Source organism: Nonomuraea sp. MTCD27 (assembly GCF_041950495.1).
Classification (GTDB): Bacteria; Actinomycetota; Actinomycetes; order Streptosporangiales; family Streptosporangiaceae; genus Nonomuraea.
This window is the reverse complement of record NZ_JBGNUW010000007.1, coordinates 336,335-391,252: the sequence shown is the minus strand read 5'-3', so window position 1 is coordinate 391,252 and position 54,918 is coordinate 336,335. Positions and strand designations below refer to the sequence as shown.

General features: G+C 72.1%; 57 protein-coding genes (2 of these 57 only partly in view). 33 read left to right on the top strand and 24 right to left on the bottom strand.

Going from position 1 to position 54,918, the window contains the following annotated elements; genetic code table 11:
- Positions 1 to 1,389 carry the 5' portion of a chaperonin GroEL gene (gene groL / locus ACBJ59_RS23290; protein WP_375112332.1) on the bottom strand. The gene continues 261 nt to the left of window position 1, outside the view, so only the first 1,389 of its 1,650 coding nucleotides appear in the window; it begins with the start codon at positions 1,387 to 1,389; its stop codon lies off the left edge, out of view.
- A gap of 201 nt (positions 1,390 to 1,590) precedes the next feature.
- Here groL and ACBJ59_RS23285 point away from each other — a divergent pair, with 201 nt between their 5' ends.
- Complete coding sequence (locus tag ACBJ59_RS23285) at positions 1,591 to 2,193, top strand: TetR/AcrR family transcriptional regulator (protein WP_375112331.1); 603 nt, start codon at positions 1,591 to 1,593, stop codon at positions 2,191 to 2,193.
- 131 nt (positions 2,194 to 2,324) lie between these two features.
- Positions 2,325 to 2,753 (top strand): SRPBCC family protein, encoded by a 429-nt coding sequence (locus ACBJ59_RS23280; RefSeq protein WP_375112330.1) that lies wholly within the window; start codon positions 2,325 to 2,327, stop codon positions 2,751 to 2,753.
- Between the two features lie 71 nt (positions 2,754 to 2,824).
- On the opposite strand, the gene ACBJ59_RS23275 is transcribed toward ACBJ59_RS23280, so the two are convergent.
- Together ACBJ59_RS23275 and ACBJ59_RS23270 are read right to left on the bottom strand one after the other, a co-directional pair.
- On the bottom strand, positions 2,825 to 3,982 hold the full coding sequence (locus tag ACBJ59_RS23275) for a GDSL-type esterase/lipase family protein (protein ID WP_375112329.1): 1,158 nt from the start codon (positions 3,980 to 3,982) through the stop codon (positions 2,825 to 2,827).
- Positions 3,979 to 4,554, bottom strand: a complete 576-nt coding sequence (locus tag ACBJ59_RS23270; protein WP_375112328.1) for a TetR/AcrR family transcriptional regulator — start codon at positions 4,552 to 4,554, stop codon at positions 3,979 to 3,981. Before ACBJ59_RS23270 ends, ACBJ59_RS23275 begins: the two co-directional genes overlap by 4 nt.
- 64 nt (positions 4,555 to 4,618) lie before the next feature.
- Here ACBJ59_RS23270 and ACBJ59_RS23265 point away from each other — a divergent pair, with 64 nt between their 5' ends.
- On the top strand, positions 4,619 to 5,122 hold the full coding sequence (locus ACBJ59_RS23265; protein WP_375112327.1) for an FBP domain-containing protein: 504 nt from the start codon (positions 4,619 to 4,621) through the stop codon (positions 5,120 to 5,122).
- 34 nt (positions 5,123 to 5,156) lie between these two features.
- On the opposite strand, the gene ACBJ59_RS23260 is transcribed toward ACBJ59_RS23265, so the two are convergent.
- The gene (locus tag ACBJ59_RS23260; RefSeq protein ID WP_375112326.1) at positions 5,157 to 5,762 is read right to left on the bottom strand and encodes a dihydroxy-acid dehydratase; all 606 of its coding nucleotides are present in this window, start codon (positions 5,760 to 5,762) and stop codon (positions 5,157 to 5,159) included.
- 76 nt (positions 5,763 to 5,838) lie between these two features.
- Positions 5,839 to 6,543, bottom strand: coding sequence for a hypothetical protein (locus tag ACBJ59_RS23255; protein ID WP_375112325.1), 705 nt, complete (start codon positions 6,541 to 6,543; stop codon positions 5,839 to 5,841).
- Between the two features lie 70 nt (positions 6,544 to 6,613).
- Here ACBJ59_RS23255 and ACBJ59_RS23250 point away from each other — a divergent pair, with 70 nt between their 5' ends.
- Positions 6,614 to 7,594 carry a LysR family transcriptional regulator gene (locus ACBJ59_RS23250; protein WP_375112324.1) on the top strand — a complete coding sequence of 327 codons (981 nt, stop codon included), beginning with the start codon at positions 6,614 to 6,616 and terminating at the stop codon, positions 7,592 to 7,594.
- A gap of 42 nt (positions 7,595 to 7,636) precedes the next feature.
- Complete coding sequence (locus ACBJ59_RS23245) at positions 7,637 to 7,921, top strand: hypothetical protein (protein ID WP_375112323.1); 285 nt, start codon at positions 7,637 to 7,639, stop codon at positions 7,919 to 7,921.
- A 12-nt stretch (positions 7,922 to 7,933) separates the two neighbouring features.
- Here the strand turns inward: ACBJ59_RS23245 and ACBJ59_RS23240 are convergent, their stop codons facing one another.
- The 3 genes from ACBJ59_RS23240 to ACBJ59_RS23230 are packed head-to-tail and all read right to left on the bottom strand — an operon-like array spanning position 7,934 to position 11,825.
- Entirely contained in the window at positions 7,934 to 9,265 is a 1,332-nt protein-coding gene (locus ACBJ59_RS23240; RefSeq protein WP_375112322.1) for a serine hydrolase domain-containing protein, read from the bottom strand.
- 18 nt (positions 9,266 to 9,283) lie between these two features.
- Positions 9,284 to 10,834 (bottom strand): hypothetical protein, encoded by a 1,551-nt coding sequence (locus tag ACBJ59_RS23235; protein ID WP_375112321.1) that lies wholly within the window; start codon positions 10,832 to 10,834, stop codon positions 9,284 to 9,286.
- A gap of 34 nt (positions 10,835 to 10,868) precedes the next feature.
- Entirely contained in the window at positions 10,869 to 11,825 is a 957-nt protein-coding gene (locus ACBJ59_RS23230) for an alpha/beta hydrolase family esterase (RefSeq protein ID WP_375112320.1), read from the bottom strand.
- Positions 11,826 to 12,091: 266 nt separating this feature from the next.
- Between ACBJ59_RS23230 and ACBJ59_RS23225 the strand changes: the two genes are divergently transcribed.
- Both ACBJ59_RS23225 and ACBJ59_RS23220 read left to right on the top strand, forming a co-directional pair.
- Positions 12,092 to 12,493, top strand: coding sequence for a VOC family protein (locus ACBJ59_RS23225; RefSeq protein ID WP_375112319.1), 402 nt, complete (start codon positions 12,092 to 12,094; stop codon positions 12,491 to 12,493).
- Positions 12,490 to 13,365 carry a sigma-70 family RNA polymerase sigma factor gene (locus ACBJ59_RS23220; RefSeq protein WP_375112318.1) on the top strand — a complete coding sequence of 292 codons (876 nt, stop codon included), beginning with the start codon at positions 12,490 to 12,492 and terminating at the stop codon, positions 13,363 to 13,365. Before ACBJ59_RS23225 ends, ACBJ59_RS23220 begins: the two co-directional genes overlap by 4 nt.
- 468 nt (positions 13,366 to 13,833) lie before the next feature.
- Here the strand turns inward: ACBJ59_RS23220 and ACBJ59_RS23215 are convergent, their stop codons facing one another.
- The gene (locus ACBJ59_RS23215) at positions 13,834 to 14,403 is read right to left on the bottom strand and encodes a dihydrofolate reductase family protein (protein ID WP_375112317.1); all 570 of its coding nucleotides are present in this window, start codon (positions 14,401 to 14,403) and stop codon (positions 13,834 to 13,836) included.
- Between the two features lie 29 nt (positions 14,404 to 14,432).
- Entirely contained in the window at positions 14,433 to 14,930 is a 498-nt protein-coding gene (locus tag ACBJ59_RS23210) for a pyridoxamine 5'-phosphate oxidase family protein (protein ID WP_375112316.1), read from the bottom strand.
- A gap of 240 nt (positions 14,931 to 15,170) precedes the next feature.
- Between ACBJ59_RS23210 and ACBJ59_RS23205 the strand changes: the two genes are divergently transcribed.
- The gene (locus ACBJ59_RS23205) at positions 15,171 to 16,457 is read left to right on the top strand and encodes a pentapeptide repeat-containing protein (RefSeq protein ID WP_375112315.1); all 1,287 of its coding nucleotides are present in this window, start codon (positions 15,171 to 15,173) and stop codon (positions 16,455 to 16,457) included.
- On the opposite strand, the gene ACBJ59_RS23200 is transcribed toward ACBJ59_RS23205, so the two are convergent.
- Entirely contained in the window at positions 16,354 to 16,920 is a 567-nt protein-coding gene (locus ACBJ59_RS23200) for a MerR family DNA-binding transcriptional regulator (protein ID WP_375112314.1), read from the bottom strand. The two genes, ACBJ59_RS23205 and ACBJ59_RS23200, sit on opposite strands and share 104 nt — an antisense overlap.
- A gap of 329 nt (positions 16,921 to 17,249) precedes the next feature.
- On the opposite strand from ACBJ59_RS23200, the gene ACBJ59_RS23195 reads away from it, so the two are divergent.
- Both ACBJ59_RS23195 and ACBJ59_RS23190 read left to right on the top strand, forming a co-directional pair.
- Entirely contained in the window at positions 17,250 to 17,657 is a 408-nt protein-coding gene (locus ACBJ59_RS23195; RefSeq protein ID WP_375112429.1) for a YciI family protein, read from the top strand.
- Entirely contained in the window at positions 17,654 to 18,799 is a 1,146-nt protein-coding gene (locus tag ACBJ59_RS23190) for an RNA polymerase sigma factor (protein WP_375112313.1), read from the top strand. The genes ACBJ59_RS23195 and ACBJ59_RS23190 overlap by 4 nt, the downstream gene beginning before the upstream one ends.
- An 18-nt stretch (positions 18,800 to 18,817) precedes the next feature.
- On the opposite strand, the gene ACBJ59_RS23185 is transcribed toward ACBJ59_RS23190, so the two are convergent.
- Complete coding sequence (locus tag ACBJ59_RS23185) at positions 18,818 to 18,982, bottom strand: alpha/beta fold hydrolase (protein WP_375112312.1); 165 nt, start codon at positions 18,980 to 18,982, stop codon at positions 18,818 to 18,820.
- Between the two features lie 20 nt (positions 18,983 to 19,002).
- Here ACBJ59_RS23185 and ACBJ59_RS23180 point away from each other — a divergent pair, with 20 nt between their 5' ends.
- A complete protein-coding gene (locus tag ACBJ59_RS23180) occupies positions 19,003 to 19,161 on the top strand; it encodes a hypothetical protein (protein ID WP_375112311.1) in 159 nt (52 codons plus the stop codon).
- On the opposite strand, the gene ACBJ59_RS23175 is transcribed toward ACBJ59_RS23180, so the two are convergent.
- Positions 19,154 to 19,969 carry a class I SAM-dependent methyltransferase gene (locus ACBJ59_RS23175; protein WP_375112310.1) on the bottom strand — a complete coding sequence of 272 codons (816 nt, stop codon included), beginning with the start codon at positions 19,967 to 19,969 and terminating at the stop codon, positions 19,154 to 19,156. The genes ACBJ59_RS23180 and ACBJ59_RS23175 overlap by 8 nt on opposite strands.
- 511 nt (positions 19,970 to 20,480) lie before the next feature.
- Between ACBJ59_RS23175 and ACBJ59_RS23170 the strand changes: the two genes are divergently transcribed.
- The 3 genes from ACBJ59_RS23170 to ACBJ59_RS23160 are packed head-to-tail and all read left to right on the top strand — an operon-like array spanning position 20,481 to position 24,516.
- Positions 20,481 to 22,694, top strand: a complete 2,214-nt coding sequence (locus ACBJ59_RS23170) for an ATP-dependent RecD-like DNA helicase (protein ID WP_375112309.1) — start codon at positions 20,481 to 20,483, stop codon at positions 22,692 to 22,694.
- Between the two features lie 32 nt (positions 22,695 to 22,726).
- Complete coding sequence (locus ACBJ59_RS23165; protein ID WP_375112308.1) at positions 22,727 to 24,016, top strand: Ig-like domain-containing protein; 1,290 nt, start codon at positions 22,727 to 22,729, stop codon at positions 24,014 to 24,016.
- A complete protein-coding gene (locus ACBJ59_RS23160; protein ID WP_375112307.1) occupies positions 24,013 to 24,516 on the top strand; it encodes a GNAT family N-acetyltransferase in 504 nt (167 codons plus the stop codon). The genes ACBJ59_RS23165 and ACBJ59_RS23160 overlap by 4 nt, the downstream gene beginning before the upstream one ends.
- Positions 24,517 to 24,528: 12 nt before the next feature.
- On the opposite strand, the gene ACBJ59_RS23155 is transcribed toward ACBJ59_RS23160, so the two are convergent.
- Positions 24,529 to 25,485 (bottom strand): radical SAM protein, encoded by a 957-nt coding sequence (locus tag ACBJ59_RS23155; RefSeq protein ID WP_375112306.1) that lies wholly within the window; start codon positions 25,483 to 25,485, stop codon positions 24,529 to 24,531.
- 170 nt (positions 25,486 to 25,655) lie between these two features.
- Here ACBJ59_RS23155 and ACBJ59_RS23150 point away from each other — a divergent pair, with 170 nt between their 5' ends.
- The 6 genes from ACBJ59_RS23150 (at position 25,656) to ACBJ59_RS23125 (ending at position 28,950) form a co-directional block, all read left to right on the top strand.
- Positions 25,656 to 25,979: a multidrug efflux SMR transporter gene (locus ACBJ59_RS23150; RefSeq protein WP_364132606.1), complete on the top strand. Its 324-nt coding sequence runs from the start codon at positions 25,656 to 25,658 to the stop codon at positions 25,977 to 25,979.
- Entirely contained in the window at positions 25,976 to 26,635 is a 660-nt protein-coding gene (locus ACBJ59_RS23145) for a TetR/AcrR family transcriptional regulator (protein WP_375112305.1), read from the top strand. The genes ACBJ59_RS23150 and ACBJ59_RS23145 overlap by 4 nt, the downstream gene beginning before the upstream one ends.
- The gene (locus ACBJ59_RS23140; protein WP_375112304.1) at positions 26,632 to 27,186 is read left to right on the top strand and encodes a GNAT family N-acetyltransferase; all 555 of its coding nucleotides are present in this window, start codon (positions 26,632 to 26,634) and stop codon (positions 27,184 to 27,186) included. Before ACBJ59_RS23145 ends, ACBJ59_RS23140 begins: the two co-directional genes overlap by 4 nt.
- Positions 27,183 to 27,485 carry a DUF952 domain-containing protein gene (locus ACBJ59_RS23135; protein WP_364132611.1) on the top strand — a complete coding sequence of 101 codons (303 nt, stop codon included), beginning with the start codon at positions 27,183 to 27,185 and terminating at the stop codon, positions 27,483 to 27,485. Before ACBJ59_RS23140 ends, ACBJ59_RS23135 begins: the two co-directional genes overlap by 4 nt.
- 50 nt (positions 27,486 to 27,535) lie before the next feature.
- A complete protein-coding gene (locus tag ACBJ59_RS23130; protein WP_375112303.1) occupies positions 27,536 to 27,910 on the top strand; it encodes a nuclear transport factor 2 family protein in 375 nt (124 codons plus the stop codon).
- A gap of 788 nt (positions 27,911 to 28,698) precedes the next feature.
- Positions 28,699 to 28,950 carry a hypothetical protein gene (locus ACBJ59_RS23125; RefSeq protein WP_364132613.1) on the top strand — a complete coding sequence of 84 codons (252 nt, stop codon included), beginning with the start codon at positions 28,699 to 28,701 and terminating at the stop codon, positions 28,948 to 28,950.
- 319 nt (positions 28,951 to 29,269) lie between these two features.
- Here the strand turns inward: ACBJ59_RS23125 and ACBJ59_RS23120 are convergent, their stop codons facing one another.
- A complete protein-coding gene (locus ACBJ59_RS23120; protein ID WP_375112302.1) occupies positions 29,270 to 30,103 on the bottom strand; it encodes a sulfotransferase in 834 nt (277 codons plus the stop codon).
- Positions 30,104 to 30,311: 208 nt separating this feature from the next.
- Between ACBJ59_RS23120 and ACBJ59_RS23115 the strand changes: the two genes are divergently transcribed.
- The 5 genes from ACBJ59_RS23115 to ACBJ59_RS23095 are packed head-to-tail and all read left to right on the top strand — an operon-like array spanning position 30,312 to position 35,615.
- A complete protein-coding gene (locus ACBJ59_RS23115) occupies positions 30,312 to 31,250 on the top strand; it encodes a hypothetical protein (protein WP_375112301.1) in 939 nt (312 codons plus the stop codon).
- Complete coding sequence (locus ACBJ59_RS23110; protein ID WP_375112300.1) at positions 31,247 to 32,296, top strand: NAD(P)/FAD-dependent oxidoreductase; 1,050 nt, start codon at positions 31,247 to 31,249, stop codon at positions 32,294 to 32,296. The genes ACBJ59_RS23115 and ACBJ59_RS23110 overlap by 4 nt, the downstream gene beginning before the upstream one ends.
- Positions 32,296 to 33,540, top strand: a complete 1,245-nt coding sequence (locus ACBJ59_RS23105) for a cytochrome P450 (protein ID WP_375112299.1) — start codon at positions 32,296 to 32,298, stop codon at positions 33,538 to 33,540. The genes ACBJ59_RS23110 and ACBJ59_RS23105 overlap by 1 nt, the downstream gene beginning before the upstream one ends.
- A 30-nt stretch (positions 33,541 to 33,570) precedes the next feature.
- On the top strand, positions 33,571 to 34,446 hold the full coding sequence (locus tag ACBJ59_RS23100) for an SAM-dependent methyltransferase (protein ID WP_375112298.1): 876 nt from the start codon (positions 33,571 to 33,573) through the stop codon (positions 34,444 to 34,446).
- Positions 34,443 to 35,615: a glycosyltransferase gene (locus ACBJ59_RS23095; protein WP_375112297.1), complete on the top strand. Its 1,173-nt coding sequence runs from the start codon at positions 34,443 to 34,445 to the stop codon at positions 35,613 to 35,615. Before ACBJ59_RS23100 ends, ACBJ59_RS23095 begins: the two co-directional genes overlap by 4 nt.
- Before the next feature lie 25 nt (positions 35,616 to 35,640).
- On the opposite strand, the gene ACBJ59_RS23090 is transcribed toward ACBJ59_RS23095, so the two are convergent.
- A complete protein-coding gene (locus ACBJ59_RS23090; protein WP_375112296.1) occupies positions 35,641 to 36,327 on the bottom strand; it encodes a sulfotransferase family protein in 687 nt (228 codons plus the stop codon).
- 709 nt (positions 36,328 to 37,036) lie between these two features.
- On the opposite strand from ACBJ59_RS23090, the gene ACBJ59_RS23085 reads away from it, so the two are divergent.
- The 5 genes from ACBJ59_RS23085 (at position 37,037) to ACBJ59_RS23065 (ending at position 42,561) form a co-directional block, all read left to right on the top strand.
- Positions 37,037 to 38,752 carry an enoyl-CoA hydratase-related protein gene (locus ACBJ59_RS23085; RefSeq protein ID WP_375112295.1) on the top strand — a complete coding sequence of 572 codons (1,716 nt, stop codon included), beginning with the start codon at positions 37,037 to 37,039 and terminating at the stop codon, positions 38,750 to 38,752.
- Between the two features lie 16 nt (positions 38,753 to 38,768).
- Positions 38,769 to 40,298, top strand: a complete 1,530-nt coding sequence (locus tag ACBJ59_RS23080; RefSeq protein WP_375112294.1) for a helix-turn-helix domain-containing protein — start codon at positions 38,769 to 38,771, stop codon at positions 40,296 to 40,298.
- A 68-nt stretch (positions 40,299 to 40,366) separates the two neighbouring features.
- Entirely contained in the window at positions 40,367 to 41,398 is a 1,032-nt protein-coding gene (locus ACBJ59_RS23075; RefSeq protein ID WP_375112293.1) for a tyrosine-type recombinase/integrase, read from the top strand.
- Positions 41,399 to 41,462: 64 nt separating this feature from the next.
- Entirely contained in the window at positions 41,463 to 41,717 is a 255-nt protein-coding gene (locus ACBJ59_RS23070; RefSeq protein WP_375112292.1) for a helix-turn-helix domain-containing protein, read from the top strand.
- A gap of 373 nt (positions 41,718 to 42,090) precedes the next feature.
- Positions 42,091 to 42,561 carry a hypothetical protein gene (locus tag ACBJ59_RS23065; RefSeq protein WP_375112291.1) on the top strand — a complete coding sequence of 157 codons (471 nt, stop codon included), beginning with the start codon at positions 42,091 to 42,093 and terminating at the stop codon, positions 42,559 to 42,561.
- A gap of 157 nt (positions 42,562 to 42,718) precedes the next feature.
- Here ACBJ59_RS23065 and ACBJ59_RS23060 read toward each other — a convergent pair whose 3' ends face one another.
- The 4 genes from ACBJ59_RS23060 to ACBJ59_RS23045 form a co-directional block, all read right to left on the bottom strand.
- The gene (locus ACBJ59_RS23060; protein ID WP_375112290.1) at positions 42,719 to 45,106 is read right to left on the bottom strand and encodes a LuxR C-terminal-related transcriptional regulator; all 2,388 of its coding nucleotides are present in this window, start codon (positions 45,104 to 45,106) and stop codon (positions 42,719 to 42,721) included.
- Between the two features lie 202 nt (positions 45,107 to 45,308).
- Positions 45,309 to 45,740, bottom strand: a complete 432-nt coding sequence (locus ACBJ59_RS23055) for an ATP-binding protein (RefSeq protein WP_375112428.1) — start codon at positions 45,738 to 45,740, stop codon at positions 45,309 to 45,311.
- A 5-nt stretch (positions 45,741 to 45,745) separates the two neighbouring features.
- Entirely contained in the window at positions 45,746 to 45,976 is a 231-nt protein-coding gene (locus tag ACBJ59_RS23050; RefSeq protein ID WP_375112289.1) for a DUF5999 family protein, read from the bottom strand.
- 201 nt (positions 45,977 to 46,177) lie between these two features.
- On the bottom strand, positions 46,178 to 47,032 hold the full coding sequence (locus tag ACBJ59_RS23045; protein ID WP_375112288.1) for a MerR family transcriptional regulator: 855 nt from the start codon (positions 47,030 to 47,032) through the stop codon (positions 46,178 to 46,180).
- Between the two features lie 70 nt (positions 47,033 to 47,102).
- Between ACBJ59_RS23045 and ACBJ59_RS23040 the strand changes: the two genes are divergently transcribed.
- From ACBJ59_RS23040 to ACBJ59_RS23030, 3 genes are read left to right on the top strand one after another with little or no spacing between them, the layout of a single operon-like run.
- Positions 47,103 to 47,864, top strand: coding sequence for a MerR family transcriptional regulator (locus ACBJ59_RS23040; RefSeq protein ID WP_375112287.1), 762 nt, complete (start codon positions 47,103 to 47,105; stop codon positions 47,862 to 47,864).
- Positions 47,865 to 47,915: 51 nt separating this feature from the next.
- A complete protein-coding gene (locus ACBJ59_RS23035; RefSeq protein WP_364132629.1) occupies positions 47,916 to 48,227 on the top strand; it encodes a metalloregulator ArsR/SmtB family transcription factor in 312 nt (103 codons plus the stop codon).
- Positions 48,224 to 49,018, top strand: coding sequence for an SRPBCC domain-containing protein (locus tag ACBJ59_RS23030; protein ID WP_375112286.1), 795 nt, complete (start codon positions 48,224 to 48,226; stop codon positions 49,016 to 49,018). Before ACBJ59_RS23035 ends, ACBJ59_RS23030 begins: the two co-directional genes overlap by 4 nt.
- A 61-nt stretch (positions 49,019 to 49,079) precedes the next feature.
- On the opposite strand, the gene ACBJ59_RS23025 is transcribed toward ACBJ59_RS23030, so the two are convergent.
- The 4 genes from ACBJ59_RS23025 to ACBJ59_RS23010 all read right to left on the bottom strand — a co-directional run.
- Entirely contained in the window at positions 49,080 to 50,105 is a 1,026-nt protein-coding gene (locus tag ACBJ59_RS23025) for a DUF4037 domain-containing protein (protein ID WP_375112285.1), read from the bottom strand.
- Positions 50,106 to 50,337: 232 nt separating this feature from the next.
- Positions 50,338 to 51,105 carry a GNAT family N-acetyltransferase gene (locus ACBJ59_RS23020; RefSeq protein ID WP_375112284.1) on the bottom strand — a complete coding sequence of 256 codons (768 nt, stop codon included), beginning with the start codon at positions 51,103 to 51,105 and terminating at the stop codon, positions 50,338 to 50,340.
- Between the two features lie 13 nt (positions 51,106 to 51,118).
- Positions 51,119 to 52,549, bottom strand: coding sequence for an adenylosuccinate lyase (gene purB / locus ACBJ59_RS23015; RefSeq protein WP_375112283.1), 1,431 nt, complete (start codon positions 52,547 to 52,549; stop codon positions 51,119 to 51,121).
- 171 nt (positions 52,550 to 52,720) lie between these two features.
- Positions 52,721 to 54,918: the 3' portion of an efflux RND transporter permease subunit gene (locus ACBJ59_RS23010; RefSeq protein WP_375112282.1), read on the bottom strand. Its footprint extends 1,042 nt past the window's final position; the window shows 2,198 of its 3,240 coding nt (coding positions 1,043-3,240); the start codon falls outside the window, past its right edge; the stop codon is at positions 52,721 to 52,723.

The following is a 54,918-nucleotide window of genomic DNA, read 5'->3' as shown; positions in this document are numbered from 1 at the left end:
GACCGCGATCTGCTTGAGCGGCTCCTCCAGCGCCTTCTTGACGATGGCGGCACCGGTGGCCTCGTCGCCCGTGAGCCCGAGCTTGTCGAAGGCCCCGTCGGAAACGCCGTCGAAAACGCCGGCGCCGGCCTGCAGCAGCGCCACGCCACCGCCGGGGACGATGCCCTCCTCCACAGCCGCCTTGGCGTTGCGGACGGCGTCCTCGATGCGGTGCTTGCGCTCCTTGAGCTCGACCTCGGTCGCGGCGCCGGCCTTGATGACGGCGACACCGCCGGCGAGCTTGGCCAGGCGCTCCTGGAGCTTCTCACGGTCGTAGTCGGAGTCGGTGCGCTCGATCTCGGCGCGGATCTCGTTGACCCGGCCGGAGATCTGCTCGGCGTCACCGGCGCCGTCGACGATCGTGGTCTCGTCCTTGGTCACGACCACCTTGCGGGCGCGGCCCAGCAGGTCGAGGGTGGCGCTCTCGAGCTTGAGACCGACCTCCTCGGCGACGACCTGACCACCGGTCAGGATCGCGATGTCGTTGAGCATGGCCTTGCGGCGGTCACCGAAGCCGGGAGCCTTGACCGCGACCGACCGGAAGACGCCGTTCATCTTGTTGACGACCAGGGTGGCCAGCGCCTCGCCCTCGACGTCCTCCGCGATGACCAGCAGCGGCTTGCCCGACTGCACGACCTTGTCGAGCAGCGGCACCACCTCCCGGTTGGCGGAGACCTTGCCGCTCATGATCAGGATGTACGGGTCGTCCAGGACGGCTTCGAGCCGGTCGGAGTCGGTGATGAAGATCGGTGAGATGTAGCCCTTGTCGAAGCGCATGCCCTCGGTGAGCTCGAGCTCCAGGCCGAAGGTGTTGCTCTCCTCGACGGTGATGACGCCTTCCTTGCCGACCTTGTCCATCGCCTCGGCGATGAGCGAGCCGATCTCGGCGTCGGCGGCGGAGATGGAGGCGGTCGAAGCGATCTGCTCCTTGGTCTCCACGTTCTTGGCCAGCTTGGAGAGCTCCTCGCTGACCCGCTCGACGGCCGCTTCGATGCCCTTCTTCAGAGCCATCGGGTTGGCGCCGGCGGCCACGTTGCGCAGGCCCTCGCGCACCAGCGCCTGGGCGAGCACGGTGGCGGTGGTGGTGCCGTCGCCCGCGACGTCGTCGGTCTTCTTGGCGACTTCCTTGACCAGCTCAGCGCCGATCTTCTCCCATGGGTCCTCGAGCTCGATCTCCTTGGCGATGGAAACACCGTCGTTGGTGATCGTGGGAGCGCCCCACTTCTTCTCCAGCACGACGTTGCGCCCCTTGGGACCCAAGGTCACCTTGACGGCGTCGGCGAGCTGGTTCATACCGCGCTCGAGACCGCGCCGGGCGTCCTCGTCGAACGCGATCATCTTCGAAGCCATTGCTGCTCCTGCTCTCGTTGGGGGCTGTGCCGGGGACGGCGCCCGCGACGGACGGCCTGCGGGCAGGCCTCGCCGGCCCCGGCACACGCCTAGCGGTTGGCACTCTCGGGGTGGGAGTGCCAGGCGTCTCGTCGCACTCTACCCACAAATTGCGTGGCACGCACATACTGCGCGGTGCGCAACATCGGGTAGGGTGGAGCCATGAACGACGACGCCATGGACCTGCGCTCCCGCAACCGGCAGGCCACCCGGGAGGCGATCGGCCATGCCGCGCTGCGCCTGGCCATCGAGCAGGGGCCGAGCGGGCTGGCCCTGGTCCGCGTGCACGACATCGCCACGGCGGCGGGCGTCTCGCCCCGCACCTACAACAACTACTTCTCCAGCCGGGAGGAGGCGATCTGCGCCTTCCAGGCCGACCAGTCCAGGCGCGCCGGGCAGGCGCTGCGCTCCCGGCCCGACGATGAGCCGCTCGCCGAGGCCGTCGTCGCGGCCGTGATCGAGCTCTACACCGACCCCGAGCCCGACAAGGCCGGCCTGCGCATGATCATGTCGACGCCCGAGCTGGAGGGGGAGGCGCTGAAGGCGTTCAGCATGGCGGAGGGCCCGCTCGCCGACGCGATCGCCGAGCGCACCGGCCCCGTCCCCGGGGGCGACCTGTTCCCCGCCGTCATGGCGGCCGCGGTCGCGGGGGCCATCCGGGTGGCGGGGCGGCACTGGCTGGAGAAGGGCAACACCGAGCCCTTCGCCACCATCCTGCGCCGCGCCCTGTCCTGCGTCCTTCCCGCCACACCGCGGGATCGGTGAGCTCAGGCGGCCGGAGGGATCAGGGGGCGGTCGTGCGGGAGCCGGTGGCCAGCCCCGGAAGGTCCCTACGTGCTGGCATCGGTGCCCGGTGGCGGGCCAGGATGGTCCCAGCGACCTTTGGGGGGATCATCGTGGCGAAACCGGTGTACGCGGCCGCCGCCGTCCACGTCCCGGCGCCGCCGGAGCAGGTGTTCGGCCTGATCACCGACTGGCCCCGGCACCAGGAGTGGATGCTCATGACCACGGCGCGCCGGGTGGGCGAGGACGGGCTGGAGGCGTACACGGGGGTGCGGCCGTTCGGCTTCCTGGACACGATGACGATCACCCACTGGCAGCCGCCGACGTTGCTGCGCATCACGCACACCGGGCGCGTCGTGCGCGGGCGCGGCGCCATCCGGGTGCTCCCGCAGCGGGGCGGCAGCCGGGTGGTGTGGGCCGAGGAGCTGGAGCTGCCGTTCGGGGCGCTGGGCCGGGCCGCGTGGCCGCTGGCCCGTCCGGTGGCCGTCGCCCTCCTGCGCCACTGCCTGCGCCGGCTGGCCGCGCTGCTGCCCGCGACGTAGAAGAGCGGCCTCACGCGCTCCACGGCCCCCGTAGAGCGCCTCACGCGCTCTACGGCCTCCCGTCGAGCGCCTCACGGGCTCCACGGGCCCCCGTCGCCGAAGACCAGCTCGGCGAAGCGTTCGCCGATGCGGCGGTGGCCGGCCGGGTCGGGGTGGACCCGGTCGGGCAGGGGCAGCTCGACGAAGTCGGCCTCGCCGTAGAGGGAGCGGCCGTCGAGGTAGTGGAGTGCGGGGTCGTCGATCGACCGCTGCGCGGTGATGCGGGCCAGCTCGTCCCGGATGACGTTGAGGGTCAGGCGGCCGGCGGCGACCTCCGACGGGCTGCCGAGTGCCCGGAACCGCAGGCCGGGGTCGTCGGGGTCGGGGGCGAGGGGGCCGGGGGTGTCCTCCTGGACGGGGCAGAGGATCGGGGAGATCACCAGCAGCGGCGTGCCGGGGTGCCCGTCGCGGATGGTGTCGAGGAAGCCGTGCACGGCGGGGGTGAAGCCGCGCGAGCGCATCAGGTCGGCGTTGGCCAGGTTGATGCCGATCTTGAGGCTGATCAGGTCCGCGGGCGTGTCGCGGATGGTACGCGCGGTGAACGGGTCGAGCAGCGCGTTCCCGCTGAACCCGAGGTTGATCAGCTCGACGCCGCCCCGGGCGGCGGCCAGCGCGGGCCAGGTCTCGGTCGGGCCGGCGGCGCTGGAGCCGTGGCTGATCGAGCTGCCGTGATGCAGCCACACGCGGCGGCCGCGGTCCGGCACGGCCTCGACGGGCGCGTCGGTACGCAGCTCGATCAGCTCGGTGACCTCGACCTGCGGGAGCCAGATCTCCACGTCCTTCACCCCGGCCGCCAGACCGGAGAAGCCGACGGTGCCGGGCTGCCCCGGCCGGACGGTGGAGGACTGACCGGCCAGGTCGATGACGGCGAGGTTGCCTCCGGGCACGCCGGCCCGGCCGGCCAGGCGGCCGTCCACGACCAGGTCGTAGACGCCGTCCGGCCGGGGCGGGAACCCCGGGTAGGCGTTCTTGGTGGGCAGCACGTCCAGCTCGACGGCGGTGGCCCGGGTGCGGAAGGCCAGCCGCACCCCGGACGGCTGGGACTCGACCCTGGCCAGGTAGTCGTCGGGGAACTGCCTGCGCGCCCAGGCGGGCAGCCGGTGCGGCAGCGTGCCGCGCCCGGTGCGTTCGAGCTCCAGCGCGCCGCGCAGGATGCGTTCGTCGATGGGGGTGGTGATCCAGTCGGTCATTCGGGCTTCCTTGAACGGTTGCGGAGGGCGAGGTCGAGGGTGTCCAGGGCCCAGGCCCAGGAGTCGTCGGCCGAGCGCGGGGTGTGGCGGAAGGAGCCGGCCATTTCCAGGCTCACGAAGCCGTGGAAGGTGGCGCCCAGGAGGCGTACGGCGTCGGTCTGGTCGGGCTCGGGCAGGTCGTAGCCGCGCAGCAGCGCCCGGGTCATCTCCGCGTGCCGGGGCCCCGCGCTGCCGGCCGCGGTCTCGGCGTCCAGCTCGAACCGGGAGGCGGCGTACCGGCCCGGGTGCTCCTTGGCGTAGCCGCGGTAGACGTCGGCGAGCGCCACCAGCGCGTCCTTGCCCGACCGCCCGGCCAGCGCGGCGGCGGCCCGGTCGGCCAGCTCCTCCAGGGCCAGCAGCGCGACCCGTACCTTCAGCTCCCGCGCGTTGCGGATGTGCGCGTACAGGCTCGGGTCCTTGACGCCGAGCCGGCGCGCGACCGCCGAGCCGGTCACCTGGTCGAAGCCGATCTCGTCGGCCAGGTCGGCCGCCGTCCGGGTGACGCGTTCGCTGGTGATGCCCGCGCGTGCCATGGAACCTCGCCTAATCAAATTAAGGATTTGTCTAATTATATTAGGGAAGCTAGCCTCGCCGGACATGAGACCCATGACGGAAAGCGACATCCGCACCTCGTTCGTCAACTGCTCCAAGGGGGAGGCCAGGCGCGCGGGCGTGCCCAAGGACCTTGACGAGCAGCCCTGGGACGATCTCGACTTCCTCGGCTGGCGAGATCCCGGCGCCCCCGACCGCGGCTACCTGGTCGCCGAACGCGACGACGGCAGCCGGGTCGGGATCGCGCTGCGGGCCGCCCCGGGCTCGTCGCGGGGCTTCACCGCACGCAGCATGTGCTCGCTGTGCCTGACCACCCACACCAGCGGCGGCGTGGCGCTGATGACCGCGCGCCGCACCGGCGAGACCGGGCGTCAGGGCAACACGGTCGGACAGTACGTGTGCGCCGACCTGGCCTGCTCCCTCTACACCCGCGGCCGGAAGCCGTCGGGCGTGGGGGCCGACTTCGAGGAGACCCTCACGGTGGCGGAGAGGATCGCCCGCACCCGGGGCAACCTGAGCGCGTTCATCGACCGGGTGACCGGTCCTTGACCGGGCGTCCGGACACGACGTCCCCATGCGGGGGTCAGCGGTCCGCGAGCTCGCGTACGGCGCCCTTGTCAGCGGGCTGGGCCAAGGCGGCGTAGGCGCGCAGCGCGGTGGGAGGAGGGCGCATGCCGGGGCCGCCGGGTGGCCCCTCGGAGCGGATGACCAGCACGGTGCCCGGCGTGACGCGTCCGGACAGGATCGCTTCGGCGGCCTCCTCCTGCGAAAGGCCGCGGATGTCCCAGGTGGCCGGCCACCCGTCGAGGGAGCCGGCGTGGACGGCGTGCACGTCGTCGTGGAGCAGCCCGGCACGGTGCAGTCGCCCGGGACGGCGGGCATGCCGCCGGCGCGGTGGACGTCCTCCAATCCGGTACGGGCCGTTGGGGGCGACCTTGCACGTGGCTGGAGCAGGACCGCGACATCCGGCCCTCCCGCAGGTGCGGCGGCCGCGGGACGCGCTGGCCGGCTTCCCGTCCCACGCCGCGCTGTACCCGAACGTGGCCACCATCGCCCGCCCGAGCGCAACCTGCCAGGGCTGGTGTTCACCGACCCCTACGTGCACGACCCGCTGCCCCACGGGGAGAGCACCGGCCGCCGCTTCCTGGCCGAATTCCACCTGGCCCCCGCCGACCACCCGACCCCGCACGTGATGGCCTCCACCCCTGCCGCGCCCACCGGCACCGAACCGCCCGGCCGACCCCCGCGGGGTGCCCCGCCGCCCGTTACGGCGTGCGTGCCAGCTCTCGGGCGGCGTGGTGGCGGGTGACGGCCGTCGCGAACGCGGTGATCACCGGGTGCGGGCGCCGCCCGTCCCCGGCCAGCTCCGGCTGGAACATCGTGGCCAGGAAGAACGGGTGCCCGGGCAGCTCGGCCACCCGTACCGCGCCGTCGTCGGCGTGGCCGGAGAACACCATCCCGTGCCCGGCCAGCGTCTGCTTGTAGTCCTCGTTGAGCCCGTAGGAGCAGATGTAGGCCTCCATCGTGGTGGGCGTCCCGACGATCCGCTCGATCAGCGAGCCGGGCTCCAGCCGTACCAGGCCCTCGTGCCCGGCCAGCGAGCACGCCAGCGGCGTCAGCAGGAAGTCGCGCGCGCCCGGCTCGTTCTCGGCGTGCGCGACGTCCAGCCCGCACACGTGCCGCGCGAACTCCAGCAGCATGTGCTGGAACCCGCCGCACGTGCCGAGGAACGGGATCCGCCGCTCGCGCGCCACGCGCGCGGCCTCGACCGCGCCCGCCTCGTCACGGTACGGGCTGCCGGGCAACATCCAGATCCCGTCGAAGCCGTCCAGGCCGGTCACGTCGGTCGTCGGCATCCAGTACGGGTCCAGCGCGATGCCCTCCCGCTCGCGCAGCGCCTCCATCAGCAGCGGGATCCGGACATGGGAACGAACGCTGGGGGAGCGGTCCCCCACAAGGGCGATTCTCATGACACCATCGTGACCGCCCACCCGGGTTAAGCGCCAACGATGAATACTGCATCTGCTATAAGCAACACTGATGGACCCGCATCTGCTGACCACGTTCGTGACCGTCGCCCGCCACGGCTCGTTCTCCGCCGCCGCCTCCGAGCTCGGCTACACGCAGTCGGCGATCTCCCAGCAGATCGCCGCGCTGGAGGCCGACCTGGGCCTGCCGCTGCTGCGCCGCCGCCCGGTCGAGCCCACCCCGGCCGGGCGGCGCCTGCTGGAACACGCCGGGCCGCTGCTGCTGCGCCTGCGGGCCGCCCGCGCCGACGTGCTGCGCGCCGCCGCCGGGCCCCGCCACCGGCTGCGCCTGGCCGCCACCCCGCTCGCGCTCAACCCGGTCCTGGCCGCGCGGCTGGCGCGGGCGCGGGCGCGCCAGCCGCGCCTGGAGGTACGCCTGCACACCTGCGGGCGCGAGCAGGTCACGGCGATGGTCGCCGACGGGCGGGCCGACCTGGGGCTGGCCGACGGCGTGGTGGCGCCCAGCGACCCGCTGCGCCTGCCCGACGCCGGGCCGATGACCGCCACCGGGGTGACGGAGGAGGAGCTGGTGGTGGTCCTGCCCGGCGACCATCCGCTGGCCGGCCGGGCGGCGCTGCGGCTGGCCGACCTGGTGGACGCGCGCTGGCTGCAGACGCCGCTGTGCCCGCTGGCGCGGCTGCGCGACCTCGTGGGCGAGGGGTTCCCGGTGGGGATGGAGTACGCGGGCGACGACGTGCACACCGTGGTCAACCTGGCGGCGGCCGGCCATGGCCTGACCCTGCTGCCCGCCTCCGCCGTCCCCGCCTCCGCCTCCGCCGTCCCCGCCTCCGCCTCCGCCGTCCCCGCCTCCGCCTCCGCCGTCCCCGCCTCCGCCTCGGCCGTCCGCGCCGAGGCACCGGAGCCCTCCCGGGTGCGGGGGCGGGCGTGCGGTGTGCCGCTGGCCTCGCCCCGGCTGGTGCACCGGGTGGAGCTGCTGCACGGCGCCCTGCCCGCCGGTGCCGCCGCCGACCTGGCCGAGGCCCTGTCCGGCTGAGCCCCGCTTGCGGCCGGGCGCCGCGGGCCGGACCATCACCCCATGATGATCCCCGGCGGCTTCGTCCTGGAGCCGGTGCCGCACTGCGCCTCCGTGCCGCGCGCGGGATGGGCGGGCGACCACGACCTGCGCACCCTGTCGGAGCAGGGCAGGCGGCAGGCCGAGGCCCTGGAGCCGATGGGCGGACCGGTCGGCGGCGCGTACGCCACCGGACGCATGCTGCGCGCGGTGGCCACCATGAGCGCCGGCCACCCGGGCGGACGGGTCGTCGCCGCCTCCCACGGCTTCGACCACCGCACGGTCACGGTCACCTCCCGCACCGCCTGAGCGTCCGGGGGGTCAGGCGTGCCAGTCCTCGACCCCTCCCGGCACCGGCGCGGCCGGGTCGTACGGCTCGCGGGTGAAGATGAAGGTGTTGAGGTCGAGGTGGTCGGCCGCCACCCGCAGCGTCTCGCCGGCGTAGTAGCCGTCCAGCCCCAGCCACGTCCCGTCGTCCTGCGGCACGAACCGCGAGGCCCGCCCGGCCCCGCCGACCGGCTCCAGCGACAGCCCGCGCTCGGGCAGCAGCCGCAGCGTGTACGGCTTGGGCCCCCAGTGCCACAGCCCGGTCGAGGCCAGCAGGGCGGGGTCGGCGGGCACCGGCCGCCACTCGTCGGGCAGGCGCGGCTCGTACTTCTCCAGGATGTCCAGCAGGTCGGTCAGCAGCGTGCCGCTCATCCCGGAGGTGGTGTTGGCCATGAACAGCACCCCCAGCCCCTCGGCCGGCTCGGCCCACACGGTGGCCAGGAACCCGGGCATGGACCCGGAGTGCCCGGCCAGGCGGCGCCCGCCGGTCCTGGCCAGCTGCAGCCCCAGCCCGAACCCGCCGGTCCAGGCGTCGCCGTCGTCCACCCCGGCGGGCTCGCGCATCTCGGCGAGGGTGCCGGGGCACAGCACGCCGCCGGTCTCGCCGCCCAGGAACGCCGCCCAGCGGGCCAGGTCGTGCGGGGTGGACCACAGCTGCCCGGCCGGGCCCATGGCGTCGGCGTCGTGTTCGGGCTCGGCCAGCAGCACGTCGGCCCAGGGGTGCACGGCATAGCCGGTGGCGTGCGGGGCTCGGGGGCGGGGCGTGGTGTCGTGCAGGCCGAGCGGGTCGAGCACCTCGGTGCGCAGCGCCTTGAGCCAGGTGGTGCCGCGCAGGCGGGCGACGAGCTCGCCGAGCACGGCGAAGCCGACGTTGGAGTAGTGGAAGCGCCGGCCGGGCCGGTGCTTGAGCTCGGCCGGGCCGACCCGGGCCAGCAGGTCTGCGGCGGGGATGCCGGGGGTGCGCTCCCACCAGGCGGTGGGCGGTTCGGCGGTCAGCCCGGAGGTGTGCGACAGCAGCTGGGCGATGGTCAGGTGGCCCAGCCGCGTGTCCGGCAGGTGCCGCTCCAGCGGGTCGGTCAGCTCCAGGGCGCCCTCGTCGCGCAGCCGCATGACCACCACGGCCACCATGCTCTTGGTGATCGACCCGATGCGGTATTGGGTGGCGGCGGTCGGGGCGGCGTCACCGACGCGGCCCCGGCCGCCGAACCATGCCAGCCGCCCGTCGCGGACGATCGCCGCCGTCAGTGACGGCACCCTGCATTCGGTTTGTTCGACGGCCAGCCGGTGCAGCAGGGCACGGGCCGTCGGATGTCCCACCTGAGTCATGAGCGACAAGGGTAGCCGTTAGATCAGCACCAGCCGCGGCCCGATGAGCTCTCCCTGGTGGGGCTGGAGGTGGGCCTGGTCGTGGTAGTAGTGGCCGGCGTACCAGACGACGAGGTTGGCGCCGTTGACGTTCTCGCCGTTGAGGAAGCGGTTGATGGCGGCGCGGTCGCGCGGGCCGGGGTTGCCGTCGTCGAGCTCGCGCGGGTGGTGGCGCAGGAACCACAGGTCGGACACGCCGTAGGCGTCGGCGGTGCCGTCGAAGGGGCCGGGGTGGATCTGGTAGCCGTGGCCGGAGGACTTGTCGCGTACCTGCCAGTAGCGGCCGGGGCGGCGCCGTCGGGAGGTCTCGCGGATGATCGGCACGGGTTCGGGGATGAGGGAGCCGGTGTCGTCGATCTGCTCGACGACGTCGTTGGCGGCGCCGGCGACGTCGAAGTCGAGCCGCCAGTAGGCGTGGTGGCGGTGCACGAGGCAGGTCATCGGGTTGCGGGTGGCGGCGAAGCCGAACCTGGGGGAGATGTCGCCGTTGTCGGCCAGGCGCCAGTCGCTGGAGTAGCGGTACCAGCCGGCCTCCAGCTCGCTGACGATGCGTAACTCCTCGCCGTCGTGGTGGAAGGCGACGCCCTGGAAGTTGCCGGCGTCGGTGGAGGGGCGTTCCAGGATGGTACGGGGCGGGTCGGGGCACAGCCGCCACCCCCAGCCGACCGGGTCGCGGCCGGTGGCGCTGAAGCGGGTCTCGAAGGCGACGTCGTCGCGGAAGGTGGTGCCCTGCTCGTACTCGACGTTGAGGATGGGCAGGTGCGCCTGGCGCAGCAGAAGCCGGCCGCGGTAGCGGACCTGGCGCAGCTCGACGCCGCCGCCCATGCCGGGGGACTGCGGGGCCGAGGCGCGCGGCCGCACGACCAGCAGGTTCCACAGCTCGGTGGCGCCGCGGTGGACGCGCACGCGTACCTGGTCGGGCCCGCCGCGGTCGGCCAGGGCGTCGATGCCCTGCGGGACGCTGTCCTCGCAGTCGTGGTGCATGCGCACGTTGATGCCCTCCGGCGTCCAGTCGACCGAGCGGGCGACCAGGTCGACGGCGACGATGCGGTGGCGCAGGCCGGTGGGCTCGCCCGGGGTGTAGACGCCGAGGGTGGGGCGGCGCACGGTGGTGCCGTCGGGGTTCTCGGCGTCGGCCAGGGGCGGCATGGGGCGGTAGACGACGATGTCGTCGCCGGCGGGGAAGCGGGGGTCGGCCCGCAGGATCGCGGCGGCGGCGACGAGCTCCTCCCGGCTGGGCTGGGGGCGGAAGGCGCTGGGCCGCAGCTCGGCCCGCTCGGGCCGGTCGAGGGTGCCCCGCAGCTCGACGGCGCGGTTGCCGACCGGGTCGAACACGGTGGCCTGGAACGGCGCGTTCTCGCCGGGGTCGTGACCCAGGCCGGGCGCGAAGGCGACGGTGAGCCGCTCGGGGTCGGCGACCTCCAGCGCCGCCAGCGCCTCGGGGTGGCCGGCCACCGCCTGGCGCAGCCGCTGCCGGCTCAGCCCGGTACGGGGCTCGGCTTCGATGGTGACGCGTACCTCATCGGTCATGGCTCGTACTCCCCGGTCGGCGGATGGCAGGGCGTTACTGGCGGGAGGGGGCGCGGTCGAAGGTGTCGAGGATCAGGGCGGTGGCGTCCAGGTCGCGGGCGGTGCTCCCGAGCCAGGGCACCTCGATGGGGCCGGGCCAGGTGTGGCCGCCCCCGTCGATCGTGTACAGGCGCAGTGTCGTACCGCCGGGGCAGGATTTCCAGTCACGTACCCGTACCCGCGTGCCGAGGGGAGTGGTGGTGCGGCCGGAGCAGCCGAGCAGGGCCGCCCAGCCGGTCGCGGCCCGCTCCACCGGGTCCAGCACGACCAGGTCGGCGAGCTTGCGCAGGTCGCCGGTGGCGTCGCGCAGCGGGTGGCCGCCCTGGTAGGGGACGATGCGGTCGGCGGTGCCGTGGAAGGCCACGATCGTGGTGGGCTCGGCGCCCTGGCAGGGGCGCACGATGTTCAGCCCGGCCACGGCCGCCACGGCGGCCAGGCGCCCGTCCATCGCGCAGATCAGCGCGGCCGCCATGGCGGCCCCGTAGGACATGCCGGCGGCGAACTCGCGCCCGGCGTCGACGCACAGGTTGCGCTCGAGGTGGTCCAGCAGCGCGGTCAGGAAGCCGGTGTCGTCGGGCCCGGCGGTGTGCGGCAGCGTCCAGCCCATGCGACCCTCGGCGGCCTGGGGGGTGGCCACGATGTAGCCGCGGCGCGCGCCGACCTCGGGCAGCCGGCCGTAGGCGGCCTGGCGGGCGGCGGTGGAGTTCAGGCCGTGCAGGTCGAGCACGACGGGGTGCGGGCCGGCGCCCTCGGGCAGCGACAGCAGGAAGCGGCGCTCGAGCCCGCCGAAGCCGAGCCGGTGCGTGCCGGGCTCCAGCCGCTGCCCGCCCTGGCAGCCGCTGGTGGGGGCGGCTTGCGCGGGCGGGCCGGGCGGGGTGGGCGGAGGCGGCGCGGCGCCGCAGCGGGTGGCCAGCAGCAGCGCCGCCACCACCAGGGTCATGCGTGTGGGCATCGCGCGCCTCCCGCAGCCGCAGGTGCCGGTCGGGCATGGGTCTGCCTGGAAGTCTCCTGCACACCGCGCCCGCGCGCGAGCCTTCCGGCGAGCGGCGGCCACGTGGAGTCGGTCCTGGTGGCGGTCCTGTGGCGGTCCTGTGGCGGTCCTGGTGGCGGTCAGCTGCTCCGGCGGACGGTCCTGTTACCTTTTCGCGTCGGCACCCGTCATAGGTGCGACGGCCGAAGACGAACGGTCGTCGCACCGACGAGTGAAGCGAGAACAGGATGCTGACCACCATCATGTACGTGACGGTCTACGTCACCGATCAGGACCGTGCGCTGGAGTTCTACACCGAAGGGCTCGGCTTGGAGAAGCGGGTCGACTTCCCGGGGCCCGACGGGCGGTTCCTCACCGTGGGCGTTCCCGGCAGCCCGGTGCAGATCCTCCTGTGGTCGCAGGCGGCGGCCGCGGGTCTGCCGGGTGACGTGGGCCGGGATGGCGCGCCCGGTCCGCTGATCCTTGAGTCCGATGATCTGCGGAAGGATTTCGAGATCCTGCGCCGGCGTGGCGTCACCTTCGAAGAGTCCGAACCCGTGGACTATCCGTTCGGGGTTCGCATCGAGGCGGTGGACCCGGACGGCAACCGGGTCTCGCTCCGTCAGCAGCGAAAGCAGCGACAGCCGTGACCACCCTCCCGTCCGGCCCGGTGACCGAGGCGTTCGAGGCCCAGCGCGATCGGCTGCGCGCCCTCGCCTACCGCGTGCTGGGCTCGCACGTCGACGCCGAGGACGTGGTCCAGGAGGCCTGGATGCGCCTGGTCCGCCAGGACGCGGCGAGCATCGGCAACCTGGCGGGCTGGCTGACCACCGTGGTCGGCCGGATCAGCCTGGACGTCCTGAGATCCCGTCGAGCCCATCCCGAGACCGCTTACGGGCACGAGTTCGCGGACCTCGTGGTGACGCCGGCCGACGACCCCGCGCCGGACGAGCAGGTGGCGCTGGCCGATTCGGTGGGCTTCGCGCTGCTCGTCGTGCTCGACTCGCTCACCCCGGGCGAGCGCCTGGCGTTCGTCCTGCACGACATGTTCGCGGTCCCGTTCCACGAGATCGGCCAGATCCTGGGCAAATCCGCCGACGCCACCAAGATGATCGCCAGCCGCGCCCGCCGCAAGGTCCGGTCCACGGATCGGCCGGCGGGCCCCGGCCGCGAGCATCACAAGGTCGTCCAGGCGTTCAGCGCCGCCGCCCTCAGCGGCGACTTCGAGGCGCTCCTGCGTGTCCTCGACCCGAACGTGAAGCTGACCGTCGACACCCCCGGCGGCACGGTCGTCACCCTCGGCGCCACCGCGGTCGCCGCCGGCGCCCGCATGTTCTCCGGCGAGGCCGCCCGCCAACGACCCGTGCTGGTCAACGGCGTCCCCGGCCACATGTCGTGGCGCCCCGACGGAACCCCTCTGTCCGTCATCGCCTTCACCGTCGCCGAAGGCCGGATCAGCGGCATCCACATCGTCGTCGACCCGGCCAAACTCGACTCGATCCGTCTGCCCGCCCCGGCCTGAGCCGGTGTCGTCAGGGCGGGGTGCGGAATTAGTCGATTCGGGGTCAACTCCGATCGAAGCGCTCGGACCGGCCGGTCATCCGTCGGGCGGCGACCACACGGCCGGCGCGGCGCATGCCCGGTCCGGCGAGGCGCTGGTGACGCGGACGGCGGTGTCAGTCGGAGTCGCCGCGGGCGGGCCGGTAGCACTCGTGGATCACGCGCGAGCCGAGCGTCCTGGTCTCGACCAGGTCGAGACCAGGACCTCTTCGGTGACCTGCGGCAGGTAGCGCATGCCGCCCCACCGACGACGATCGGATAGCGGAAGATCCGCAGCTCGTCGACGAGGCCGAGCTCGATCGCCGCCGTGCCCAGGCCGGCGCCGCCGATCGAGACGTCCTTGCCGGTCGCGTCGAGCGCCGCAGCGACCTCCTCGGCCACCGACGCTGCACGGAGACCCCGGAAGCGGAACCCTCACCGGCGCCGCGACCTACTTCTTGATCTCATAGCGCAGACGCACCACGCCGTTGCCGAACGCGATGCCCTCGACCAGCTTCAGGTCCCGCCCATCCGCGAAAACACGCCTTCCCCTGCCGCGTGACGCCGGGCAGACGAGCAGGACGATCTCGTCGACGACGCCGATGTCCAGCAGGGAGTGCATGAGTGTCAAGCTTCCCCACAGCCAGATGTCCTTGCCGCTCTGCTCCTTGAGCTCCCGGATGGTGGCGGCCGGGTCGCGCGTCACGGTCGCGGCGGGAAAATCGCCCCAGGGGGCGTCGTCCAGCTTCGACGAGGCGACGAACTTGGTGAGGTTGTTGAGCTTCTCGCCGTACTCGCCCTGCTCGTCGGCGTACGGCCAGTAGCCCTTGGACTGGGCGTAGGTGTTCGCGCCGAGAATCATCGTGTCGACCGAGTCGATGAACCCCATCACGCTCGCCTCGAACGCCTTGTCGGTGGTCTCGGAGAAGGGCTCTCCGGACACGAAGCTGAGCCCGCCGTCCTCCTCCGCGGCGATGTTGTCGACGGTCACCCACTGCTGGACGATGAGTTTGCGCATCATGTTCTCCTCAGTATCGGTCGGGACCGGGTTCAGGCGCGCTCACGCTCGGCCCGCTGCCGGACCAGCTCCTCGACCGCGCTCGGCAGGGTCGTCTCGAAGTCGATCAGCTTCGCCCACGTCGGGGACACCACGATCCGGACCATGCCGTCGTAGAGCGAGCGGACCTCGGCCTCCCACTCGACCCGCTGCTCGGGCGTCATCTCGTACGAGCCGTTGATCTGGAGGTACTCCTCCGGGATGCCGTCGACCACGTCCAGCTCGGCCCGGCCGCGGATCAGCAGGACCTTGGGCGGGTGCGCCTCGGTGTCGATCGTCAGGGCGACCGTCGGGTTCTCGCGCAGGGCCGGGAGCTTCGGGGCGTTCTTCGTGGTGCACATGACGATCTCCGAGCCGTTCCAGGTGAACGCGATCGGGACGTTCCGGGGCGTGCCGTCCTTGGCCACGTACGCCAGCCGGGTCACGTCGCGCGCCAGCAGCTCTTGGCTGATCGGCCGGTCCAGGATCTCGGCGATCTCGTTCGCTCGCATTGCCGTCCCTCCAGGGTCGTTGTCGTGATTCGCCCCAGGGACGGAGCCGCCGGAGCATTCTCGACATCCGCCGGCCCCCGAATTCCCGAATTTTCTTTTCCGGCTGCCGCCGCCATGGCAGCCATCCACTCTGCGGCCGGCACCACTGTTCACAGGGCCCGGCGCCCGGCGAGTCACCCGAAGTAACAGTTCCGTCGAAAGGCTTACATTCGGTACCCAGCTCCAGATCAAATGGAGGCTGTGACATCACGGCAAGCGCGTCGGCGGCGGGCCCTGATCTGGTCGATCAGCGTGGTCGTCAGCACCGCCATCGCCACCGTGACCGTCCACCTGCTCACCGGCGCACCCGGCACCGCCTGGCTGGCACCGGTGCTGGACCGGCTGCCCCGCTACCTGACGCCGCCGTACTCCGCAGCGGATCTCCCTCCGCTGACGCTCACCATCCTCGCGGCCGTCAGCCTCCTGATCGGCGTCGGCTGCTGGGTCGCGGGCGAGCTGCGTCGCCGCCGCGACCTGCGGCCGCTCACCCCGGAGGAGACCGACGCCCGCCCGGCTGAAAGACCCCTCGACACGCTCACCGCCGAACGAGGGGCGCTCCTTGAGCGGATGAGCACCTGGGGCATCGTCCTCGGGTTGCTGCTGGCCGCGGGCAGCCTGGTCTACACCGACGCCAGGTCCATGCAGACCCCGCTGGAAGGGCAGAGCCCCGACAGGTACGGCCAGGCCGTGGCGCAGCTCGGCTCCGAGCGGATCGAGGTCCGCCTGGACGCGATCGACACGCTGCAACGCCTGGCGCAGGATTCTCCACGTGATCGGGTGATGACCGTCGATGTCATGGCCGCGTACGTGCGCGAGCACGATTCGATGTCACCAGCCCGGCAGCTCGGGCGACCGGCCACCGACGTGCAGATGGCCCTGACCGTGCTCGGCAGCGTCTACGATGCGCCGAACACCGGGCTCGGGCACGACTGGGTCTGCGGCTGCAACCTGGCGCGCATCCGTGTGCCGGGCGCGGATCTGAGCGGCCTGAACCTCGGCACCGCCATCCTGACCCGGGCGGACCTGAGCGGGGCCCACCTGAGCGGGGCCAACCTGGCCCACACCGACCTGTCCGGCAGCGACCTGCGCAAGGCGTACCTGGACAGCGCGGACCTGGGGCACGCGATCCTGTTCATGGCGGACCTCAGCGAGGCGGACCTGAACGGCGCGGACCTGAGCGGGGTGGACCTGTTCGAGGCGGACCTGAGGAAGGCGGACCTGAGCTGGGCCAACCTGAGCGGGGTGGACCTGTTCAACGCGGACCTGCGCGAGGCGGACCTGCGCGACGTGAACCTGAACGGGGCGAGCCTGCGCGGAGCGGACCTGCGCGAAGCGGATCTGCGCAAGGCGAGCCTGCGCGGAGCGGACCTGAAGGGGACGAACCTCAAGGGCGCCGACCTGACGGGCGCCGACCTGACCGGGGCGAACCTGAACGCGGCCAGGACCGACGACGACACCAAGCTCCCCGCAGGAGCCCCTGGAACGTGAGCGGGCGGCATCCCCGGGGCCCGGCACGCCTGGAATGCCCTGGACCACGCGCTCCTGCCGGTGCCGGACGAGATGCCCCCGGCCACCCGCCGGCCGGCCGGCCGAAGGAGCGGAGCGCGGCGCGGCGCGGGCAGGGGGAGTCCGGACGGGGGATGCGGATGCCGGCGGCGCGGAGCCTGGCCTCGTAAAGCGCGGTCAGCCGCGCCGCGGCCGGCGTCTGCTCGTCACCGTGGCGGGCGATCAGCGTGTACCGGGTCGCGGCCTCGGTGCGGGCCTGCAGGCCGGTCACGGTCTTCAGCAGTGCGGGGTTGGCGAGGTAGCGGTCGGCCGCGGCGGCGGCGAGCTCGGCGATGCGGAGGCCGTCCGGCTCCTTCCCCAGGCCGAGCTTGTGGTAATGCCGCACCGTCTTCACCGTGACGCCGACGAACGCCGCCGCCTGCCCGATCGTGACCCCCTTCCTCATCTGCCTCAGCCTGCCTTGTGTTCGAGCCGGGCGACCACGCGCACCGCGGCCGAGCGTACGGACGGGCCACGCCGGCCCGTGGAGCTCGGCGTGGCGCTGGTTCGAGTTCTCCCTGGTGCACGCCGGTGCTCAGCCCGCCGGCTGGGCCGGATCGGCCTGCGCACCGCCGAACACCTCGTTGAGGAGCCCCCCTGACCTCAGGTCAACCTCAACCGTGATCTGGCCCACAGCATCGTGTTCGGTGGTTGCGGACGGCTCTCGCACGCGCGCGGTTTCGTCCCCGCACGGAACACCGGCCACAATGGCCCGAACACACCAAGGAGAACATGATGGCCAAGTACCTGCTGCTCAAGCACTACCGGGGCGCGCCGGCAGCGGTCAACGACGTGCCGATGGACCAGTGGACGCCGGAGGAGATCTCGGCCCACGTGCAGTACATGCGGGACTTCGCCGCCCGGCTGGAGGGCACCGGCGAGTTCGTCGACCATCAGGCGCTCTCCCCGGAGGGCACGTTCGTCCGCTCCGACGGCGAGGGGCGGCCGCCGGTCACCGACGGCCCGTTCGCGGAGACCAAGGACCTGATCGCCGGCTGGATGGTGATCGACGTCGAGACCTACGAGCGGGCGCTGGAGCTGGCCGGCGAGCTGTCCGCGGCTCCGGGCGCGGGTGGCGAGCCGATCCACGAATGGCTCGAGGTGCGCCCCTTCCTGGCCGAGCGGCTCACGGTGACCGAGTGAACGAGCCGCTGCTGCGGGAGCTGGTGCCCGCGGTGATCGGTGTCCTCGTCCGTCGCGGAGCCGACTTCGCGGCGGCCGAGGACGCCGTACAGGAAGCCCTGGTCGAGGCCCTGCGCGCGTGGCCGGACGACCAGCCGCGCGACCCCAAGGGCTGGCTGGTCACCGTGGCCTGGCGCAAGTTCCTCGACGCCGCCCGCGCCGACACCTCCCGCCGGCACCGCGAGGTACGCGTCGAGACCGAGCCCGTGCCCGGCCCGGGGGAGGCGGTGGACGACACGCTCCAGCTGTACTTCCTGTGCGCGCACCCGTCCCTGACCCCGGCCTCGGCCGTCGCACTCACGCTGCGCGCGGTCGCCGGCCTGACCACGCGTCAGATCGCGCAGGCCTACCTCGTGCCGGAGGCGACCATGGCCCAGCGCATCAGCCGGGCCAAGCGGACCGTCTCCTCCGTCCGGTTCAACCAGCCCGGCGACGTCCCCACGGTGCTGCGCGTGCTCTACCTGGTCTTCAACGAGGGCTACTCCGGCGACGTCGACCTCGCCGGAGAGGCGATCCGGCTCACCCGCCAGCTGGCGGTCAAGACCCACCATGAGGAAGTCGCGGGCCTGCTCGCGCTCATGCTGCTGCACCACGCGCGGCGCCCGGCCCGGACCGGACCCGACGGCCGGCTCATACCCCTGGCCGAGCAGGACCGCAGCCTGTGGAACACCCGCCTGATCGCCGAGGGCGTCGACGTGCTCCAGGCCGCCCTGGCCCGCGACCGCCTGGGGGAGTTCCAGGCCCAGGCCGCCATCGCCGCGCTGCACGCCGACGCCCGCACGGCCGAGGAGACCGACTGGGTGCAGATCGTCGAGTGGTACGACGAACTGGTACGCCTGACCGGCAGCCCGGTGGCCCGCCTCAACCGGGCCGTCGCGGTCGGCGAGGCCGACGGCCCGCGGGCCGGCCTGGCCGCCCTGGCGGAGCTCGACCCCGCCCTGCCCCGCCACACCGCCGTCGCGGCGTACCTCCACGAGCGCGACGGTGACCTCGTGACCGCAGCGCGGCTCTACGCCGAAGCCGCCCGATCGGCCTCCAGCCTCCCCGAACGCGACCACCTCACGCGACAGGCCGCACGGCTCAACGCGCAGCTGCGCGACTGAGCGGCCGCGCGGCGGGCTCTACCCGAGGCCGTGGTCGCGGACCCACCCCGCGAGCACGTCTTCGAAGGCGTCCCGTTCCTCCAGGTACGGGAAGTGACCGCTGCGCTCGGACACCGCCAGGCAGGCCCGGGCGACGCGTCCGGCGATCTCCCGGCTGTGCGCGGGCGGGCCCTGCGGGGTCATGCCGTCCGACCATCACGAGCGTGGGGCAGCCGATGCCCTCCAGCCGGGGCCCCAGGTCGAACCCGCTCAGCTCCTCGGAGAACGCCATCATGCGCGGCATGGAGCCCCCCGGCTCGGACGAGGTGTTCGAGCTCGGCCTGGACACGGTCATCACCGGCATCCAGGCACGACTCACCTAGAGGTACGCCCACCCTTGGCGGGACGGTACTGGCAGACGAATTCCAGCCAGGGCGGGGCCACCATCATGAAGTGCTCCCAGCTCCCCGGCTCCGCGTCGCCACGGCCGCCCTGGACTTCGCGGAGGAACGTCAGCAGGAAGCCCTCCCCGACGAGCCCGTTGACGATGCGGCTCAGCGTCTGCCGGTACTCCCGGGGCTCGACGATGCGCTGGCCGCCCGTGGTGCGGTCGTAGACCCACTCCTGGTCGGGATAGCTGGTCGCGGCCTCGTCCGTGTAGGGCTGCGCCAGCGTGTAGCCGTCCCCGTTCCAGGAGTCGTGGGTGAGCCCGGAGAAGAACGGGTTGGCGCACATCAGGTAGTAGTGGCCCCCTTCGCGCACGACCCTGGCGACCTCGCGGAAGACCACCCGGCAGTCCGGGACGAACGTCAGCGAGTACGGGTGCCAGACCAGGTCGTACGAGCAGCCGTCGAGCGCCGACAGATCCCGCATGTCCCCCTGGACCGTACGGACGCGCACGCCGTGGTGCCCGGCCGCCGAGCGGTCGCGCTCCAGTTGCCCGGAGGAGATGTCGAGAACCGTCACCTCGGCCCCCAGCAGCGCGAAGGCCACCGACTGCTGCCCACCTCCACCCGCCAGGCAGAGCACCTTCCGGCCCGCCACGTCGCCGGAGATGCCCAGCTGCTCCAGCCCCAGATAAGCCCGCGCCTTGTCCTTGTCGAGGTCGAGCATGGGACGGGTGAACAAGGCGTCCGCCGCCACAAGGGCCTGCCAGCGTTCCTCGTTGTAACGGTAGACCTCGTCATGCACGGCAACCACCGTACATTCCGCTCGCCCGGCGGCGGAGCAGGCGGCACCACGGATGCCCTGGCGACGTACGACGCCCGACCGGACGCGCTCCCCGGCTGCCGCAGGAGCCACGGTTGGCTGCGTCGGGTCGGTTCCCCGACAGGAGCCAGGACGGATAACAGGCTGGACGTTGGTCAGCCTGTGCGAGCTACGTCACGGGATCGCCCCGTTCCTCCGGCTGGCCGGGATGCCGGGCTTTTACCTCGTACATGTAGCCTTCGGCTCCCGGGTCTCTTCCGGAATCGGCATGGGAGGTCCGAGTCGCTGCCAGGGCCACTGGTCGCCGGGACCGATCACCATGGCCGCCCCCAGTCACTACAGGGCCACACGAAGACCGCGACGGCGGGGGAGGGGAGTGGGTCCGCGCTCCCCGGGCGCCCGCAGGAGCCGGCGGCCCTCCCGCCGCACAACCCCCGCACGCCGCCCTTCCTTTACCCTGACCAGGAGACGATCAGGCGAAAGGGATGCAACGGTGAGCGAAGGCGCGGCCAAGATCGCACCCTCCGAGCTTTCAGCCGTACTCGAACGCATCACCTACGCCAACGAGGAGACCGGCTACACCATCGCCCGCGTCGCCACCGAACGCACCGGCGCCGACCTGCTCACCGTCGTCGGCCCCCTGCTCGGCGCCCAGGTCGGCGAGTCGCTGCGGCTGCTCGGCCGCTGGACCTCCCACCCCCGCTACGGCCGCCAGTTCGAGGTGTGGTCCTACACCACCGTGCTGCCGGCCACCGTCCAGGGCATCCGCCGCTACCTCGGCTCCGGCCTCATCAAGGGCATCGGCCCCAAGATGGCCGAGCGCATCGTCGACCACTTCGGCACCGACACCCTCGACATCATCGAGCAGCACCCCGAACGCCTCACCGAAGTGCCCGGCCTCGGCCCCAAACGCACCAAGATGATCGCCGCCGCCTGGGACGAACAGAAGATCATCAAAGAGGTGATGATCTTCCTGCAGGGCGTCGGCGTGTCCACCTCCATCGCCGTACGCATCTTCAAGCAGTACGGCGACACCTCCATCTCCGTCGTCAGGACCCAGCCCTACAAGCTCGCCGACGACGTGTGGGGGATCGGCTTCAAGACCGCCGACACCATCGCCCAGGCCGTCGGCATCCCCCACGACAGCCCCGAACGCGTCAAGGCCGGCCTGCGCTACACCCTGTCCCAGGCCGCCGACGACGGCCACTGCTACCTGCCCGCCCCCAACCTCGTCGCCGACGCCGTCAAGATCCTCGACGTGCCCGCCGAGCTCGCCACCGCCTGCCTGGAGCAGCTCGTCGCCGACGAAGGCGTCGTCCGCGAGAGCGTCCCCGCCGGCGACAACCACGTACCCGCCGTCTACCTGCCGCCCTTCCACCGCGCCGAGATCTCCCTGGCCTCCGGCCTGCTGTCCCTGCTCAACGGCGGCCACGACCGCCTGAAGACCTTCGCCGACGTCGACTGGGAACGCGCCGAGACCTGGCTGCACGCCCAGACCGGCGCCGAACTGGCCACCGAGCAGCGCCAGGCCGTCCGCCTGGCCCTCACCGAGAAGGTCGCCGTCCTGACCGGCGGCCCCGGCTGCGGCAAGAGCTTCACCGTACGCTCCATCGTGCTGCTGGCCCGCGCCAAACGCGCCAAGGTCATCCTGGCCGCCCCCACCGGCCGCGCCGCCAAACGCCTGGCCGAGCTGACCGGCCACGAGGCCACCACCGTGCACCGCCTGCTGCAGCTGCGCCCCGGCGGCGAGGCCACCTTCGACCGCGACAACCCCCTCGACGCCGACCTCGTCGTCGTCGACGAGGCCTCCATGCTCGACCTGCTGCTGGCCAACAAGCTCGTCAAAGCCGTCGCCCCCGGCGCCCACCTGCTGTTCGTCGGCGACGTCGACCAGCTGCCCTCCGTCGGCGCCGGCGAGGTCCTCAAAGACCTCCTGGCCGCCGACGACATCCCCCGCGTACGGCTGACCCAGATCTTCCGCCAGGCCCAGGAGTCCGGCGTCGTCGTCAACGCCCACCGCGTCAACACCGGCCGCCACCCCGTCCTGGAGGGCATGAAGGACTTCTTCCTGTTCCCCTGCGAGGAACCCGAGGAGATCGCCGCCCTCACCGTCGACGTCGTCGCCCGCCGCATCCCGCGCCGCTTCCGCCTCGACCCCCGCCGCGACGTCCAGGTCCTGGCCCCCATGCACCGCGGCGCCGCCGGCGCCGGCGCCCTCAACACCGCCCTGCAGGAAGCCCTCACCCCCGCCCGCGAGGGCATGCCCGAACGCCGCTACGGCGGCCGCGTCTTCCGCGTCGGCGACAAGGTCACCCAGCTGCGCAACAACTACGACAAGGGCGCCGCCGGCGTCTTCAACGGCACCGTCGGCATCGTCACCGACATCCGGCCCGACGAGCACAAGCTCACCGTCCTGACCGACGAGGACGAATCCGTCGAATACGCCTTCGACGAACTCGACGAGCTCGCCCACGCCTACGCCGTCTCCATCCACCGTTCCCAGGGCAGCGAATACCCCGCCGTCGTCATCCCCCTGGCCACCAGCGCCTGGATGATGCTGCAGCGCAACCTGCTCTACACCGCCATCACCCGGGCCAAGAAACTCGTCGTGATCGTCGGCTCGCGCCGGGCGCTGGCCCAGGCCGTACGCACCAGGGGAGCGGGCCGCCGCCACACCGGCCTGACCCACCGCCTGACCCGCAACTGACCTGCCCCCACGCTCCCATAAGTAATAGAAATGTGATCGAACTCTCCCAAACGATTCCGCGTCATACATGTGGGAGCATTAAGGTTTTTGGGGTGCCTTTTGGTGCCCGTGGGGAGAGGACGATCTTGAACGTTGCGCCCGCCTGGAGGACACCCGCCACCGCACTCGCGCTGCTCACGGCGGCTGCCCTGACGGCCTCATGCTCGAACGGCGGCACCGCGGCCCCCCGCACCGGCACCCCCGAAGGCACCACCGTGGCCACCCCCCAGGCCCCCACAGTCAAGATCACCCCCGGCGAAGGCACCACCAAGGTCAGCCCCGAGAAAAAGGTCGTCGTCGAAGCCGCCGGCGCCGCCCTCGACAACGTCACCGTCCAAGCCGACGGCGAACAACTCGACGGCAAATACAACACCGACAAGACCCGCTGGATCTCCAAGACGCCGCTGAAGCCCTCCACCAGCTACGACGTCTCCGCCACCGCCGGTGCCACCACCGCCACCAGCACCTTCACCACCGCCAAACCCCAGCGCGCCCTGCAGATCGCCGACGTCACCCCCAACGCCAAGGGCGAGACCCTCGGCGTCGGCGCCCCCATCATCGTCACCTTCAACCAGCCGGTCACCAGCAAGGCCACCATCGAACGGGCCCTGGAGGTCGAGGCGGAAAAGCCCGTCGAAGGCGCCTGGCGCTGGATCAACGACACCGTCGTCATCTACCGCACCGCCAAATACTGGCCCGCCCACCAGAAGGTCACCTTCAACGCCAACATCACCGGCATCAAAGGCGGCAAAGGCCTCTACGGCGTCAAGGACTACACCGCCAACCTCAAGATCGGCGCCAAGCAGATCAGCAAGGTCGACGTCGCCAAGCACATGATGTACGTCTACAAAGACGGCAAACGCGTCCAAACCATGCGCATCAGCGCCGGCATGGCCACCACCCGCGAATACACCACCACCTCCGGCGTCCACCTCACCATGGAACGCGGCAACCCCGTCCGCATGATCTCCCCAGGCCGCAAAAAAGGCGACCCCGGCTACTACGACGTCATGATCGACCACGCCGTCCGCATCTCCAACTCCGGCGAATACGTCCACGCCAAGGACAACGTCTGGGCCCAAGGCGTCCGCAACGTCAGCCACGGCTGCATCAACTCCCGCCCCGACCAGGCCAAATGGTTCTACGACAACTTCCAGCGCGGCGACGTCGTCGACATCAAGGGCACCAACCGCGAACTCGAATGGAACAACGGCTGGGGCTACTGGCAGATGTCGTTCACCCAGTGGAAAAAGGGCAGCGCCCTGAAGAACGACAACCGATGACCCCGCACATCCGCCCAGGACAAAACGGCGACATCCCCCTCGTCCTGGCCATGTTCGACAGCGCCGTCGCCTGGCTCACCACCCAAGGCCGCACCGGCCAATGGGGCACCCGCCCCTTCACCGGCGACCCCCGCCGCACCCAGCAGGTCACCACCTGGCTCCACGGCGGCGGCATGCGCATCGCCGAACTCGACGGCCACCCCGCCGGCTGCATCTCCGTCGGCCCCGCCCACGACTACGTCACCCCCGCCACCGAACCCGAGCTCTACGTCCAGGCCCTGGTCACCGACCGCCGCCACGCCGGCCACGGCGTCGGCCGCGCCCTGCTCGACTGGGCCGCCGACGAAGCCCGCACCCGCGGCGCCACCCTCCTGCGCGTCGACTGCTACGCCGGCGACGACGGCCGCCTGGTCGCCTACTACGAAAGCTGCGGCTTCACCCGCGCCACACCCTTCACCGTGGGGGAGTGGCCCGGCATGCTCCTGCACCGCCGCCCCTGACCCCCACCACCGTCACACCAGCGCCAGCTGCGCCGCCTCCGGCTCACCCCGCACCGCCACCGGCGCCCCGCACTCCATCCCGTACACCCGGCACAACGCCGCGATCTGCCCCGTGATCCGCCCCTCATACCCCGCCGCCGGCAACCCCGCACGGTCGTACAACTCCTCATACCGCTCCACCAACCGCGGATGCGCCTGCTCCAACCACTCCAGATACCACGCCCGCGTCCCCACCGGCAGCCGCAACACCACCGGCTCCACCACCCGAGCCCCCGCCGCCGCGATCCGCCGCACCGTCGCCCCCAGCTGATCAGCCGCGTCACTCAACAACGGCAACACCGGCGCCATCAGCACCCGGCAATCCACCCCCGCCTCCACCAGCGCCGACACCAACTCCAGCCGCGCCTGCGCCGTCGGCGCCCCCGGCTCCACCACCCGCCGGATCCGCTCGTCCACGAACGCGATCGACACCGCCACCCGCGCACCCGCCCGAGCCAGCAACCCCGCATCCCGCAACACCAGCGCACTCTTGGTGTACACCGTGAACGGCACCCCCGACCCCGCCAGCGCCCCGACCACCCCAGGCATCAGCCGATACGTCTCCTCAGCCGCCTGGTAACAGTCACCGCTCACCCCCACCGCCAGCTCCTCGCCCTCCCAGCGCGCCAGCTCCACCCGCAACCGCTCCACCACATTCGGCCGCACCACGATCCGCGTGTCGAAATCACGCCCCGCATCCAGCCCCAGCCGCCGATGCCCGGCACGGGCACCGCAGCCGCGGCAGGCATGGGCGCAGCCACGGTAGGGGGACACGGCCCACCGCTGGGCGATGCCCGCGGCCTGCGGCACCCGCTCGATCACCGTACGGGCCTGCATCTCGTAGAAATCCCCGCGCAGCACCGCCCGCCGCTCGATCAGCGGACGCTCATCGGCGGCGTCGTCGACCAGCGAAAGCGCGTCCCAACCCACGCCCACCAGTGGAACACGTATTCGACTCCCTTTTCAAGCGATTCCACCAACACAAGACCCCCACACCCGATCCAGCCGACCGAACACCACACCAGGCCCGGGGGAGCGGGGGACAGGCACCCCGATAAAATTGGCACACCCGTACCACTTCACGTCAGGGGAACCCCACCATGGCCTGGCTCCTGCTCGCCCTCGCCATCGCCTCAGAAGTCCTCGCCACCTCCGCACTCAAACTCAGCAACGGCTTCACCCACCTCGGCTGGACCATCGTCGTCGCCGCCGGCTACATCACCTCCTTCGCCCTCCTGGCCCGCGTCCTCAAACTCCACCTCGACATGGGCACCGCCTACGCCGTCTGGTCCGGAGCCGGCACCGCCGCCATCGCCCTCATCGGCGCCGCCTTCATGGGCGAAACCCTCACCCCCCTCAAGATCAGCGGCATCCTCCTCATCATCGGCGGCGTCGTCGTCCTCAACCTCGCAGGTGCCCATTGACCCCCCATCCCGCCGACAACCCCGCGCCCAACCCCACCACCCCAACCGCCCGACACCCCAACCCAGCCACCCCCACAACCACAGCCACCACCACCCCCGCCCAAGCACGCGGCAAACGCCGCCGCGCCACCCTCCTCACCGCCGCCGTCACCCTCCTCACCGAAGGCGGATTCGCCGCCGTCACCCACCGAGCCGTCGCCCAGCGCGCCAACCTCCCCCTCGCCGCCACCACCTACTACTTCACCTCACGCGACCAGCTCCTCGCCGAAGCCTTCACCCAGCTCGTCGAAACCGAACTCGCCACCACCCGCACCCGGATCACCCACCACGGCCTCACCGCCATCACCGACCAGATCGCCACCACCGACCGCACCCGCCAACTCGGCCTGTGGGAGCTCTACGTCCACGCCGGCCGCGACCCCGCACTCCAGCACATCGCCCGCCGCTGGACCGACGGCTGCGTCCACCTCATCGCCACCGCCCTCGACCTCCCCGAAACCAACCCCCGCGTACGCCTCCTCCACACCACCATCTCCGCCCTCTGGCTCGAACAGCTCGTCGAACAACGCCCCCTCGACGAAACCCGCACCCTCCTCACCCTCGCCCTCGAAAACGCGTTGCCACCCCCACCACCCCTCCCTACACTGCCCCAATGATCAAACCCGACTACCCCCTCACCACCCCCCGCCTCCACCTGCGCCCCTTCACCCCCGACGACCTCGACGCCGTCAACGCCTACGAATCCCTGCCCCACGTCACCCGCTACCTCTACTGGGACGCCCGCGACCGCGACACCACCCGCACCCACCTCGACAAAAGAATCACCCGCACCGCCATCCACCACGAAGGCGACGCCATCGACCTGGCCATCACCCTGCCCACCACCGACCAAGTGATCGGCAACGCCCTGCTCATCTGGACCAGCGAACAACACCGCCAAGGCGAAATCGGCTACATCCTCCACCCCGACCACCACGGCCACGGCTACGCCACCGAAGCCGCCCGCGCCATGCTCCACCTCGGCTTCACCGAACTCGGCCTCCACCGCATCACCGGCCGCATCGACACCCGCAACACCGCCTCCGCCCGCGTCCTGGAAAAACTCCACATGCGCCGCGAAGCCACCCTCATCGACAACGAAATCGTCAAAGGCGAATGGACCAGCGAAACCATCTACGCCATCCTCGAAACCGAATGGACCCCATGACCATCCACCACCTCGCCCTGCACACCGACTGGCAAGCCGCCCAGAAAACAGGGGAGTACCGCATCTCCACCCTCGGCCGCACCCTCGACCAAGAAGGCTTCATCCACTGCAGCCGCGACCTCACCCAACTCCACGGCGTCCACCAAGCCTTCTACAGCCACCTCACCCAACCCCTCGTCATCCTCGACATCGACCCCACCGGCCTCGACATCCGCATCGAGAACGGCTACCCCCACCTGTACGGCCCCCTGCCCATCACCGCCGTCACCGCCACCCACCCCTACACACCCCACCACTGAACCCACCGAACCGGGGGAGAGGCACCCACCACACCACCACAATGGTCACCATGAACCCCCGAACCGCCGCCCAACGCTTCGCCGACACCTGGCAACACGGCTGGACCCACCACGACACCGCCGCCATCACCGCCCTCTACCACGACGACGCCGTCCACACCAGCATGCCCTTCCGCCCCCCGCACCACGGCAAGCAAGCCATCGCCGACTACATCACCTGGTCCTTCACCGGCGAAAGCAACCCCCACGTCACCTTCGCCACCCCCATCGTCGACGGAGACCAGGCCGCCATCGAATTCCGGGTCCACACCCACGACAACGGCCGCCCCATCACCCTCGCCGGCTGCGTCTTCGCCCGCTTCGACCCCGACGGCCTCGCCACCCAGACCCGCGACTACTGGCACACCACCGACGGCCACCAATAACCCACCGCCGGCACACCCCGAAAACCGGCCCGCCCACCGGCCGGACCCAGGCACCCCGAAGAACACCGGCACCCGAAGAACACCGGCACCCGAAGAACACCGGCACCCGGAAAACCCGGGCGCCCGGACAAACCCGGGCACCACCGAAGATCAGCGCACCACCCGCAACGGCGCATGCCCCGCACCCACCGCCGGAGCCACCGGAACCGGCGCCGCAACCGGAGGAGCAGCGGGGGAGGACTGCGGACGCGCCATCTGCTGCGTCTGCTCCTGCGCCTGCCGCTCAGCCTGCCGCCGGCCCTGATCCGCCATCCCGGCGCACCCACCCGCGCAGTACCCGTTCGTCACGATCAACCGCCCCCGCAGCGGCGTGTACGACTCCTTACCGGAAGCGGGCAGGACCCCCTGACACACCGGGCATAACACCGAGTTCCCCACGTGCTGCTCCTCTCGCGGCGCGTATAGCAGGAGCTCCACCCTAAAACCACAGATCCCGCCAAGGACAGCGAATCAACGAAGCGTCAAACCCGCCGTCAACGCACGGGAAGACCCCGCCGCAGCACCGTACGAGAGCGCGAAACCCCCGCTCAGCACCCTCGCACCACCGGCACCGCCACCCCCGCGGGACGCCACGGGGAACGCAAAAAATCTTCCCGGAGAACCCACCGGCCCCACCTGTCCAGGAGAGCGCAACCCCTTCTCAGAAAGCGCTACTTGACATAATGTTCATTATCAAGCAACCACCGAAGCGCTGAATAAACCACCCGAACCCGGGCAGACGCCCCACCATGGCCGCCCTCGAGACCACCCCCAGCCTCATCGCGCTCACCGCCGTCATCACCGCCGCCGCCATCTGGCTGATCATCCTCGCGGCCCGGCTGACCCGCCGCCCGCGCAACCGGCCCAGCGTCAGCGTCGACCTCGTCGATCAAGCACGCGAGCTCAAGGCCCTCGGCCAGATCCGCGACGCCGTCTTCCTCGTACGCGGCGAGACCGGCATGAGCCAGCGCGCCGCCGCCCGCTTCGTCAACCGCCTGTGACCCCCTACCGAGCCCAAAAGCGACAGATAATGCCAAACCAGACAGAAGGTGGGTTCTGTCTGGTATAGCTCGTAGTCGCGACGACGGCCATGAACCCGGCGAAGAACGCAAGGACGCAAGGCTGCAACGCCATCGCCAGCCCAGCCCGACTCCCCCGGGCTCCCGTCACCGGCCGACGATCTTGCGGAACCCAGCGGTGACGGTGGCGCCTGTCGGCGAGCTCGTGCTCGGCGGCGACAGGCGATACGCGTGGCGGCCTCCTCCCCCACGCGGCTGCGGTCGATGTCGTGGAGTCCGTCGAATGTGTGGCATGCCGCTGTCAGTCTCGCTTCCGGAGGGTGCGCAGGCTGGGCCACAGGTCGGCTTCGAGGTGGGGGAACTCCTGGAGCAGGCGGGTGGTGTCGGGGGCGATCGCGTGCAGGAAGGCTTTCGTGGTCGCGCTGGTGAGTGTGGGGCGGGGGTAGGTGCGTCCGACTTTTTCGGTGAGTTCGCGGCCCGGTTGCCAGTGGGTGGTGTCCAGGCCGAGGAAGGCGAAGGTGCGGCGGGCTTGGCCGGCGGGGTCGGTGACGCATTGTTCGTACTGCAGGACGAGGAGTTGCTCGCGGGGGAAGTGGGTGGTCAGCCAGCGGAGTTGGCGCCAGTAGAAGGATCGGTGGAACTGGTGCTGCATGATCACGGCGAGTGGTGCGGAGGGGAACCATTGTTGTTGGGCGGCCAGGGCTGACAGGAGGCGTTGGAGGGGGTCGCGGAGGAGGACGAGCAGTTTGGTGTCGGGTGCGGCGGTGTGCAGCATTGGAGGTGTCCAGAGGTCGTACATGTAGCGGGGGGTCCATTCGCCGACCAGGTGGCCGGGTGGGCGTGGGAAGTAGCGGTGGTAGGTGGCCGGGTCGAATTCGGCTATTTGTCCGTAGTGGTCGAAGAAGTGCACTTCTTTGTGGCCGTAGGGCGGCCGGAGTGGTGTGGCGGGTGTCCGGCCGGTCGCGTCGGCCGGCTGTTGTCGCGGTGTCGCGACCGCGGGGTGTCCGGCCAGCACGGCCCACCACCACGATGTTCCCGACTTCATGGAACCGACGCCCACGAAGTCGGGCGGCCCTGTCTGCCAGCCCGGAGGGATGGGCGGTGGCGGGGCGGGCCGCAGCACGTTGTTCAGCATGGCGCGGGCCTTCGTGCGGCCGGCGTGTGCGGCCGGTGGGGGTTCGGCGGCTGAGCCGTCATGTTCCCTCCTCCCCCGCGGCGATCTCCGCGGGATGCGTCTCACGAATACTACTCATAGTAGTCATTACATTACTATCTGTAGTGCTATAGTCTTCTGCTCGCCCTTTACGGAGAGCAATGGATCAATCACATTAGGTCGCGTGGAGATGAAGCGACGACAGATTCAGATCAGCTGGGCCGAGCTCGGCATCACGGTGACCGTGGACCTGGACGGGCGTAACGCCGCGCTGACGCAGGCGCTGTGGGAGGCGTTGCCGTATCGCAGCATTCAGGGCCATGCCCTCATCGCCGGCCACCACCTGTACCACCTCGCCCCCGCCCCGGAGTTGCTGCACGCGCCCGCCACGTACAGGGTGGACGATCGGCGCGACGCGCCGGACGGCACGATCTTCTGCTCCCGGCTGCAGCACCTGGGGATCAAGTACGGGCCTTTGAGCGAGCCGATGCCGGCCACCCCGATCGGCCGTGTCCTGCCGCAGGACCTGGCCGCGCTGGCCGAGGCGGGACAGGCGGTGTGGCAGGCGGTGTACGCCTCCGACCGTCCGGTGACCGTCGAGGTGCGGCGGGCCGGTGGGCGGGGCGGTCACGCTCTGCCGCGCCTGCCCGCCCACGACCCCGCCGTGGCCGAGCTGGTGCGCGAGGTGCACGCCGAGACCGAGAGCATCTGGCTCCGGCCTCCTGGGGAACTGGTGGACCTGCATGCGAGGCGTATCGCGTCCGGGGCGGGCAGCTACGGGACGGTGCTGACGACGTTGTTGTTCGTCAACGGTGAGACCCGGCCTCTGGGCTACAACTGCTTCGGCAATCTGGTGCGGGCGGCGGCCGAGGGCATGCCGATGGACAGCCTGCGGCGGATGGCCCGTCTCCTGGCCGCCACGCCCGCGCAGTTCCTCGGCTACTGCGGGTTGCTGACCTTGCGCGATTTGACGGAGCGGGCGCTGGACTGCACCGATCGCATCGACCGGCACGAGGACTTCGTCGCGCTGATGGCGCACATGGCCCTGTACGTCAACTGCCTGGGTGCCTGGAACCTGCAGCTCTTTCCGTGGGACGTGGGCGACCACCTGCGTCAGGAGGCGGCGTGAGGCTCCCCGGTGAGGCCGAGGCGGTGGTCATCGGGGGTGGGGTGGTCGGGTTGTCGATCGCGGCCCGGCTGGCCGAGGCGGGCGTGGAGACGGTGCTGCTGGAACGCGGCCGGCTGGGCTCGGGCGCGTCGCGGGCCACCGCGGACGTGCTGCGGGCCTACTTCGCGGGCGATCCGGCGGGTTCCGCGCTGGCCGTACGCAGCCTGGCGGCCTACCGGCGCCTGCCCGGCGGACCGCCCATGCGTCAGGTCGGTTACCTGGTGCTGTTCACCGCGCCCGGGCAGGTGGCCGCGTTCGAGGCCGAGCTGCCCGGGCAGCGGGCCGCGGGCGTGCGGCTGGAGCTGATCGGTGCCGAGGAGGCCAGGCGGCGCAACCCGCTGGTCGATGAGCCGTCCCTGCTGGGGGCTGCGTGGTCGCCGCAGGCCTACGTCAGCGACACCGCGGCCATCGTGCGGAGTCTGGCCGGGGCCGCGGTGCGGGCGGGCGCGGCCCTGCACGTTCACTGCCCGGTCACCGCGGTGGACGCCGACACGGGCCGGGTGGAGACGTCGGCGGGCACCGTCACAGCGCGGGCGATCGTGTGCGCGGCCGGGGCCTGGTCGTCGTGGATGATCGCGGCGGCCGGTGTGGACCTGCCGTTGAGCGGTCCGGCGGTGCAGGAACTGCTCACCACCGGCCCACTGCCCGGCATTCCCGACATCCCGGTCACTTTGCATGCTGCCAGTGGCCTGCTGCTGCGTAAGCGCGACGGCGGGCTCCTGATCGGCATGGGGTTTCCCGGTCCCGGCCGGGAGGCGTGGCTCGCGGGCGTCAGGAACCGGCTGGCCGCCATCTATCCCGGGGTGGATCTCAGCGGCCTGCGCACGGCGGTGACCGGGCCGAGAGACGCCGGCCCGTCCCGCACGGCCTGTATCGGCCGCCGCCGCGGGCCCGTGCCGTTCCTGTACGCCACCGGCTTCTCCGGCCACGGGCTGTGCCAGGCCCCGGCCGCCGGCGAGCTCGTCCGCGACCTTTACCTCGGTCACGACCCCGAGGAGGTGTCCTGATGGACGGCCGGCCCGCTGTCGTCATCGACGCCGGCATGCGCGACCTGCACGGCCAGGGCGAGCGCCTGCGCCGGGCGGGGCCGCTGGTGCCGGTGGAGCTGCCCGGCCCGGTTCGCGCCTGGGCGGCCACCCGTCACGACACCCTGCGGACCGTGCTCGGGCATCCCGCGCTGTCCAAGGAGCTGCGTCACTGGGCGGACTGGAGGCGGGGTGCGGTGCCTGGTGACTGGCCGCTCAGCAACATCGTCGCCGCCGAATCCCTGATCGCCAAGGAGGGTGGCGCGCACCGGCGGCTGCGCCGCCTGGCCGGCAAGGCGTTCACCGCCCGGCGCGTGCTGCGGTTGCGGCCGCGCATCGAGGAGCACGCCCGGGAGCTGCTCGACGGCCTTGCCGCCCTCGCGCCGGGCCCGGCCGACCTGCGCCTTCGCTACGCCTACCCGCTGCCGAGGAACGTCATCTGCGAGCTGGTGGGCATGCCCCGCGCGTGGCACGCCGACCTGGGCAGGCTCACCGACGCGCTGGTCCGCGTCACCGACGCCCCCGACTACGCCGCGGCCCGGATGCGGGTGTTGCGCGAGCTGTTCGCCGAGGTGATCGCCCTGCGGCGCAGGGAGCCGGGCGACGACCTGACCAGCGCGCTGATCGCCGTACGGGACGAGGACGGCGGCGCTCTCACCGGGACCGAGCTGCACGACATGGTCATGACGCTGTTCATCGCCGGCCACGAGACCACGATCAACCTGATCACCAACGCCGTCCGGGCCCTGCTGTCCCATCCCGGCCAGCTGGCGCTGCTTCGCGGCGGCGCGATGCCGTGGAAGGCGGCCGTGGAGGAGACGCTGCGCTGGGACTCGCCGGTGGCCTACTTTCCGATGCGCTACCTGGTGCGCGACGCCGAGATCGACGGGGTCCGCCTGCGTGCCGGGCAGGCGGTGCTGGCGTGCTACGCCGCCGCCGGCCGCGATCCCGGCCGCTACGGCGCGCGGGCGGCCCGTTTCGAACTGTCCGACCCGCCCCTCGACCATCTGTCCTTCGGTCAGGGCGAGCACTTCTGCTTGGGCGCCGCGCTGGCCAGGATGGAGGCGGAGATCGCCTTGTCCGCCCTGTTCGAGACCTTTCCCGGCCTCGCTCTGGCCACCCCGGCGGAGGAGCTGGAACCGCTCGCCACGCCCCTGAGCAACAGCAGCAGAGTCCTTCCCGTCCTGCTCGGCTCCCCGGCCGTGCCGGAGGGCGGCCGGGGATGATCGCTACCGTCTGGACGTGCGGGAGGCGTGTTGGAACGCATCAGTGAGACGGCGCGGTGGGTCGCGTGGGCGCGCGCTGAGGAGTCGCTCAGGCCGGACGCCCTGTTCGTCGACGAGCTGGCGGTGGAGGTGCGCCGCAGGTATCCCGCCGACCGGCCCGTGCCGGGCAGGGCGCGTGCGCTGTTCGTGATCAGAACGCGGTTCTTCGACGACTACCTGACGGCGATGGCCGAGGCGGGCCTGGCGCAGATCGTGCTGCTGGCGGCGGGCCTCGATGCCAGGGCCTTCCGCCTGTCCTGGCCGGACGGCACCCGGCTGTTCGAGGTCGACCTGCCGGGCCTGTTCGAGGAGAAGGAGGAGGTCGTCCGGGTGGCGGGCATCCGGCCTCGATGCTCGCGCGTGATCGTGCCGGCCGATCTGACGGGCTCCTCCTGGACCCGCGAGCTGGCTGCGGCGGGATTCGATTGCGGGGTGCCGACGGCCTGGCTCGCTGAGGGCCTGCTGTTCTACCTGGCCGAGCGGCAGTCCGGGCGGCTGCTGTCCGCCCTGGGCCGGCTGTCGGCGCCCGGGAGCGCGCTCGGCTTGGACCACGTCAACACCGCGGTGTTCGTCAACGCCCGTTCGCGGCAGTGGCTGGCCACGATGGAAAGGAGCGGCCGCGGGTGGCGCTCGGCGACCGACGAGCCGCAACGCTGGCTGGCGCGGCACGGCTGGCGGGCGGACGTACGCGAACCCGCCGATGCGGACGTCTGCCACGGCCGCGAGTTCGCCCCCGCCTTCCTGCCGGGCGAGTCGAGGCCGCGACGCTGGCTGATCACCGCCCGCCTGCCGGACGCGCCCGGCGAACAGCCGCCGCTCCCCCACGAGGTCCAGAACGCATTAGGAGTCGACAGTTGCGAGCCATGATCACGGCAACCTGGGCGAAATCGGATTTCCGTACGATGCTGGTCATGGCCTCGATGCTGGCCGCCGCCGGTCACGAGGTCGTGGCCGCGATGCCGCCGCGTTTCGCGGGCCTGGTCGCGACCGATGGCGTCACCGTGTCGGCGGTGGCCTCCGACCCCGTCGAGCACTGGCGCCGCCACCATCTCGGGGGCGGACCGGAGGCTCGTCACTGGTCCGCGGTCTTCACCGGCGGCGCCGTCGCCGACAATTTCCGGGCCCTGCGGCCGGTCGTCGACGACTTCAAGCCGGACGTGATCGTGCGTGACGGCAGCGACTTCGCCTCCTGCCTCCTGGCGGAGACCTTCGGGCTGCGGCAGGTGGTGGCGCCCTCCGGTGTCAGCAACCGGCTGGATCCGGCGGACGTGCTGGTCGCGCTCAACGAGCATCGCACGCGGCTCGGGCTGCGCCCGGCCGGTGATCCGTACCGTGTCTTCGGCTCCGGCCTTATCGATTTCATGCCGCCGGCGTACTCCTTCCGCGCCCATCCCGCCAGGCGGATGTTGTTCTACCGGCAACCCGCGATCGTCGACCCCGCCGACCCCTCGCTCACCCGCTGGAGACCGCTGCTGAACTCCGGCCGCCCGCTGGTGATGGCCGCGCTGGGCACGGTCGTGCCCGAGATGGCAGCGCTGCGGCGCGCGGGCGGGCGCATCCCGGAGCGGATGGCGGCCAGGTACGACGCCAGTGTCCTGCTCCAGGACATCGTCACCGCGCTGGCCGGGCTCGACTGCACCGCGCTGGTGGCGACCGGAGGCATCCCGGTCACGCCGCCCCGCGGGGCGGACGTCCACGTGGTCGAGCACTTCCCGCAGCCCGCGCTGCTGCCGCACGCGCGTCTCTTCCTCACCCACGGGGGCTACAACAGCATCCGGGAGGCCGTGCTGGCGGGCGTGCCCATGGTGGTCGTCCCGCGTTTCGGTGACCAGCCGGCCAACGCCGAGCGCGTACGGCGGCTCGGCCTGGGCACGAGCGTGCCGCACCCGGACGCCGGCACCATCGAGGCCGCCGCCCGGCGGCTGCTGGACGATCGCGAGGTCCTCGGCAGGGCCCGCGCGGCCCGGCGGGCGATGCTGGACCTGCCGCCGCTGGAGACCTTGCCCCGCGATCTGGAGCGGCTGACGGGTTCGTAGCCGGCACGGAGCCCCGGCCCGCCCGTCAGGAGGGGTCCGGCCGCACTTGGCTGATCTTCGCCCGCAGCTGCTCCTCGAGCCTGTCCTGGAAGCGGCCGCTCTCGTTGAGGTGCGGGTACGGCTCCCGCGGGGCGGGCAGGCCCAGGAACGAGCTGAGCGGCTCCCAGCTCGTGCCCGGCCGCATGACCAGCAGGCGTGCGGGCGGTATCTCGCGCTGCACGGCGGCGTTGTGCTCGGTGTAGACGCCGATCGCGTGCTCGCGGTCGGCGAAGCGGCCGGCGAAGAACCTGTCCCAGACCACCTCCCTCATGAACGCCCCCAGCTCCGCCATGCCGGGTACCACCCGCGCCGCCTCGTCCACCACCTGGTTGCGGCTGCTGTGGTCATAGGCCCGGAAGATCGTGTCGGCCATGCTGTCGTACCACCTGTGCGGGTCACGCACGGTCAGGATGACCTTCGCGTCGGGGAAGGCGGCCGTCAGCTCCCGCCAGAACGCCGCCGACGGCCAGTCCACCGTGGCGTCGTAGCCGGCGAACAGCCGCCGCCACGCCTCGGCGGATCCCTGTTCCGCCGCCGCGCGCCACAGCGGCAGCAGGTGCAGTGTCTCGTGCAGGTGCCGTCCGTGGAAGCACGGCGCGAATCCCAGGTGCTCCAGCGCCGCCTGCAGGGACAGGGTGCCGGTACGTCCCAATCCTGCCCCGATGACCCTCACCGTGTTCTACCGCCCGGCGCGGAGTTGACGCGTCATGCCTTCTCCTTACCCTGCGGTGGCGCGTTCTAGCAGGTGAGCGGGGTCGCGGTGTGCAGTTGCTGAGGTGTACGGGTGGGGGCCTGTCCCCCGCCGGGTCGGCCAGGGTGGCGTGAAGGCGGGGTCAAGGGGTCTTGGGGTGGTGGGCGGGGTGCGGGAAGACGGGGTGGGGCCGGGGGTTTGGATCGCCGTTGCGGGGGGCTGGTCAAAGGGGCTGTCGGGCAGTCCTGCCCTGGGCGTGACCTCGGGGCGTGGCCTGCCGGGTGATGCTGGGGCTGTGTGGCGGTCGAGGCCCGGGTGCGGGCCGGGCCGTCGCTGAGGGGCTCGGGCCGCCTCCCTCGCCCGGGCCCCCCTTTTTCGCTCTGCCGCCGGGTCTGCCCCAGAGGGCGGGCGCGGAGGTTTTCGGGCGGGTGCCCGGTGGGCGGAGGGTGGGTGGAGGGTGGCGCCCGCACAGGGGATCTTTTCGGGCAAAGCGGGTCAATTGGGGCTGGTCAGGGCGGGTTTTTGCGGGGAATCGTCACCGCCAGTCGAAGTTTCATGTCAACATCAATGGCATGTTTGGGCCATATGGGACTGCCGTAAACGTCTGCGACGGGTGTGTTCATCCCCTGTCCGCCCGGTAGCCCGCCCGCCCTGGTGCCGTATTCTCCCCCGCCCGGAAAGAAGTCCCGCGTTGCGTATCTTGCTGCTCTGCTCCTCCTTCAACGGCCTGACCCAGCGCGCCTGGCTGGAGTTGCGCCGGGCCGGTCACGACGTGAGCGTCGAGCTGGCCGTCTCACCGGAGGCGATGGTGGAGGCGGCCGAGCTGGCCAAGCCGGATCTCGTCGTCTGCCCGTTCCTGAAGGAACGGGTGCCGTCGGCGTTGTGGCGCGCCCACCGTACGGTGATCATCCATCCGGGGCCGCCCGGGGACCGGGGGCCGTCCTCGCTGGACTGGGCGATCGCCGAGGCCGAGCCGGAATGGGGCGTGACGGCGCTGCAGGCGGTGGAGGAGATGGACGCGGGCCCCATCTGGGGTTACCGGACCTTCCCGGTGCCGGCCCCGATCGACGGGGAGCCGCCGCGCAAGTCGGCGCTGTACAACGGGCCGGTGGCCGACGCGGCGGTGGAGCTGGTGGCGGAGGTGGCGGCCAAGGCGGGCGACGCGTCGTTCGCGCCGGCGCCGCTGGACTACCGCTCCCCCGAGGTGCGGGGGCGGTTGCGGCGGGCGATGCGGCACGGCGACCGGGAGTTCTCCTGGCTGGAGCCGACCGCCGACATCGTCCGGCGGGTGCGCGCGGCCGACGGGGCGCCGGGCGGGCGCACCCGGCTGTGCGACCTGCCGGTGCGGGTGTTCGACGTCTACCGGGGGCCGGAGCTCGCGGGCCCGGCCGGGCAGGTGGTCGCGCGGCGGGAGGGCGCGGTGCTGGTGCACACCGGTGACGGCACCGTGTGGGTGGGGCACCTGCGGCTGGAGCAGGAGGGCGCGATCAAGCTGCCGGCCGCGATGGCGCTGGGCGAGCTGGTGGCCGGCGTGCCGGAGCGGCCGGGCTACAGCGAGATCACCTACGACCGCAGCGAAGGGGTGGGGGTGGTGAGCTTCGACTTCTACAACGGGGCGATGTCGACCGAGCAGTGCCGGCGGCTGGCCTCGGCGCTGCGGTACGCGGTGGCGCAGGACACCCGGGTGGTGGTGGTGCGCGGCGGGGAGGTGTTCTCCAACGGCATCCACCTGAACGTGATCGAGGCGGCCCGCCACCCGGAGCTGGAGGCGTGGATGAACATCAACGCGATCAACGCGGTGTGCCGGGAGATCGTCGGCTGCATGGGGCAGCTGGTGGTGACGTCCATCGGCGGGAACGCGGGCGCGGGCGGGGTGATGATGGGGCTGGGCGCCGACCGGGTGATCGTGCGCGACTCGGTGGTGCTCAACCCGCACTATCGCACGATGGGGCTGTTCGGCAGCGAGTACTGGACGTACGTGCTGCCGCGCCGGGTGGGCGCCGAGCGGGCCCGGCAGCTGACCGGGCAGGCGCTGCCGATCGGCGCGGCCGAGGCGGTGGAGTACGGGCTGGCCGACAGGTCGCTGCCCGGGCCGCGGCTGGACTTCGAGCGGCGGGTTCTGGAGTACGCCGAGCGGCTGGCGGCCGATCCGGGATACGATCGGCTGCTGGCGGGACGCCGGCAGGTGCGGGAGGTCGACGAGCGGCGCAAGCCGCTGGACGCCTACCGGGCCGAGGAGCTGGCCGAGATGAGCCGCGACATGTTCGACGACCGGAACGGGTTCCGGCAGGCGCGGCGGGCGTTCGTGCACAAGGCGCGGGCGCAGGCGACACCGGAGCATCTGGCGCGTCACCGGGAGTTGTCCGGCGCGTCGGCCACTGCGGGCGCAGACGCATCTCATATGTGAGATATGGTCTCGTGTTGTGGCAGATGATTACCTTGTGCGGATCGGCCGGCTGATCCGGGACGCGCGCCAGCATCGTGGTTGGACACAGCTGCAGCTGGCCGACGCCCTGGCGACGAGTCAGAGCGCGGTCAACCGGATCGAGCGCGGCAACCAGAACATCAGTCTTGAGATGATCGCCCGGATCGGTGAGGCTCTCGACAGTGAGATCGTCTCGCTCGGCTACGCGGGGCCGATGCATCTGCGGGTGGTGGGCGGCCGCCGGCTGTCGGGCAGCATCGACGTCAAGACGTCGAAGAACGCGTGCGTGGCGCTGCTATGCGCGTCGCTGCTGAACTCCGGCCGCACGATCTTGCGGAAGGTGGCGCGGATCGAGGAGGTCTACCGGATCCTGGAGGTGCTGGCCTCGATCGGGGTGCGCGCCCGGTGGATCAACGAGGGCAGCGACCTGGAGATCGTGCCGCCGGCCCGGCTGGAGCTGGAGGCGATGGACACCGAGGCGGCCCGCCGTACCAGGAGCGTGATCATGTTCCTGGGGCCGCTGATGCACCGTACCGAGCAGTTCCAGATCCCGTACGCCGGCGGCTGCGACCTCGGCACCCGCACCGTGCAGCCGCACATGTCGGCGCTGCGCCACTTCGGGCTCGACATCACCGCGACCGGCGGCTTCTACCACGCGCGCGTCGACCGCGGAGCGGCGCCGACACGGCCGATCGTGCTGACCGAGCGCGGCGACACCGTGACGGAGAACGCGCTGCTGGCCGCCGCGCGGCACGACGGCGTCACCGTGATCCGCAACGCCTCCTCCAACTACATGGTGCAGGACCTGTGCTTCTTCCTGGAGCAGCTCGGCGTGCGGGTGGACGGCATCGGCACCACCACGCTCACGGTGCACGGCCTGCCGTTCATCGAGCGTGACGTGGACTACTCGCCGTCGGAGGACCCGGTGGAGGCCATGAGCCTGCTGGCGGCGGCCGTGGTGACCTCCTCGGAGCTGACGATCTGCCGGGTGCCGGTGGAGTTCCTGGAGATCGAGCTCGCGGTGCTGGAGGAGATGGGCCTCGACCACGACCGGACCGGCGAATACCCGGCGGCCAACGGCCGCACCCGGCTGGTGGACCTGACGGTGCGGCCGTCGAAGCTGGTCTCCCCCATCGACAAGATCCACCCGATGCCGTTCCCCGGCCTCAACATCGACAACGTGCCCTTCTTCGCCGCGATCGCCGCCTCCGCGCAGGGCTCCACGCTCATCCACGACTGGGTCTACGACAACCGCGCCATCTACCTGACGGAGCTGACCCGGCTGGGCGCGTCGGTGAAGCTGCTGGACCCGCACCGGGTCCTGGTGGAGGGGCCGACGCGGTGGCGCAGCGCGGAGATGATGTGCCCGCCGGCGCTGCGGCCGGCGGTGGTGGTGCTGCTGGCCATGATGGCCGCCGAGGGCACCTCGGTGCTGCGCAACGTCTACGTCATCAACCGCGGCTACGAGGACCTGGCCGAACGGCTGAACGCCCTGGGCGCCCGCATCGAGACCTTCCGCGACATCTGACGTTCTGTCGGTGGGGGCCGCTACCGTCGTCCCTGGATCTTCGTGACGCGAGGTGAGAGGGGTGGCCGGTGCGGCCTGCGGAGCTCGACCGGTTGACGGTGGCGGAGGCGGCGGACCGCTATGTGGAGCTGGTGCGGGCCAGGACGCTGACGGGGGCGCTGTCGCCCTCGACGGCGGAGGTCTACGCGCGTGACGTGGCCACGCTGGTGGAGCTGGCCGGTGAGGCGACGGTCCTGGACGACCTGACCGGGGCCGACGTCGACGCCATCCTGCTGGCCTTCGCCCGCAAACCCGACGGCCGCTCCTCCCGTGCCGAGCAGGCCCCGGCCGACGGGGCGAGGCAGTCGCCCTCGTCGCAGGCGCGGTTCCGCCGCTCGGTCTCGGCGCTGTTCAAGCACGCCACCCTCGCCGGGTGGGTGCAGATCAACCCGATGACGCAGTCGACGGTGACGGCCAAGGAGCGGGGCGGGCTGCGGCCGGAGCGGCGCGCCCTGACCCGCGAGCAGGCCCAGGGGCTCATCGGCGCCGCCCAGGCGCTGCAGGAGACACCCCCAGGGCCGGGCAAGCGGCGCGACCAGCGCATGGAGCTGCGCGACGCGGTGATCGTGCTGCTGCTGGCCACGGTCGGGCCGCGGGTGTCGGAGCTGGTGCGCGCCAACGTGGAGGACTTCTACACCAACGACGGGGTGCGCTACTGGCGCATCTTCGGCAAGGGCGGCCGCACCCGTGACGTGCCGCTGCCCGGCGACGTGGCGCTGGTGCTGCAGGCCTACCTGACCCGCGGCCGGCCGGCGGCGCAGGACAAGGCGCTGCTGCTGTCGTGGCGGGGGCGGCGGCTGGCCCGCGGTGACGTACAGGCCGTCATCGACCGGGTGCAGCAGCGCGTCGACCCCGACCAGCGCCGCTCGGTGACCCCGCACGGGCTGCGGCACACCACGGCCACCCATCTGCTGGCCGACGCGGTCGACATGGACGCGGTCCGCCGGGTGCTGGGGCACAGCGACCTGTCGACCCTGGGGCGCTACCGCGACGAGCTCCCGGGCGAGCTGGAGGTGGCCATGCGCACCCACCCGCTGCTGCGCGAGCGCCCCGCACCATGAGCGGCTCCCCCGCGCGGGCCTCCCGCGCCGACGCCCGTTCACCTCGCGGGTATACAGTGAAGGCATGGTACGACCTCCGCTGACCCCCGAAGAGCGGCTCCGTGGCGAGCAGCTCGGCCTGGTGCTGCGCCGGGCCCGAGGCGAGCGCAGCATCGTCGAGGTCGCCGCCGCCGCCGGGATGTCCGCCGAGACGCTGCGCAAGATCGAGACCGGCCGCATCGCCACGCCGGCGTTCTTCACCATCGCGGCTCTGGCCGGCGTGCTCGGCATCTCGCTGGACCAGCTCGCCGACCGCTCCACCCCCGCCGCCGCCCCCTGACGGCGGCCGCGGCCGGGCCTGTGAGCACCGGGGCCCTGAAGACGGTGTTCCTCGACGACTGCCGCCCGTGCTGGTGCCGCTGTCCGAGCACGCCCCTCGGCACCGGCGCCGTTCCCAGGACCGCCGGGCCCGCGAGGTGACGCCTGTCGCCGCGGCGAGGCGGCAGGTCTTCCCGGTCGCGTAGCCGCAACCTGCCAGGCCCCGCCCCGGGCGGGGTGACGGCCGCCCAGGGCGCTCATGCCCAGCCGCGTTCCCCAGGCACCACGTACGCCCTCAACAGGTACCCATATGGGGATTTACCCCCTCTCCCTGGTCGCGGAGACAGGCACATCCTGGAGACCTGGCGCCCAACCCCGAAGGGGGAAGGAACGACGTGCGAACCACCACTCAGCGGCACCACGACACCCCGCACGGGCCCGCCCTGCGGGTGCCGTCCTGGAACGCGCTCCTGGCCATCGCCAGTGGCCTGGCCGCCCGCACCGGACGGGCCCGCCAGGGCCGCGAGGTGTCCTGGATGCTGTCGGCCCGCCCGTCCGCGGTCCCCAGCGCCCGCCGGATGACCGCGGCCCGCCTGACGGCCTGGGGGCTGCGCGAGCATGCCGCCACCGTCCAGCTGCTCGTCGGCGAACTCGTCTGTGACACCCTCGGCCGCGGCGCCACCACCATCAGGCTCGCGCTCGGCCTGGAGGAGGGGCTGCTGCGCGTCGAGGTCGAAGGCGGCGGCCTCCAGCCGGGCCCGGACCCGTACCAGCCGGTGCTGGCGCGCCTGGCCTGCTGCTGGGGCGTGGCCGGCCAGGTGGCCTGGTTCGAGCTGCCCACCAGCGGCCCCTGCGCACCGCACTGACACCCCGCACTGACACCCCGCACAGAGCCCATGGAGAACCCCAGACCCCCCACCGGTGCCCGGGGCCGGCGGCCACCATCCAAGCCGGCTCCGGGCCACCACCCAGCACCCCCCGGGCCGGGACGGTCCTGCCCCGGTCCCGGCCCGGGGACCACCCTCAGTCCCCCGGCTCCCGCTCCGCCGGCCCCCCGTCGCGGGCCCGGTCCCCCACCCACACCGCGATCTGCGCCCGCGAGTTGAACCCCAGCTTGGCCAGAATGTGCTCGATGTGCCCCTCAGCGGTCCGCTGCGCGATCACCAGCGACGCCGCGATCTCCTTGTTGGTCATCCCCTGCGCCACGAGCCCGGCGATCTCGCTCTCGCGGCGCGTCAGCACCGGATCCCCCTTGCCGCCGTCCAGATCGGGGGACACGTCCCGGCGCACGTCCTCCTGCAGCGCGTACGCCACCGCCTCCTCCCGGCCCAGCCCGGCCCCGCGCCGCACCTGCGCCTCAAAGGCCGCCTCCCCCAGCGCCGCACGCGTACGCGCCTCACACTGCTCGTGATAGCCCGCCAGATGCCCGTACCCCGACAGCGGCGCCCCGAGCGCCCCCCACACCGTCCGCAGCACCCCCAGCAGCCGCGCGGCCCGCCGATGATCCCCCTGCGCGGCCGCGATCCACGCCAGCACCTCGATCGTGACCCCCACGCCCAGCAGATCCCCCATCGACCGGTCGAACGCCAGCCCTTCCCGCTCCAGCTCCGTCGCCCCCGCCAGGTCCCCCTGCCGCCACAGCTCCACGCCCAGCGCCATCATCATGTACGCCCGGTGCCAGCCCTCCCCGTGCGCCTCGCACACCGCCAGGCACTCCCGCCCCGCCTCGACGGCCTCCTGCGGCCGCCCCAGGAACGAATACGCCAGCGACAGCCGGATCAGCGCCAGCGCCACCCCGACCATGTCACCCGTGCGGCGGTGCCGCTCCAGCGCCTCCCGGTAATGCCCGACCGCGTCCCCGGCACGGCCCTCGAACATGTCGACCATGCCGCGAAACAGCGCCACGTAGGCCAGGATCGGCTCCTCACGCACCTGCTCACCGATCCGGTGCCCCTCCCGCAGCATCGCCGTGGCGGCCGGCAGATCGGCCTGGATGATCGCCAGCCAGGCCGCGGCCCACAACGCGTGGCCGCGCACCCGCAGATCCTCCCGGCCCGGGCCGGGACCGGCGGCCAGTCCCCGCTCCAGCCAGCCCCGTCCCTCACCCAGGTAATAACTGGTGATCCAGTGATACAGCAGATCGGTGGCCATGCTCAGGCCGCCCGCGCAGCCGTCCGGCGTGGCCGGCCACGACTCCAGGGCAGCGCGCAGGTTGGCATGCTCGGCCCGCAGCCGCCGGAACCACCACACCTGCCCCGGCCCGAACAGCTCCGCCCGCGCCCGCGCCGCCAGATCGCGGTAATAACCGCGATGCCGCCGCCGCAGCGCCTCCCGCTCGCCGCACGCCTCCAGCTGCTCGGCGCCGTAGGCGCGCAGGGTCTCCAGCATCGCGTAGCGTACGCCGTCCTGGTGGTCTTCCCGCGCCAGCACGCACTTGTCCACCAGGCCGATCACCAGGTCGACGACGTCCTCGCGGGCGATGCCGTCCCCCGAGCAGACCGTCTCGGCCGCCTCCAGGTCCATCCCCCCGGCGAACACCGACGCGCGCCGCCACAGCAGCCGTTCCTCTTCCGAACATAGGGCGTAACTCCAGTCGATCAGCGCCCGCAGCGTCTGGTGCCGGGGCAGCACGGCCCTGGACCCGGCGCTGAGCAGGCGGAAACGGTCATCGAGCCGCTCCAGCAGCTGCTGGACCGACAAGGCGCGCAACCGGACGGCCGCCAGCTCGATCGCCAGCGGCAGCCCGTCGAGCCGGCGCACGATACGGCAGACGACGTCACGGTTGTCCTCGGTGACGGCGAAGCCCGGAAAGGCGGCGCTGGCCCGCTCGGCGAACAGCCGCACGGCCTCGCCCTGCGCGAACGCCTCCAGCGACGGCTGCCGCGTCTCGCACTCCGGCAGCGTCAGCGGCGGCACCGGCACGGACTGCTCCCCGGCGATGCCGAGCGCCTGCCTGCTGGTGGCCAGGATGCGCACCTCGGGCGCGGCCCGCAGGAGGGTGTCGGCCAGCACGGCGCAGGCGTCCAGCAGGTGCTCGCAGTTGTCGAGGATCACCAGGGCCTGCCTGCCGCGCAGGTGCTCGGTCAGCACCGCCATCGGCGGCGCCGCGCTGCGCGTGCGGATCTCCAGCGCCTCGGCCACCACACGGGCCAGCAGGCCCGGATCGCTCAGCGCGGCCAGCTCCACCAGCCACACCCCGTCGCGGAACGCCCGCCGCACCTCCTGGCCGGCCCGCACCGCCAGCCGGGTCTTGCCCACGCCCCCCGTGCCGGTCAGCGTCACCGCCCTGGAGGCGCCCAGCAGTCGCCGGACCTCGGCCACCTCGTGCCGACGCCCGACGAAACTCGTCACCTCCGACGGCAGCCCGCCATTGTGGCGGCCCCGGGAGGCTGTGGTCGTCACCGCTGTCATGGTGCCTCTCGACGACGCGGGCGGCGGGTCACCATGGCGCCGCGACCCCATCGTCGCCACCAGGTTATGTCCCACCCGCCGCCCAAGGGTGCCCTGGTCAAGAAGCCACAGAAGATTTGACCATGTCATGGTGACGCGGCGGCCCGTGCTTGACGGACCGCCGCGCCAGGGGAGCGCGGCCGGCAAGAGGCGGGTCCGGCCGCTAGCCCGGCACGGCGACCAGCCGTACCGGGGGGAGGAGACCGCTGTCCAGGCCGGATGACGACCGGGACACCGGGGCGGGCAGCTCGAACCACACGACCTTGCCCCGGCACGTACGGGTGCTGCCCCACGCCGAGGCCAGCGCCGCCACCAGCGCCAGCCCCCGCGACCCCTCGTCGTCAGGGGTGGCCGGCCGCGGGCGGGGCAGCCCCGGCCCGCCGTCGCCGACCTCGCAGCGCAGCACGCCGTCGGCGGCCGACAGGCGCAGCCGCACCGGCCCCCCGGCGTGCTGGACCGCGTTCGTGACCAGCTCGCTGACCAGCAGGTCGGCCGGCTCGTCCGGCACGCCCCAGTCGCGCAGCGTGGCGCGCGTCAGGCGGCGCGCCACAGGCACCGAGACCGCGCACGGCGCCAGCGTCCACGACGCCGACATGCGGTTCACGCGGCTTGTCCCGTCTGGCCGCGGTGGGCGGGCAGACCCCGCCCGGCGGGGCGCGGGTGCGCCGGCGCGATGCTGCGGCCGTCCGGCAGCAGGTCGCCCGTGTCCTCGAAGCAGACCACCCCGTTGCACAGCAGCCCCCACCCCTGCTCGGGATGGTAGGCCACCAGACGCGCCGCCTCGCGGTCGGCCGCGTCCGGGGACGGGCAGGGGGGCTGGTGGTGGCACATGGTGTTCGTTCCTCGTTCCCCGCTTCCAGCGGATCGCGCTTCCCCTTCACCCTTGCCGCCGCACACCACCCCGGAAAAGGCGAGAACTCCCCGTTCGGGTACCTGTTTCGCGAACCTAGGTACCCGGACGCACCGGCCGCCGCGCGGCACCGTACGCGGCCACGGATCGTCCAGCGCCGTCAGATACACCTCATGGCCGGCTCAGGACTCGTCGCTCTCCTCCAGACGGACCATCAGATGCGTCACCAACTCCTCCGGCGAGGTCACGGCCGGATCCGACACGTACACCTCCCGGAGCGGACCCCGCACCACGTGCCGCCGCTCGGCACACCACGCCAGCACGGCATGCGCGGTCAGCGAAATGTGCTCATAAGGCCCCACATGCGTCGCGCAGGCGAACGTCCCGCCCGGCAACACCCGCAACTCCAGCCCACCCCCCGGCCGGCAGTCGTCCTCCAGCACCAGCGCGACCGACACCTCCACCAGCTCCCCCAGATCCACCGGGAACAACCCGACCAACCGCACCGGCCCCGCCACCCCGCCGGCCGCTCTGCCCGGCACCCCGCCGGACACTCTGCCCGCCGTCACCACCTCCAGCAACCGCCCCACCGCCACCGACGTCGCCCGCCCGATGTCCTCCGTCCCCGACGCCCGCTCTCGCACCACCCCCACCCGCCGCGCCGGCTCCGCCACCACCCGCACCCGCGCCGCCGGCAACCCCTCCGCCATCACCCGCTCCAGGCACGACAACGTCCGCCGCCGCCGCGCCAGCTCCTCCTCCAGCGACTCCCGCACCCCCTCCAACGCCGCCGGCACACCCGACAACACCTCACCCACCACCGCCAGCGGCACATCCAGCGACCGCAGCAACCCGATCGCCAACGCCACCCGCGCCTGCGACGCCCGGTAATAGCGGTAACCCGTCTCCCCGTCCACATACGCCGGCCGCAGCAACCCCAGCTCGTCGTAATGCCGCAACTGCTTCACACTCAACCGCCCCAACCGGGCGAACTGCCCGATCGGCAGCAACACCTCGTCGTCCACACCCACCAGCATGAGCCCTCCCGCCGGGGGAGAGTCCAACCCGGCTTGACCCTCACGCAACGTCACCCGGCAAGCTGTCACCATGAGCTTCTCCGTGGGCCAGGTCGCCAGACTCGCCGGCATCACCGTGCGCACCCTGCACCACTACGACGAGATCGGCCTGCTCACCCCCGGCGAGCGCACCACCGCCGGCTACCGGCGCTACACCGACGCCGACCTCACCCGCCTGCAGCAGATCCTCCTCTACCGCGAGCTCGGCTTCCCCCTCGAAGAGATCGCCGTCATCCTCGACGAGCCCGCCACCGACGACCTCACCCACCTGCGCCGCCAGCACGAGCTCCTCACCCGCAAGGCCGAGCGCCTCCACGAGGTCATCACCGCCGTCGAGCGCGCCATGCAGGCCCGCACCAGCGGCATCACCCTCACCCCCGAAGAACGCTTCGAGATCTTCGGCGACTTCCGCCCCGAAGACCACGACCCCGAGGTCGAACGCCGCTGGGGAAACACCCCCCGCTACACCGAAAGCCGCCGCCGCGTCGCCAGCTACACCAAGGCCGACTGGCTCCAGCTCAAAGCCGAAGCCGCCACCATCAACGACGACCTCGTCGCCGCCTACAAAGCCGGCCTGCCCGCCGACGGCGCCCACGCCATGGACCTCGCCGAGCGCCACCGCGGCCACATCACCCGCTGGTTCTACGACTGCCCCCACGACATCCACACCTGCCTGGGCGACCTCTACGTCCAAGACCCCCGCTTCACCGCCACCTTCGACGCCCTCACCCCCGGCCTGGCCACCTACTTCCGCCAGGCCATCCACGCCAACGCCCGCCGCGCCACCCCCTGACCCCCATACATGCAGTTGCGGGCATATAACCCGCCCGGTATATTCCCGGCCATGCCCTTCGACGTGTTAGCCGAACCCACCCGACGCCACATCCTCGACCTCCTCCTCCAACGCCCCCACCTCGTCGGCGAACTCAGCGACCACCTCGGCCTCACCCAACCGGGCACCTCCAAACACCTGCGCGCCCTACGCCAAGCCGGCCTCGTCACCGTCCGCAAAGACGCCCAACGCCGCTGGTACGAACTCCGCCCCCAACCCCTCGCCGAGATCGACGCCTGGCTCACCCCCTACCGCAGACTCTGGAACACCACCCTCGACCGCCTCGAACACCACCTCGACACCATGGAAGACCACACCCCATGAACGAGACCCTCACCCTGCACCCCGACGGCCGCACCACCCTGCGCCTCCAGCGCCGCCTGCCCCACCCCCCGGCCAAGGTCTGGCGCGCCATCACCCAACCCGAACACCTCGCCGCCTGGTTCCCCGCCGAGGTCACCATCGACGGCGACCGCATCAGCTACGGCTTCGGCCCCGACGGCACCATCACCGAGAACGACCCACCCCACACCTTCGCCCACACCTGGGGCGACGACGAACTGCGCTGGCACCTCCAGCCCGACGGCGCCGGTACCCTGCTCACCTTCACCCACACCTTCACCGACCGCCACGGCGCCGCCAGCTTCGCCGCCGGCTGGCACACCTGCATCCAGGCCATGTTCGCCCACCTCGACGGACGCGCCTTCCACCAGCCCGCCGAACCCGATCCCGCCGACTCCCGCCGCCTCCACGAGGACTACATCGCCATCCTCGGCCTGCCCTCCACCACCGCCGACAACGGCAACGTCCGCGTCGAACGCCAGCTCACCCGCCCCGCCGAAGACGTCTGGCACCTGCTCGACGGCCCCGCCGCCACCCCCGGCGACCCGCCACCATCCCCCTTCACCGTCCCCGGCCTCCAGCCCGGCCCCGTCACCCGCGCCGAGACCGCCAAACTCCTGGAGTACGACACCCCCGGCGGCAGCGTCCGCTGGGAACTCACCGAGGGCACCGGCCAGGGCCCCCGCCTCATCGTCACCCACGCCGGCGACACGGCCCTCCTCGACGCCTGGCGCATCCGCGTCGAGGACCTCGCGGCCTCCCTGGTCGCCTGAGGGGTTGGACAAAGGGCGAAGGATGAACTCTCTCAACCCTCGCCCTTTACAAAGTAGATCATTATGCGGTGAGACCCAGCACAGCAGCCGTCACCGCCCGCGCCCGCCCCGGCACCACCAGCAGGTCCACCGAGTCCGACAGCTGATCCACACACCCCGTCACCGGCAGTCCCCTGATCACCGGATCCGACACCGACGCCATCAGCGCCTCGGCGAACCGGTCCCCGCCGATCACCCGGAACGGCCGGTCGTGGAACCCCCGCACCTGCTCGTCCAGCCGCTCGGCCAGCCCGATCCGGTTCTGCAGCGCCGCCAGCCGCGCGTACGCCGAGGCCAGCTCCGCCTCCCGCTCCCGCCACGACCGCGCCGCCACCGCCGCGCCCAGCGACTCCCCCAGCTCCGTCGACCCGGGCAGCCGCGCCAGCGCGCTGCCCAGCCATTTCGCGTACGGCGGGTAGCGCCGCCGCAGCAGCAGCGCCAGCCGCATCACCTCCCGCGCCAGCCGCGCCCCCACCACGGCCGACCCCAGCTCGTCGCCCACCTCACCGCACCGGCCGGGGAACGGCTCCTCCTGCGCGATCCGCCGCCACTGGCACGCCAGCACGTACCGCCACACATCCTGCGGATACCACCGCAACGCCGCCCTGACCGCCTCCAACCCCGGCTCACCGCCCCCGTCCGGCAGGCCGTCGTGGAACACCTGCCCGCGCGTCACCTCCGCCAGGCTCTGCCACGGCGCCGACAACCAGTCCAGCAGCGACACTCCGTCCCTCGGGTCGAACCCCAGCTGCCCCCGCAGCCAGGCCCCCAGCTCCGTCACCAGCACCCCGGGCCGCACCTGCCCGTGATAACCGAACACGGTCGGGAACCCGCCGAACCGCTCCGGCAGCCCCGCCACCACCTTCTCCTCCACCTCGGCCACCCGCCCCGCCGCCACGAACAGCAGCACCCGCGGCCCCCAGTCGTGATCGGCGGACCGGGCCGTGTCGAACTCCAGCACCTCCGACCCGGGCCCGATCAACGCCGCACTGTGCGCCACCCCTGACAGCAGCGGCGCCACCGCCTCGCCATAGAAGGCACGCGACAACTCAATACCTGGTACAAAATCGGACATCACCCCGTCAACTCTGCACCAGCCCACCCCGAACCTCACCCGATTTTCCGCACCCCCCGGGCACGGGCGCACCCCCCGGGCACGGGCGCACCCCCGGGGGGTGCGCGCCGGCATCCGAACCGGCAAGCCCTCCGCCGCCGCCGGCAGCCGCCGCGCCGTCCCCTCGAAGGCCGCGGATCCCCCGGCTCCTTCACCACGCCCCGGCTCAGCCGGACACGTAGGACGCCAGCAACCGCCGCCGCCGGTAGCCGATCCGCTCGTACACCCCGATCGCCGCCGCGTTGCCGTCATCCACCATCAAAGCCGCCCGCCCGTGCGCCGCCACCAGCTCCCGCGACAGCCACCCGCACACCAGCCCCGCCAGCCCCCGCCCGCGAAAGCCCGCCCGGGTGGCCACCCCCGCCAGCAGCCCCACCGCCGGCGCCGACCACGCGTCGGCCGCCACCGCCGCCAGCACCCCGCCGACGCGCACGCCCGCCCACCGGCGCACCCCCGCCTCCCCGGGCACCGCGTACGACTGCGGCGCCTCGGCCGCCAGCAAAGCCGCCACCTCCGGCTCCGCGTCACCACCCAGCCACCCCACCCCCGCCCCTGCGCCCTCCCCTGCGCTCGCCCCCATGGCAGGCGCAGGGACGAGCGCGTCGCCGGGCAGGCTCATCCAGGAGAACTCCCCGTCCTCCTCCAGCCCGTCCAGCTTCGCCGTCACCTCACGCACCAGCCCCACGTCCCCCAGCGGCCGGTACGTCGCCCCCAGCTCCCCCAGCGCATGCCGCACCAGCTCCACCGCGCACGACACATCGCCCCACACGGCTAACCGATCACGCCGCGACACCCCCGGGCAGCCGGCCACCACCGCGTCGCCCAGCGCCCAGGCCCGCGCGCCCCCGCGCAGGCCCTGAGCCGCCCACACCACCAGATCGTCGTCCCCGCACGCGGCCCGCACCTCGCGGTCCGAACGCAGCTCCCTGATCAACGCAGCTCCCTGATCACAGGATCGACCCGGGACGGTACGCGGCCGCCTCCGGATGCGCCGCCACGACCTCGCCCACCGCCCGCGAGACCGCCGCCACCTGATCGGCCGCCGCCCCCGTGAACGACACCCGATCGGCCAGCAACTCCTCCAGCCGCGCCCGGTCCAGCGGGAAACGCTCGTCGGCGGCCAGCAGGTCCAGCAGCTCGTTGGCCGCCCCGCGCGAGCGCATCGCCAGCGCCGCCGCCACCGCGTGCTCCTTGATCAGCTCGTGCGCCTGCTCACGCCCCACCCCGGCCCGCACCGCCGCCATCAGCATCTTCGTCGTCGCCAGGAACGGCAGGTAACGGCCCAGCTCGGCCGCGATCACCGCCGGGAACGCGCCGAACTCGTCCAGCACCGTCAGCATCGTCTCCACCAGCCCGTCGAAGGCGAAGAACGCATCCGGCAACGCCACCCGGCGCACCACCGAGCACGACACGTCGCCCTCGTTCCACTGGTCACCCGCCAGCTCGCCCACCATCGAGGCGTAGCCGCGCAGCACCACGGCCAGGCCGTTGACCCGCTCGCACGAGCGGGTGTTCATCTTGTGCGGCATCGCCGAGGAGCCGACCTGCCCCTCCTTGAACCCCTCGGTCACCAGCTCCTGACCGGCCATCAGCCGGATCGTCTTGGCCAGCGACGACGGCGCCGCCGCCAGCTGCACCAGCGCGGTGACCACCTCGAAGTCCAGCGACCGCGGATAGACCTGCCCCACACTGGTGAAACGGTGCTCGAAGCCCAGGTGGGCGGCCACCCGCTCCTCCAGCGCGGCCAGCTTGGCCCGATCGCCGCCCAGCAGGTCGAGCATGTCCTGCGCCGTGCCCACCGGGCCCTTGATCCCGCGCAGCGGGTAACGGGCGATCAGCTCCTCCAGCCGCCGGTAGGCCACCAGCAGCTCATCAGCCGCCGTCGCGAACCGCTTGCCCAGCGTCGTGGCCTGCGCCGCCACGTTGTGCGAGCGGCCCGCGATCACCGTCGCCTCGTGCTCGGTCGCCAGCGCCGCCAGCCGCGACAGCAGCGCCACCACCCGGTCACGCACCAGCAGCAGGCTGTCACGCACCTGCAGCTGCTCGACGTTCTCCGTCAGATCGCGCGAGGTCATGCCCTTGTGCACCTGCTCGTGCCCGGCCAGCGCGTTGAACTCCTCGATGCGGGCCTTCACGTCGTGCCGGGTGACGCGCTCACGCGCGGCGATGGAGTCCAGATCGACCTGCCCGACCACCTTGTCGTAGTCGTCGATCGCCCCCTCGGGCACCGCGACCCCCAGCTCGGCCTGCGCCCGCAACACCGCCAGCCACAACCGCCGCTCAGCGATGATCTTGTATTCGGGCGCCCACAGGCGGGTCAGCTCCGCCGAGGCATACCGGCCGGCCAGGACATCAGGGATACGCGGCTTGGAAGTCACGTTGGACAAGTGTATTCACACACCTACCAGCGCACGTCACACGGGACCCACCCCGCACACACACGCGCGGGCCCGCCCGTACGGCACGCAGTCCGTACGGGCGGGCCCGCGATCTCCCGCGCCGCATGAGGGGTCGGCGCGGGAAACCACACCGGCATCACTGGGCCGGCATCACTGGGCCGGCGTCAGCACCTTCGCCTCGTGCTTCGGCGCGGCCGGCGTGCGCCGCATCCGCTCCTTGGCCCGCTCCACCACCGTGTACAGCGTCGGCACCAGCACCAGCGTCAGCAACGTCGAGGAGATCAGACCACCGATCACCACGATCGCCAGCGGCTGCGAGATGAACCCGCCGGACCCGGTCACCCCCAGCGCCATCGGCGTCAGCGCGCAGATCGTGGCCACCGCGGTCATCAGGATCGGCCGCAACCTGCGCCGGCCACCCTCGATCACCGCCTCCACCACGCCCATGCCCTGCTCACGGTACTGGTTGATCAGGTCGATCAGCACGATCGCGTTCGTCACCACGATGCCGATCAGCATCAGCATGCCGATCAACGCCGGCACACCCAGCGCCGTGTCCGTGGCCACCAGCAGCCCCACCGCGCCCGTCGCCGCGAACGGCACCGACACCAGCAGGATCACCGGCTGGATGAAGCTGCGGAACGTCGCCACCATGATCAGGAATACGATCGCGATCGCCGCCAGCATCGCCAGCCCCAGATCGGCGAACGCGTCGGCCTGGTCCGCCGACACACCACCGATCTCGTAGGAGGCGCCCGAGGCCAGCGTCACCGAGTCCAGCTTCGTCGTCAGCGCCTGCGTCACCGTACCCAGGTCACCCGCGTCAGCCGCCTTGGCCGACACCGTCGCCGACCGCTCGCCGTCGATCCTGGTCACCTGCGTCGGCCCGGCCACCTCACGCACGTCCGCCACCGACGACAGCTTCACCAGCCCGCCGGCCGTGGGCAGCTTCAGGTCCTCGATCGCCTTGATGTCGTCCGGCGCGTCCGCGCCACGCAGCACCAGGTCGCTCGCCCGGCCGTCCAGCGTGATCTGGCCCAGCGGCGCCCCGCGGAACGCCTGCGCCACCGCCTGGCCCACCTGCGCCTCCGACAGGCCCCGCTCCGCGGCCTCCTCCCGGTCGACCACGACCTCAACCCGGGGCGCGCTCGTCTCCAGATTCGACGACAGGTCCCGCAGCCCGGACACCTCGCCCATCGCCGTCTTGACCGCGTCGGTCGCCGTACGCAGCGTCTCGGTGTCGGGCGCCCGCACGATCACGTCGATCGTGTCGGAGCCGAACCCGCCACCACCGGCGCCGCCGACCGTGACCTCCCCGACCCCCGACAGCTTCGCGACCCCGTCGCGCAGCTCCTGCTCGGCCCTGGCGGTGTCGGCGCCGTCCTTCAACGTCACCGAGTACGAGACCCGGTCCGCCCCGCCGCCGACGGCACCGCCCTGCATGGCGTTGCCACCGCCCACGTTCACCTGGTAGGTCTCCACCGCGTCCATGCCCGACAGCACGCCCTCGACCTGCTTGGCCGCCTTGTCGGTCGTGGCCAGGTCCGTGCCCACCGGCATCCGCTGCGACAACGACAGCGTGTTCTGCCCCGAGGAGTCCAGGAAGTTCGTCTGCAGCCCGCCGGCCAGGCCCATCGTGCCGACGAACACCGCCACCCCGATCAGCACCGTCACCAGCTTGAACCGCGTCGCGAACCGCAGCACCGGCAGATAGGCCCGCTGCAGCGGCGAGCGCAGCTCCTTGGCCTCGGCCTCCTCACGCTGCTTGCGCGCCTGCTCCGGCGTCAGCTCCGGCGTCTTCAGGAACCAGTACGCCAGCACCGGCACCACCGTCAGCGACACCACCAGCGAGGCCAGCAGCGCCACCGTCACCGTGATGGCGAACGGGCTGAACAGCTCGCCCACCATGCCGCCCACCATCGCGATCGGCGCGAACACCGCCACCGTCGTCAGCGTCGAGGCCGTCACCGCGCCCGACACCTCGCGCACCGCCGTCAGGATCGCCTGTAGTCGCGCCTCACCGTAGGCCAGATGCCGTTTGATGTTCTCCAGCACCACGATCGAGTCGTCCACGACCCGGCCCACCGCGATCGTCAGCGCGCCCAGCGTCAGCATGTTGAGCGAGTAGTCACCCGCCCACAGCACGATCAGCGCGATCACCACCGACAGCGGGATCGACACCGCCGTCACCAGCGTCGAGCGCACCGACAGCAGGAACACCAGGATCACCAGCACCGCGAACGCCAGGCCCAGCAGGCCCTCGGTGGTCAGGCTCTCGATCGACTGCTCCACGTACGGCGCCTGGTCGAACACCACCGACACCTGCGTGTCCGAGGAGTCGCCCAGCG

What these genes read in the sequence shown, in the direction of transcription:
- ACBJ59_RS23255 (WP_375112325.1), bottom strand. Translation starts at nt 6,543, where the DNA reads ATGAGAATCGCCCTTGTGGGGGACCGCTCCCCCAGCGTTCGTTCCCAT.
- ACBJ59_RS23225 (WP_375112319.1), top strand. Translation starts at nt 12,092, where the DNA reads ATGCTGACCACCATCATGTACGTGACGGTCTACGTCACCGATCAGGAC.
- ACBJ59_RS23200 (WP_375112314.1), bottom strand. Translation starts at nt 16,920, where the DNA reads ATGAGGAAGGGGGTCACGATCGGGCAGGCGGCGGCGTTCGTCGGCGTC.
- ACBJ59_RS23115 (WP_375112301.1), top strand. Translation starts at nt 30,312, where the DNA reads ATGAAGCGACGACAGATTCAGATCAGCTGGGCCGAGCTCGGCATCACG.
- ACBJ59_RS23150 (WP_364132606.1), top strand. Translation starts at nt 25,656, where the DNA reads ATGGCCTGGCTCCTGCTCGCCCTCGCCATCGCCTCAGAAGTCCTCGCC.
- ACBJ59_RS23265 (WP_375112327.1), top strand. Translation starts at nt 4,619, where the DNA reads ATGAGACCCATGACGGAAAGCGACATCCGCACCTCGTTCGTCAACTGC.
- ACBJ59_RS23230 (WP_375112320.1), bottom strand. Translation starts at nt 11,825, where the DNA reads ATGCCCACACGCATGACCCTGGTGGTGGCGGCGCTGCTGCTGGCCACC.
- ACBJ59_RS23210 (WP_375112316.1), bottom strand. Translation starts at nt 14,930, where the DNA reads ATGCGAGCGAACGAGATCGCCGAGATCCTGGACCGGCCGATCAGCCAA.
- ACBJ59_RS23275 (WP_375112329.1), bottom strand. Translation starts at nt 3,982, where the DNA reads ATGACCGACTGGATCACCACCCCCATCGACGAACGCATCCTGCGCGGC.
- ACBJ59_RS23235 (WP_375112321.1), bottom strand. Translation starts at nt 10,834, where the DNA reads ATGACCGATGAGGTACGCGTCACCATCGAAGCCGAGCCCCGTACCGGG.
- ACBJ59_RS23135 (WP_364132611.1), top strand. Translation starts at nt 27,183, where the DNA reads ATGACCATCCACCACCTCGCCCTGCACACCGACTGGCAAGCCGCCCAG.
- ACBJ59_RS23285 (WP_375112331.1), top strand. Translation starts at nt 1,591, where the DNA reads ATGAACGACGACGCCATGGACCTGCGCTCCCGCAACCGGCAGGCCACC.
- ACBJ59_RS23050 (WP_375112289.1), bottom strand. Translation starts at nt 45,976, where the DNA reads ATGTGCCACCACCAGCCCCCCTGCCCGTCCCCGGACGCGGCCGACCGC.
- ACBJ59_RS23140 (WP_375112304.1), top strand. Translation starts at nt 26,632, where the DNA reads ATGATCAAACCCGACTACCCCCTCACCACCCCCCGCCTCCACCTGCGC.
- ACBJ59_RS23030 (WP_375112286.1), top strand. Translation starts at nt 48,224, where the DNA reads ATGAACGAGACCCTCACCCTGCACCCCGACGGCCGCACCACCCTGCGC.
- ACBJ59_RS23270 (WP_375112328.1), bottom strand. Translation starts at nt 4,554, where the DNA reads ATGGCACGCGCGGGCATCACCAGCGAACGCGTCACCCGGACGGCGGCC.
- ACBJ59_RS23095 (WP_375112297.1), top strand. Translation starts at nt 34,443, where the DNA reads ATGATCACGGCAACCTGGGCGAAATCGGATTTCCGTACGATGCTGGTC.
- ACBJ59_RS23195 (WP_375112429.1), top strand. Translation starts at nt 17,250, where the DNA reads ATGGCCAAGTACCTGCTGCTCAAGCACTACCGGGGCGCGCCGGCAGCG.
- ACBJ59_RS23185 (WP_375112312.1), bottom strand. Translation starts at nt 18,982, where the DNA reads ATGACCCCGCAGGGCCCGCCCGCGCACAGCCGGGAGATCGCCGGACGC.
- ACBJ59_RS23215 (WP_375112317.1), bottom strand. Translation starts at nt 14,403, where the DNA reads ATGATGCGCAAACTCATCGTCCAGCAGTGGGTGACCGTCGACAACATC.
- ACBJ59_RS23125 (WP_364132613.1), top strand. Translation starts at nt 28,699, where the DNA reads ATGGCCGCCCTCGAGACCACCCCCAGCCTCATCGCGCTCACCGCCGTC.
- ACBJ59_RS23240 (WP_375112322.1), bottom strand. Translation starts at nt 9,265, where the DNA reads ATGACTCAGGTGGGACATCCGACGGCCCGTGCCCTGCTGCACCGGCTG.
- ACBJ59_RS23070 (WP_375112292.1), top strand. Translation starts at nt 41,463, where the DNA reads ATGGTACGACCTCCGCTGACCCCCGAAGAGCGGCTCCGTGGCGAGCAG.
- ACBJ59_RS23105 (WP_375112299.1), top strand. Translation starts at nt 32,296, where the DNA reads ATGGACGGCCGGCCCGCTGTCGTCATCGACGCCGGCATGCGCGACCTG.
- ACBJ59_RS23250 (WP_375112324.1), top strand. Translation starts at nt 6,614, where the DNA reads ATGGACCCGCATCTGCTGACCACGTTCGTGACCGTCGCCCGCCACGGC.
- ACBJ59_RS23160 (WP_375112307.1), top strand. Translation starts at nt 24,013, where the DNA reads ATGACCCCGCACATCCGCCCAGGACAAAACGGCGACATCCCCCTCGTC.
- ACBJ59_RS23060 (WP_375112290.1), bottom strand. Translation starts at nt 45,106, where the DNA reads ATGACAGCGGTGACGACCACAGCCTCCCGGGGCCGCCACAATGGCGGG.
- ACBJ59_RS23035 (WP_364132629.1), top strand. Translation starts at nt 47,916, where the DNA reads ATGCCCTTCGACGTGTTAGCCGAACCCACCCGACGCCACATCCTCGAC.
- ACBJ59_RS23040 (WP_375112287.1), top strand. Translation starts at nt 47,103, where the DNA reads ATGAGCTTCTCCGTGGGCCAGGTCGCCAGACTCGCCGGCATCACCGTG.
- ACBJ59_RS23045 (WP_375112288.1), bottom strand. Translation starts at nt 47,032, where the DNA reads ATGCTGGTGGGTGTGGACGACGAGGTGTTGCTGCCGATCGGGCAGTTC.
- ACBJ59_RS23055 (WP_375112428.1), bottom strand. Translation starts at nt 45,740, where the DNA reads ATGTCGGCGTCGTGGACGCTGGCGCCGTGCGCGGTCTCGGTGCCTGTG.
- ACBJ59_RS23245 (WP_375112323.1), top strand. Translation starts at nt 7,637, where the DNA reads ATGATGATCCCCGGCGGCTTCGTCCTGGAGCCGGTGCCGCACTGCGCC.
- ACBJ59_RS23130 (WP_375112303.1), top strand. Translation starts at nt 27,536, where the DNA reads ATGAACCCCCGAACCGCCGCCCAACGCTTCGCCGACACCTGGCAACAC.
- ACBJ59_RS23120 (WP_375112302.1), bottom strand. Translation starts at nt 30,103, where the DNA reads ATGCTGAACAACGTGCTGCGGCCCGCCCCGCCACCGCCCATCCCTCCG.